Source organism: Paraburkholderia sp. D1E, from assembly GCF_052682275.1.
Map to the genome: position 1 here is coordinate 2,469,056 of NZ_JBQYMB010000001.1, position 57,671 is coordinate 2,526,726.

Annotated in this window: 50 protein-coding genes and 2 pseudogenes; 26 read left to right on the forward strand and 26 right to left on the reverse strand. The window is 60.4% G+C overall.

The genetic code is table 11. The features are described 5' to 3' along the window. The first annotated feature begins 235 nt into the window (after positions 1 to 235). Entirely contained in the window at positions 236 to 1,045 is an 810-nt protein-coding gene (locus ACUN0E_RS11200; protein ID WP_445566604.1) for a MoaF C-terminal domain-containing protein, read from the forward strand. Next, positions 1,042 to 1,845: an SDR family oxidoreductase gene (locus ACUN0E_RS11205; protein WP_445566605.1), complete on the forward strand. Its 804-nt coding sequence runs from the start codon at positions 1,042 to 1,044 to the stop codon at positions 1,843 to 1,845. The genes ACUN0E_RS11200 and ACUN0E_RS11205 overlap by 4 nt, the downstream gene beginning before the upstream one ends. Positions 1,846 to 1,861: 16 nt before the next feature. On the opposite strand, the gene ACUN0E_RS11210 is transcribed toward ACUN0E_RS11205, so the two are convergent. Next, positions 1,862 to 2,647 carry an SDR family NAD(P)-dependent oxidoreductase gene (locus tag ACUN0E_RS11210; protein ID WP_408235784.1) on the reverse strand — a complete coding sequence of 262 codons (786 nt, stop codon included), beginning with the start codon at positions 2,645 to 2,647 and terminating at the stop codon, positions 1,862 to 1,864. A 232-nt stretch (positions 2,648 to 2,879) separates the two neighbouring features. Between ACUN0E_RS11210 and ACUN0E_RS11215 the strand changes: the two genes are divergently transcribed. The 9 genes from ACUN0E_RS11215 to ACUN0E_RS11255 all read left to right on the forward strand — a co-directional run bounded on the left by ACUN0E_RS11215 (position 2,880) and on the right by ACUN0E_RS11255 (position 14,225). Beyond that, complete coding sequence (locus ACUN0E_RS11215; protein WP_445566606.1) at positions 2,880 to 3,620, forward strand: helix-turn-helix transcriptional regulator; 741 nt, start codon at positions 2,880 to 2,882, stop codon at positions 3,618 to 3,620. Positions 3,621 to 3,632: 12 nt separating this feature from the next. Further along, complete coding sequence (locus ACUN0E_RS11220; protein ID WP_408508189.1) at positions 3,633 to 4,073, forward strand: hypothetical protein; 441 nt, start codon at positions 3,633 to 3,635, stop codon at positions 4,071 to 4,073. Between the two features lie 195 nt (positions 4,074 to 4,268). Next, positions 4,269 to 5,768 carry an aldehyde dehydrogenase family protein gene (locus tag ACUN0E_RS11225; protein ID WP_445566607.1) on the forward strand — a complete coding sequence of 500 codons (1,500 nt, stop codon included), beginning with the start codon at positions 4,269 to 4,271 and terminating at the stop codon, positions 5,766 to 5,768. A gap of 55 nt (positions 5,769 to 5,823) precedes the next feature. Then, positions 5,824 to 7,164, forward strand: coding sequence for an aspartate aminotransferase family protein (locus ACUN0E_RS11230; RefSeq protein WP_445566608.1), 1,341 nt, complete (start codon positions 5,824 to 5,826; stop codon positions 7,162 to 7,164). Positions 7,165 to 7,427: 263 nt separating this feature from the next. Beyond that, on the forward strand, positions 7,428 to 8,369 hold the full coding sequence (locus ACUN0E_RS11235; RefSeq protein WP_445566609.1) for a helix-turn-helix domain-containing protein: 942 nt from the start codon (positions 7,428 to 7,430) through the stop codon (positions 8,367 to 8,369). Positions 8,370 to 8,663: 294 nt separating this feature from the next. Further along, a complete protein-coding gene (locus tag ACUN0E_RS11240; protein ID WP_445566610.1) occupies positions 8,664 to 10,112 on the forward strand; it encodes an APC family permease in 1,449 nt (482 codons plus the stop codon). Between the two features lie 73 nt (positions 10,113 to 10,185). Next, complete coding sequence (locus ACUN0E_RS11245) at positions 10,186 to 11,910, forward strand: arylsulfatase (RefSeq protein WP_445566611.1); 1,725 nt, start codon at positions 10,186 to 10,188, stop codon at positions 11,908 to 11,910. Between the two features lie 11 nt (positions 11,911 to 11,921). Beyond that, a complete protein-coding gene (locus ACUN0E_RS11250) occupies positions 11,922 to 12,998 on the forward strand; it encodes a formylglycine-generating enzyme family protein (protein WP_445566612.1) in 1,077 nt (358 codons plus the stop codon). Positions 12,999 to 13,055: 57 nt separating this feature from the next. After that, positions 13,056 to 14,225: a porin gene (locus ACUN0E_RS11255; RefSeq protein ID WP_445566613.1), complete on the forward strand. Its 1,170-nt coding sequence runs from the start codon at positions 13,056 to 13,058 to the stop codon at positions 14,223 to 14,225. A 111-nt stretch (positions 14,226 to 14,336) separates the two neighbouring features. Here ACUN0E_RS11255 and ACUN0E_RS11260 read toward each other — a convergent pair whose 3' ends face one another. The 4 genes and pseudogenes from ACUN0E_RS11260 to ACUN0E_RS11275 all read right to left on the reverse strand — a co-directional run bounded on the left by ACUN0E_RS11260 (position 14,337) and on the right by ACUN0E_RS11275 (position 17,597). Beyond that, a complete protein-coding gene (locus ACUN0E_RS11260) occupies positions 14,337 to 15,473 on the reverse strand; it encodes a DSD1 family PLP-dependent enzyme (RefSeq protein WP_445566614.1) in 1,137 nt (378 codons plus the stop codon). A gap of 25 nt (positions 15,474 to 15,498) precedes the next feature. After that, positions 15,499 to 16,154 (reverse strand): annotated as a pseudogene (locus ACUN0E_RS11265) (HAD family hydrolase). Between the two features lie 166 nt (positions 16,155 to 16,320). Next, positions 16,321 to 16,806: pseudogene (locus tag ACUN0E_RS11270) on the reverse strand (LysR family transcriptional regulator); the annotation flags it as partial. Between the two features lie 32 nt (positions 16,807 to 16,838). Further along, positions 16,839 to 17,597, reverse strand: a complete 759-nt coding sequence (locus ACUN0E_RS11275) for a GntR family transcriptional regulator (RefSeq protein ID WP_408338504.1) — start codon at positions 17,595 to 17,597, stop codon at positions 16,839 to 16,841. 272 nt (positions 17,598 to 17,869) lie between these two features. On the opposite strand from ACUN0E_RS11275, the gene ACUN0E_RS11280 reads away from it, so the two are divergent. From ACUN0E_RS11280 to ACUN0E_RS11305, 6 genes are all read left to right on the forward strand, one after another. Next, on the forward strand, positions 17,870 to 18,139 hold the full coding sequence (locus ACUN0E_RS11280; protein ID WP_266241527.1) for a UxaA family hydrolase: 270 nt from the start codon (positions 17,870 to 17,872) through the stop codon (positions 18,137 to 18,139). A 56-nt stretch (positions 18,140 to 18,195) separates the two neighbouring features. Continuing rightward, entirely contained in the window at positions 18,196 to 19,371 is a 1,176-nt protein-coding gene (locus ACUN0E_RS11285; protein ID WP_408235745.1) for a UxaA family hydrolase, read from the forward strand. A gap of 171 nt (positions 19,372 to 19,542) precedes the next feature. Then, on the forward strand, positions 19,543 to 20,880 hold the full coding sequence (gene dctA / locus ACUN0E_RS11290) for a C4-dicarboxylate transporter DctA (RefSeq protein WP_445570421.1): 1,338 nt from the start codon (positions 19,543 to 19,545) through the stop codon (positions 20,878 to 20,880). Beyond that, a complete protein-coding gene (locus ACUN0E_RS11295) occupies positions 20,877 to 21,902 on the forward strand; it encodes an Ldh family oxidoreductase (protein WP_408338502.1) in 1,026 nt (341 codons plus the stop codon). Before dctA ends, ACUN0E_RS11295 begins: the two co-directional genes overlap by 4 nt. A 38-nt stretch (positions 21,903 to 21,940) precedes the next feature. After that, the gene (locus ACUN0E_RS11300; RefSeq protein WP_445566615.1) at positions 21,941 to 23,020 is read left to right on the forward strand and encodes a hypothetical protein; all 1,080 of its coding nucleotides are present in this window, start codon (positions 21,941 to 21,943) and stop codon (positions 23,018 to 23,020) included. A 366-nt stretch (positions 23,021 to 23,386) separates the two neighbouring features. Then, positions 23,387 to 24,910 (forward strand): CoA-acylating methylmalonate-semialdehyde dehydrogenase, encoded by a 1,524-nt coding sequence (locus tag ACUN0E_RS11305; protein ID WP_445566616.1) that lies wholly within the window; start codon positions 23,387 to 23,389, stop codon positions 24,908 to 24,910. Positions 24,911 to 25,078: 168 nt separating this feature from the next. Here the strand turns inward: ACUN0E_RS11305 and ACUN0E_RS11310 are convergent, their stop codons facing one another. The 11 genes from ACUN0E_RS11310 to gspG all read right to left on the reverse strand — a co-directional run bounded on the left by ACUN0E_RS11310 (position 25,079) and on the right by gspG (position 34,785). Then, positions 25,079 to 25,486 (reverse strand): type II secretion system protein, encoded by a 408-nt coding sequence (locus ACUN0E_RS11310; protein WP_445566617.1) that lies wholly within the window; start codon positions 25,484 to 25,486, stop codon positions 25,079 to 25,081. Positions 25,487 to 25,542: 56 nt separating this feature from the next. After that, positions 25,543 to 25,926: a type II secretion system protein gene (locus ACUN0E_RS11315; RefSeq protein WP_408207682.1), complete on the reverse strand. Its 384-nt coding sequence runs from the start codon at positions 25,924 to 25,926 to the stop codon at positions 25,543 to 25,545. Positions 25,927 to 25,933: 7 nt separating this feature from the next. Further along, complete coding sequence (locus tag ACUN0E_RS11320) at positions 25,934 to 26,416, reverse strand: type II secretion system protein (RefSeq protein ID WP_445566618.1); 483 nt, start codon at positions 26,414 to 26,416, stop codon at positions 25,934 to 25,936. 1 nt (position 26,417) lies between these two features. Then, positions 26,418 to 28,397 (reverse strand): secretin N-terminal domain-containing protein, encoded by a 1,980-nt coding sequence (locus tag ACUN0E_RS11325; protein WP_445566619.1) that lies wholly within the window; start codon positions 28,395 to 28,397, stop codon positions 26,418 to 26,420. 392 nt (positions 28,398 to 28,789) lie between these two features. Next, positions 28,790 to 29,404 (reverse strand): hypothetical protein, encoded by a 615-nt coding sequence (locus ACUN0E_RS11330; RefSeq protein WP_445566620.1) that lies wholly within the window; start codon positions 29,402 to 29,404, stop codon positions 28,790 to 28,792. Next, complete coding sequence (locus tag ACUN0E_RS11335; protein WP_445566621.1) at positions 29,401 to 29,979, reverse strand: hypothetical protein; 579 nt, start codon at positions 29,977 to 29,979, stop codon at positions 29,401 to 29,403. Before ACUN0E_RS11335 ends, ACUN0E_RS11330 begins: the two co-directional genes overlap by 4 nt. Next, on the reverse strand, positions 29,976 to 30,530 hold the full coding sequence (locus ACUN0E_RS11340) for a PilN domain-containing protein (protein ID WP_445566622.1): 555 nt from the start codon (positions 30,528 to 30,530) through the stop codon (positions 29,976 to 29,978). Before ACUN0E_RS11340 ends, ACUN0E_RS11335 begins: the two co-directional genes overlap by 4 nt. Then, positions 30,531 to 31,361 (reverse strand): hypothetical protein, encoded by an 831-nt coding sequence (locus tag ACUN0E_RS11345; RefSeq protein WP_408203452.1) that lies wholly within the window; start codon positions 31,359 to 31,361, stop codon positions 30,531 to 30,533. It lies immediately after the preceding gene. Next, positions 31,342 to 33,066, reverse strand: a complete 1,725-nt coding sequence (locus ACUN0E_RS11350) for a GspE/PulE family protein (RefSeq protein WP_445566623.1) — start codon at positions 33,064 to 33,066, stop codon at positions 31,342 to 31,344. The genes ACUN0E_RS11345 and ACUN0E_RS11350 overlap by 20 nt, the downstream gene beginning before the upstream one ends. Next, positions 33,063 to 34,322, reverse strand: coding sequence for a type II secretion system F family protein (locus ACUN0E_RS11355; protein ID WP_445566624.1), 1,260 nt, complete (start codon positions 34,320 to 34,322; stop codon positions 33,063 to 33,065). The genes ACUN0E_RS11350 and ACUN0E_RS11355 overlap by 4 nt, the downstream gene beginning before the upstream one ends. 37 nt (positions 34,323 to 34,359) lie before the next feature. Next, entirely contained in the window at positions 34,360 to 34,785 is a 426-nt protein-coding gene (gene gspG, locus ACUN0E_RS11360; protein WP_445566625.1) for a type II secretion system major pseudopilin GspG, read from the reverse strand. Between the two features lie 766 nt (positions 34,786 to 35,551). Here gspG and ACUN0E_RS11365 point away from each other — a divergent pair. Together ACUN0E_RS11365 and ACUN0E_RS11370 are read left to right on the forward strand one after the other, a co-directional pair. Then, positions 35,552 to 41,716, forward strand: a complete 6,165-nt coding sequence (locus ACUN0E_RS11365) for an RHS repeat-associated core domain-containing protein (protein ID WP_445566626.1) — start codon at positions 35,552 to 35,554, stop codon at positions 41,714 to 41,716. A gap of 1 nt (position 41,717) precedes the next feature. Further along, positions 41,718 to 41,915, forward strand: coding sequence for a hypothetical protein (locus ACUN0E_RS11370; RefSeq protein WP_408204131.1), 198 nt, complete (start codon positions 41,718 to 41,720; stop codon positions 41,913 to 41,915). 62 nt (positions 41,916 to 41,977) lie between these two features. Here the strand turns inward: ACUN0E_RS11370 and ACUN0E_RS11375 are convergent, their stop codons facing one another. Further along, complete coding sequence (locus ACUN0E_RS11375; RefSeq protein WP_445566627.1) at positions 41,978 to 42,292, reverse strand: hypothetical protein; 315 nt, start codon at positions 42,290 to 42,292, stop codon at positions 41,978 to 41,980. Between the two features lie 226 nt (positions 42,293 to 42,518). Between ACUN0E_RS11375 and ACUN0E_RS11380 the strand changes: the two genes are divergently transcribed. The 4 genes from ACUN0E_RS11380 (at position 42,519) to ACUN0E_RS11395 (ending at position 43,940) form a co-directional block, all read left to right on the forward strand. Then, the gene (locus ACUN0E_RS11380) at positions 42,519 to 42,785 is read left to right on the forward strand and encodes a hypothetical protein (protein ID WP_408204112.1); all 267 of its coding nucleotides are present in this window, start codon (positions 42,519 to 42,521) and stop codon (positions 42,783 to 42,785) included. Between the two features lie 222 nt (positions 42,786 to 43,007). Next, entirely contained in the window at positions 43,008 to 43,121 is a 114-nt protein-coding gene (locus ACUN0E_RS11385) for a hypothetical protein (protein ID WP_445566628.1), read from the forward strand. Then, a complete protein-coding gene (locus ACUN0E_RS11390; RefSeq protein WP_445570613.1) occupies positions 43,087 to 43,584 on the forward strand; it encodes a hypothetical protein in 498 nt (165 codons plus the stop codon). The genes ACUN0E_RS11385 and ACUN0E_RS11390 overlap by 35 nt, the downstream gene beginning before the upstream one ends. Continuing rightward, positions 43,581 to 43,940 carry a hypothetical protein gene (locus ACUN0E_RS11395; protein ID WP_445566629.1) on the forward strand — a complete coding sequence of 120 codons (360 nt, stop codon included), beginning with the start codon at positions 43,581 to 43,583 and terminating at the stop codon, positions 43,938 to 43,940. Before ACUN0E_RS11390 ends, ACUN0E_RS11395 begins: the two co-directional genes overlap by 4 nt. 52 nt (positions 43,941 to 43,992) lie before the next feature. On the opposite strand, the gene ACUN0E_RS11400 is transcribed toward ACUN0E_RS11395, so the two are convergent. The 7 genes from ACUN0E_RS11400 to ACUN0E_RS11430 form a co-directional block, all read right to left on the reverse strand. Then, complete coding sequence (locus tag ACUN0E_RS11400) at positions 43,993 to 44,232, reverse strand: SymE family type I addiction module toxin (RefSeq protein WP_445566630.1); 240 nt, start codon at positions 44,230 to 44,232, stop codon at positions 43,993 to 43,995. 132 nt (positions 44,233 to 44,364) lie between these two features. Continuing rightward, complete coding sequence (locus ACUN0E_RS11405) at positions 44,365 to 45,705, reverse strand: MFS transporter (RefSeq protein WP_445566631.1); 1,341 nt, start codon at positions 45,703 to 45,705, stop codon at positions 44,365 to 44,367. Between the two features lie 52 nt (positions 45,706 to 45,757). Further along, entirely contained in the window at positions 45,758 to 46,321 is a 564-nt protein-coding gene (locus tag ACUN0E_RS11410) for an isochorismatase family protein (RefSeq protein WP_445566632.1), read from the reverse strand. A gap of 16 nt (positions 46,322 to 46,337) precedes the next feature. Then, on the reverse strand, positions 46,338 to 46,805 hold the full coding sequence (locus tag ACUN0E_RS11415; RefSeq protein ID WP_445566633.1) for a MarR family winged helix-turn-helix transcriptional regulator: 468 nt from the start codon (positions 46,803 to 46,805) through the stop codon (positions 46,338 to 46,340). A 149-nt stretch (positions 46,806 to 46,954) separates the two neighbouring features. Next, entirely contained in the window at positions 46,955 to 48,097 is a 1,143-nt protein-coding gene (locus ACUN0E_RS11420; protein ID WP_445566634.1) for a porin, read from the reverse strand. Positions 48,098 to 48,786: 689 nt separating this feature from the next. Further along, a complete protein-coding gene (locus tag ACUN0E_RS11425) occupies positions 48,787 to 49,800 on the reverse strand; it encodes an IS110 family transposase (protein ID WP_445565288.1) in 1,014 nt (337 codons plus the stop codon). Positions 49,801 to 50,076: 276 nt separating this feature from the next. Next, positions 50,077 to 51,030, reverse strand: coding sequence for an IS5 family transposase (locus ACUN0E_RS11430; RefSeq protein ID WP_445566635.1), 954 nt, complete (start codon positions 51,028 to 51,030; stop codon positions 50,077 to 50,079). 205 nt (positions 51,031 to 51,235) lie between these two features. On the opposite strand from ACUN0E_RS11430, the gene ACUN0E_RS11435 reads away from it, so the two are divergent. Beyond that, positions 51,236 to 52,249: an IS110 family transposase gene (locus ACUN0E_RS11435; protein ID WP_445565288.1), complete on the forward strand. Its 1,014-nt coding sequence runs from the start codon at positions 51,236 to 51,238 to the stop codon at positions 52,247 to 52,249. A 359-nt stretch (positions 52,250 to 52,608) separates the two neighbouring features. Here ACUN0E_RS11435 and ACUN0E_RS11440 read toward each other — a convergent pair. Next, a protein-coding gene (locus ACUN0E_RS11440; protein ID WP_445566636.1) for an IS3 family transposase occupies positions 52,609 to 54,158 on the reverse strand; the annotation gives its coding sequence in 2 pieces (ribosomal slippage) (positions 52,609 to 53,684 and positions 53,684 to 54,158; 1,551 coding nt in all). Between the two features lie 269 nt (positions 54,159 to 54,427). Beyond that, positions 54,428 to 55,342: a LysR substrate-binding domain-containing protein gene (locus ACUN0E_RS11445; protein WP_445566637.1), complete on the reverse strand. Its 915-nt coding sequence runs from the start codon at positions 55,340 to 55,342 to the stop codon at positions 54,428 to 54,430. A 121-nt stretch (positions 55,343 to 55,463) separates the two neighbouring features. Here ACUN0E_RS11445 and ACUN0E_RS11450 point away from each other — a divergent pair, with 121 nt between their 5' ends. Next, complete coding sequence (locus tag ACUN0E_RS11450; RefSeq protein ID WP_445566638.1) at positions 55,464 to 56,351, forward strand: HalD/BesD family halogenase; 888 nt, start codon at positions 55,464 to 55,466, stop codon at positions 56,349 to 56,351. A 38-nt stretch (positions 56,352 to 56,389) separates the two neighbouring features. After that, entirely contained in the window at positions 56,390 to 57,616 is a 1,227-nt protein-coding gene (locus tag ACUN0E_RS11455) for a M24 family metallopeptidase (RefSeq protein ID WP_445566639.1), read from the forward strand. Positions 57,617 to 57,671: the final 55 nt, after the last annotated feature.

Consider the following 57,671-nt stretch of genomic DNA (forward strand, 5'->3'; position numbering starts at 1 on the left):
AGCACCCAAAGGCTCCGGAATGTCTAAAGGCCGCGCAGCGCCCAAAGGGTCCACGGGCCTTGGGGCGTCTGGCCTTTCAGACGCACTGGGCCACTTGAAGTCACGGGCGTTGTCATCCTTATGGTCGATGCCGCCGGGCCCGAGGCCTCCGTACAGTAGTCACAGGCGCCACGGGCTGCCGCTCGATGCGAGCGGCGCCGCGGCAAATCATCGAACTACTGGAGCAATACAGACAATGACATCTCAACCCGTTTTCATTCAGGTCGGCGCGCTGGCCGAAGGTTTCGCGCCCGACAGTCACATCCTGCCGCCCGTCGATGACTTGACTGGCCGCACATTGCAGCTTGAATTGGCCGATGGCTCCGCTGAGACGTTGACGTTCGTCTCCGCGGATGTGCTGCATACGGCTGATGGTCAATGCGAATGCCGGGTCACCTCGGTGCGCGACGGCATTTACTTCGTCGATTACATCGGCGGTGGCGATGGCTCGCGGCCGGCAGCGACGAGCTACGTGCTCGATGTGAAAAAGGGCTTGTGCACCGCAGTGGCCGGCACCTTGCCGAATGAAAGCGAAGCCCGTACCGATGCGTTCACGCGTGTCGAGCGAGGCATGGAGTTGACCGGTGTACAGGTGCAGTTCCGCCACGGCAGGATCGCGCAGCAGGGCGCTAACACGGACGCGGCATTGCATCATCCGACTCGCGAGCTGATCGGCATGCGCAACCTGTACACGTATAGCGCCACGGAACAGTACGAACACGTCTATCTGAACGACAATTTCTATGCGTGGCAATGCCTCGCGGGCGTGGAAGCAGGGCTCGCGGATGTGGACCGTTGCCACTACATCGCCATCGCCAAAGATCTGTACCTGTTCGTCTGGCGCGAAAAAATCATTCCGACGCTCGGTGTGGTGATGATCGACCTCGAACGCAAGAAAACGGATGGCAAGATTTTCGGCTATCGGGGCAACCAATTCGACGCGCTGTCGAATTTCCCGGTCGGCGCACTCGCACAAGTGCTCAACGTGACGCTGCATCCGCAATGAGCGACGCCGCGCAGCATATGACGAGCGTGCGTGATTTCGCCGGCAAGGTGGTGCTGGTGACCGGCGGCGCGCAAGGCATCGGGCGCGGCATTGCCGAGGCGTTTGCCGCGCGCGGCGCCTCCGTGGCGATCGCGGATCTACACCGCGACGCGGCCTCGGAAACGGCGCAGCGTCTCGCGCAGCACGGCGCCGCCGCCCGCGCCTACGAGGCGGATATGGCCGAGTACGCGCAGATCGAGCGCCTCGTTGGTGAGGTGGAATCAGACTTCGGCAAGCTCGACGTGGTCGTGCATAACGCAGCGTATTTCCCACTCACGGCCTTCGATGCGATCACGCCCGCGATTTTGCAGCGCACCCTCGCCGTGAATCTTGCCGCGCTCTTCTGGCTCGCGCAGGCGGCGACGCCCGCGTTCATCCGGCAAGGCGGCGGCCGGATGCTGGCGACCTCGTCGGTGACCGGGCCGCGTGTGGCGTATCCGGGGCTCGCGCACTATGCGGCGTCGAAGGCGGGCGTGAACGGCTTCATTCGCGCTGCGGCGCTGGAGCTGGCGAAGCACCGGATCACGGTCAACGGCGTCGAGCCCGGCATGATCCGCACGCCTGCGATGGGCAATCTCGGCGACGACGCGCACAACCGTCGTATCGAGCAGGCAATTCCGCTCGGGCGCCTGGGCGAACCGTCGGATATCGCGGCGGCCATGCTGTTTCTAGCGTCCGACGCGGCCTCGTACATCACTGGTCAAACCATCGTGGTCGATGGCGGCGCGACCTTGCCAGAGTCGACCGCCGCGATGAGCTGAGGCCTTGCGGCCTCGCTTACATATGGTCGAAGGCGAGCGTCGGCACGTCGACGATCGAGGCGCCGCCGTCGGCCACGAGGGTGGCGCCCGTCACGATCGACGCAGCGGGCGACGCCAGAAACTCGCATAGGCCGGCGATTTCTTCTGCGTGCGCGGGACGGCGCAACGGCACGTCGGCGCAGACGCGTTGATAAGCCGCATCGAGCGTTTCGTCGTAACGCTGCATCAACGGCTGCATTTCCGCATCGGCCATCGGCGTGCGGACCCAGCCGGGGCATACCGCGTTGACGCGCACGCCATGCGGGCCGTAGTCGCGTGCGAGCGAGCGTGTGAGGCCGATCAGCGCGTGCTTCGACGTGGTGTAGCCGCAAACGGCGGGCCCCGCTGCGAGCGAAGCGATCGAGGCGACCAGCACGATCGCGCCACGTCGTTCGATCAGATCGGGCAGGCAGGCGCGGGCGGCGACGAAGGCCGTGTCGAGATTCGCGCGCATCGCGGCGGACCAGGCGGCGTCGTCGGTCTCGATGGCGGTGCCCATGCCGAAACCGCCGGCGCAGGCGATCAGCGCATCGACAGTGCCGCCGTCGGCCTTGATCGCGGCGATGAAACGCTGCCAGTCGGCGGTGCTGGCAGCGTCGCCATCGAGCGCCAGGCCGCCGGTTTCGCGCGCCACCCGTTCGAGTGGTTCGCGGCGTCGGCCGATCAATGCCACGCGCGCGCCGCGCGAAGCAAACAGGCGGGCGCAGGCTTCACCGATGCCGGTGCCTGCGCCTGTGATGACAACCGTGCGTTGTTGGGACATGGCGTTCCTTATGAACGTAATTGAACGTGACTGGATGTGATTTAGCGTGATGAAAGGAGTGAAGCGTGAGTCCAGAGTCTAGACACGCGGGGCGTGCCGCGAAATCAGGCAAAAGGATGACAACGATACCGTCGTTCGACTGCGCGGATCGGGTCGATTTGCCAATTTGTGCTCACGCTGCGGAATCGCACGTTCGTACGATGGTCTTGAGCTGGTGAACCGGGAGAGCGCCATGTTGAACACGATTCGCGACGAAGCTGCGTCCCAAAGCGCTTTCATGCCCGCACTGGGCGCCGCAGTGGATGCGCTCGCGCAACTGGTGCGACCCTCGGCGACGGTCTTCTACTGGGTCGGCGCGGACAACGAACCGTCCGGCTTCGAGCTGTTCGGCATGACCGAGACGATGCATCGCACGTATTTGCAGCGTTACTGCACACTCGATCCGATGCATCCGTCGCGCTTTTCGACGCAGACGGGCAGCGTGCTCACGCTCGCGGGCGAACTGCCGGAGACGGTGCGCGGCGGCTCGGTGTACTGGCGGCGATTCCTGAATCCGCATCAGGTGGTCGATGTGATGGAGGTTCTGCTCCGGGATGGTACGCGAGGCACCCGTCCGGTGGCCGCGTTTTCACTGCTGCGCATGGCGCCCGCGGAAGCCTTTTCCGACGACGATCAAAAGCATGCGAGGGCGGTGCAACCCCTGCTGGAAGCCGCACTGGTGCCGGCGCTGCGCGATCAGCGGCCAATGCGCACGCATCTGCGCCACGACGGAGACGTCGATACCGATATCCGTCCGAACCTGACACATCGCGAACAACAGATCGCGCGCCTCGTGCGCAATGGCTTGTCGAACAAGGAGATCGGACGTGACCTCGCGCTCGCGCAGCCCACGGTCAAAACCCACCTGTTGCGCATGTTCCGCAAGCTCGGCGTGTCGAGCCGCACGGAAATGATCGGCGCGCTGTTTCTATAAAGGATCGACGCCATGATCGACACCTGGCCGATGAATGACACGCGCGTCGAAGCGGTCGAGGCCGATGAGCCGATGCTCCTCTACGCTGTCGCGGCCGTGGCGGTAGAACGCGCCGACAGCATGCATGGCGCTCGCTGGTTCCAACGCCGTCAGGCCGCGCTGGCCGCCGTGATCTCTCGCGAAGAAGACGTGTCGGACATTCTGCTGCGTTTGCCTGATAGCTGGAACATCGTCGATGGCGCACGGTGCGTCGGCCTGCATGACGACGTCGACATTGTGAGCGGCGATCCGCGCTTTAATCGCGGCTTCGTGGAAGCGAACTGCGCAATTGTCGGGCATAGCGACGGCGCACGTTTTGCGCTGCTTATGCAGATCAATGCGGCCGAAGCAGTGTTGCTGCCCGAACGGTTGTTCGTGCAGCGCGACGCATTCGAGCGTTGCCTTTACGCATAACTGCAAGCAACCGGCCGCGAGCGCGTAATCCCGGCTACGTAACCGCAAACGAGCGCTAGATGTTTTCCCTTAAGCGCGGCGTGCCTGCCGATTTGCGCTAACGGTGGACGAACCGGCGTGACACCATTCTTCAACACGATGGCCTCCGCGGCCATGAATCGGATAGCAGCGAGACATCAACGAGAGGCCCAGGATATGAGTAACGATGCAACGGTTGTCGTCAGTGATGCGGTTCGCGCGTTCGTACAACGCGATTTCGGCCTGTTTATCGGCGGCGCGCAGCAACGCGCGCATTCGGAGCGTCGTCTGGATGTGTTCAATCCGGCGAGCGGCGAACGCCTCGCGACCGTAGTGGACGCGGATGCAACCGACGTCGATCTCGCGGTGAGTAACGCGCGCGCTGCGTTCGATGCGCGGGTATGGAGCGGCCTGCGTCCCGCCGATCGCGAGCGCATTCTGCTGCGCTTCGCCGACCTGCTCGAAGCCAATGCCGAAGACCTCGCACAACTCGAAACCTTGAATCAGGGCAAGTCGATCAACATCGCCCGCGCGGTGGAAGTAGGTGCGACGATCGAATATGCGCGCTATATGGCGGGCTGGGCGACCAAGATTACCGGCGAAACGCTGGACGTGTCGATTCCGTTTCCGCCCGGTACGCGCTATACGGCGTTCACGCGCAAGGAGCCGATCGGCGTCGTTGCCGGCATCGTGCCGTGGAATTTCCCGCTGATGATCGCCGTGTGGAAGCTGGTGCCGGCGCTTGCCGCGGGATGTACTGTCGTGATCAAGCCGTCGCCGGAAACGCCTTTGACTGCATTGCGTCTCGCCGAGTTGGCGCTTGAAGCCGGTGTTCCTGCGGGCGTATTCAACGTTGTCACCGGAGGTCGTGAATGCGGCGCCGCGCTGGCGGCGCATCCAGGCATCAGCAAGATTTCGTTCACGGGCTCGACGCCGACGGGCAAGCTGGTCGGCACGGCCGCCGTGCAGAACATGACGCGCTTTTCACTGGAACTCGGCGGCAAGAATCCGGCGGTGATGCTTGCCGATATCGACGTCGAGCAGGCGATTCAAGGCGCGTTGGCCGGCGGCTTCTTCAACCAGGGGCAGGTGTGCGCGGCGGCCTCGCGCATTTACGTGCATCGCAGCAAGTACCGGCAAGTGGCGGAAGGTCTTGCCGATATTGCCAACGCCATGACGCTGGGACCGGGCCTCGACCCGGCTGCGCAGATCAATCCGTTGGTGTCCGCGCAGCACCGCGACCGCGTCATGCAGCACATCGCGCGCGCTCAGGCTGCCGGCCTGAAGTTTCTGGCGGGTGGCAAGCCGGTGGATCTGCCGGGCTACTACGTTCGCCCCACCGTCATCGCCGACGTGCCCCACGACGCGGCAATCGTGCGCGACGAAGTGTTCGGTCCGGTGCTCGCCATCGTCCCGTTCGACGATCCGCTCGAAGCGCTGCGTCTCGCCAACGACTCACCGTACGGCCTCGCCGCGAGCCTGTGGAGCAATGACCTCAAGACCGTGATGAACCTCGTGCCGCAAATCGAGGCGGGCACCGTGTGGGTCAATTGCCACGTACCGCTCGATCCGGGCATGCCGTTCGGCGGCTTCAAACAGTCGGGCATTGGCCGTGAATTCGGCAAGTACGCCATCGAAGGTTTTACGGAAACCAAGTCCGTGTGCATCGCGCATTGAGCCGAACGCAGCCACACGAACCTACCAGCAAACTGGACTTAATGGAGTAAGCACTATGGGAACGAACGATTCCGCTTTCTGGCATCCGATGCAGCACCCCGCTGAAATGCAGCATCGCGAGCCGATCCGTATCGTGCGAGGCGACGGCTGTTATGTGTTCGACGATCGCGGCAATAAGCTCGTCGACGGCGTGGCGGGTCTCTGGAACGTCAACGTCGGGCACAACCGTCGTGAAGTGAAGGACGCGATTGTGCGTCAGCTGGACGAACTCGAATACTTCCAGCTGTTCGACGGTATTTCGCATCCGCGCGCCGAGGAATTGTCGAGGGTACTGATCGATATGCTCGAACCGGAGGGCATGCGCCGCGTGATCTACAGTTCGGGCGGTTCGGATGCGGTCGAATCCGCGTTGAAGCTCGCGCGTCAGTACTGGAAGCTGAAAGGTGAGGCGGACCGCACCAAGTTTATTTCGCTGAAGCAGGGCTATCATGGCACGCACTTCGGTGGCGCGTCAGTGAACGGCAATACTGCGTTCCGCCGCAATTACGAGCCGAACTTGCCGGGTTGTTTTCATGTGGAAACGCCGTGGCTCTATCGCAATCCGTTCACTCAGGATCCCGCTGAGCTCGGCCGGATTTGCGCCGAAATGCTGGAACGCGAGATCATTTTCCAGAGCCCCGATACGATTGCCGCGTTCATCGCGGAACCGGTGCAAGGCGCGGGCGGTGTGATCGTGCCGCCGGAAAACTACTGGCCGCTGATTCGTGAAGTGTGCGACAAGTACGGCATTCTGCTGATCGCCGACGAAATCGTCACGGGTTTTGGCCGGACCGGCAACATGTTCGGCAGTCGCGGCTGGGGTGTCAAACCCGACATCATGTGCTTCGCAAAGGGCATTTCTTCAGGCTACATTCCGCTCGGTGCGACCGCATTCAACGAGCGTATTGAGCAGGCCTTCATGAACAACGCGAATTTCACCGGCGCGTTGATGCACGGGTATACCTATGCGGGGCATCCGGTTGCGTGCGCAGCGGCGCTGGCCAACCTGAAGATCGTCAAGGACGAGAATCTGCCGGCCAACGCCGCGCGGCAGGGCGCGTATCTGCTCGAAGCGCTGCGGCCGTTCACCGAACGCTATGCGGCGGTGGGCGACGTACGCGGTAAGGGCCTGATGGTCGCGCTCGATCTGGTGAAGTCGAAGCAGACTCGCGAACCGATCGATCCGACCTCGGGCTATGCCAACGCGGTGGCCGAAGTGGCGCGCGCGCACGGCGCCCTGGTACGGCCGGTCGGCACGAAAATCATCCTGTCGCCGCCGCTGGTGGTCGAATCGTCGCAGCTCGACGCGCTGGTCGGTGCGTTGGCCGCTGGCTTCGATGAAGTGAAATTTGCATAATTGACTTGGTCAAGTGTTGAGGCGCGCTGCAGAATGCACCAGTGCATTCCGGGTTGGAGCAGCGCGCGATGAAATTGAATCCGCGGACGCGTCGCCGTTTTTTAAAATCGAGCCACATCCGCCGGCCTGGAATAACATTGCTTCTTCATTTGCAGAGGGCGCCGCGCACCGCGGCCTTCGTCTGCATCCAGGTTGGCGTCCGCTACGACAGGCCGGGCCGTCATCGCATGAATGTAGCCTGTTCAGAGTAGGCGGGAGGGGACATGGACTTCCGGATCAGTACGCTTGCCGACGTGCACGATCATTCGCTGGCGGTGAGTGGCTGGGAGCAGGTTTATCGTCAGATGACGCCGGGCCGCTTTCAGAGCACGCTCGTGCAGGCGAGTTCGACCGACTTTCATTTCTTTCGCGAAACCACCAATCGCCGTGTGGCGCAGCATGGCGTGTCGCCGGCCAGTCTGGCTTCGATCGCGGTGCCGCTCTATGCGCCGCTCGTCGGCACGTTTCAGGGGCGGCGCGTGGATGGTTACGCGCTGCTGCTGCTCGGTGCGGGCGAGGAGTTTCGCTTCTACACGCCGGAGTCGATGCACTATGCCGGCATCAGCGTCTCCGCCGAGATGATGGACGAACTGCTGAACGTGACAGTGGGCGAGCACGCCGGCCGTCAGATAAAAGGCGGTGTGCTGGCGCTCTCCGCCGAGCACGGGGTGATGCTGCGTGAGCGGCTCGCGCCGTTTCTCGACTCCGCCGAACGCAATACCGCTGCGTTCGCGCACCCTGCCGCGACCAAAGTATTCCGCGACGAAATGATCAGCGTTCTGCTCGGTCTGATCGAAAGCGCGTCGCAGACGCCGCTGCGAGACCTTACGCACACCACGTATAGCGACATCGTGCGGCGCTGTGAACGTATTCTGCAAGACAACGCCGAACAACCGATCACCGTGCTCGATCTATGCCGCGCGCTGCGGTGCAGTCGCCGAACCTTGCAAACCAGCTTTCAACGCGTGGCCAACGTGACGCCCGTCGAATACCTGCGCTCGATCCGGCTCAATGCCGTGCACCGGCTGCTACGTATGACGAGCGCGGAGGAACTCCTGATTGGCGATGCCGCTTGCCGCTGGGGTTTCACGCACCTTGGCTATTTCGCCCGCGAATATCGCGATCTGTTCGGCGAATTGCCGTCGCAGACGCCGCGCCTGAGCTAACGCCCAGCGCGCGTTGTCAGGGCCACGCAGATGCGTGGCCCTCCTTGTCTGATTCTCACTCATGAACGAATCCCGTTTGCGGGCGTGCCTGCGCGCGTCCCGCCCGATCTTTCACGTCCAGATTCAATGCCCTGGTTGGCTGCGTAGGCGAAGCCTAGGCGTAAACCCAAGTTCGCGATGCGTTGCCGATTTGTGCTCCCGCTCGGCATTTTTGGCTTTCTACAGTGCATCAACACTTGCACTGCGCCCGACTTCGTCGTGATGCAGACGAATGAAAATCCAGGAGCCGAAAACATGAGCGTCGTCGCTGAACCGTCACCGTCCACCGAGTTACGCAAGGGGGCGTTAGGACTCGGCTTCATTATCTTCTTCGTGATCTCGGCGGCCGGGCCGCTGGTCGCGATCGCCGGCGGCTTTCCAATCGGCATCATGCTCGGTAACGGCGCAGGTACACCGGCCTTGCTGGTCGCCACGGTAGTGATTCTGCTGATGTTTTCCGCCGGATATACGGCAATGTCGCGGCACGTGACCAACGCCGGCGGTTTCTATGCGTTCACGGCTCGCGGTCTCGGCGGCACCGCGGGCGGCGCGGCGGCATTGATCGCACTGCTCGGCTACAACACGATGCAGATCGGTCTGTACGGCATGTTTGGCGCGGTGACCTCGGGCTTCCTGAACGCGCACTTCAACCTCAATGCGCCGTGGTGGATCTGCTCGCTTGTGGCGATGGCCAGCATCGGCGTATTCGGCTACCGGCAGATCGATCTGTCGGCGAAGGTGCTTTCGCTGCTGGTGTTCGGCGAATATATCGTCGTGTTGATCCTCGATCTGGCCATTCTGAAAAGCGGTGGCGACAGCGGTATCAACGCAGCTTCGTTCACGCCGCATACCTTCATGAGCGGCACGCCTGCAATCGGTTTCCTGTTCTGCTTCGCAAGCTTCATTGGTTTCGAAGCGACCACGATCTATAGCGAAGAGGCGAAAGACCCGCAACGCACGGTGCCGTTGGCGACCTATATTTCGGTGCTGCTGATCGGCGTGTTCTATGCGTTTTCCGCGTGGTGCATGGTAATCGGCGCGGGCAGCGACAAGATCGTCAAGACGCTCACCGCATTGAGCGATCCGACCACGTTCCTCTATACGCTCTCCGATCACTATGCCAACAAGACACTCACCGCCGCGATGAGCGTGCTGTTCATCACAAGCGTGTATGCGGGCTTGCTGGCTTTTCACAACTCAGCGTCGCGCTATTTCTTCGCGACGGGTCGTGAAGGTTTGCTCCCGCAGGCGCTCGGCCGCACGCATCGCGTTCATTGCAGTCCGCATATCGGCTCGCTGTTGCAAACGGCGGTGGCCGCAATCGTTGTGCTGGTGTTCATCGCGGCGCACGCCGATCCGGTTCTGACGCTGTTCTCGTGGCTCACGAACGTGGCGACGCTTTGCATCATCGCGCTGATGGCGCTTTCTTCGGTGGCGGTGTTCGTGTTCTTCAAGCGGATCGGCCGTGACGACGCGGGCGTGATGCGTGTGGGCGTGCTGCCGGTGCTGTCCGGTCTCGCTCTCACGGTTGTGCTGGTGCTTGCGATCGTGAATTTCCCGATGCTGACCGGTGCGGGTGTGGGTGTGTCGTATGCATTGACCGCGTTGCTGCCGATTTTCGCGGTGGCTGGCGTGTTCGCGGCGAAAAACCTCAAGCAACGCGACCGTGAAGCGTTCGAGCGGCTGGGGCGGTCAAGGTTGTAAAGCATTTCGTCAAAGCTTCATGGCAACAAGACATGAATCGAGGTTAGGAAGACATCGTGGAAATGGAGATCAAATGAGCTTTCGTACCATCCTGGCAGCAACCTTCGTAGGCGGTGCGTGTACCGTCATGATGCCGCTCGCGCAGGCGGCTGCCGCGGCTGCTGCAGCTTCCGCACCGGCTGCGCCGGTGGCCGCACCCGGCGCGCGTCCCAATGTACTGCTGATCGTCGCCGACGATGTCGGTCGCTCGGACATCGGCGCATTCGGCAGCGAAATTGCGACGCCGAATCTCGATGCACTGGTCGCACGCGGCCGTCTGCTCGACACCATGTATGTCGCGCCGACCTGTTCGCCGACCCGTTCGATGCTGCTTTCCGGCATGGACAATCATCTTGCCGGCCTCGGCAATATGGCGGAGATGATCACGCCGCATCTGACACCCGAAGAGGTCAACCATCCCGGCTACGAAGGCGGCTTGAACCAGCGGGTGGCGGCCTTGCCGGAAATCATGAAAGACGGCGGCTACTGGACCGTGATGGCCGGTAAATGGCATCTGGGCGGCAGCGACGGTATGCGCCCCGATCAGCGTGGCTTCGAACGGTCTTATGCGCTGATGAACGGTGGCGCGTCGCATTTCAGGCAGAAGGTCATGACGATTACGTCGGATGCGCCGGAGCCGACCTATCGCGAGAACGGCAAGAAGATCGATTTGCCGGCCGACTTCTATTCATCGCGGACATACACCGACAAGCTGATTGCCTATCTGCAGGATTCGCAGCGCGGCGGCAAACCGTTCTTCGCGTATGCGGCTTATACGGCGGCGCATTTGCCGCTGCAGGCACCTGACGATGAATTGCAAAAGGTGCGCGGCCAGTACGACGTCGGCTATGACGTGATCGCCCAGCGCCGTATCGACAAGATGAAGCGCCTCGGTCTCGTGCCGAACGACGCGAAGCCCGCGCCGTTGCCACAGGGCACGAAACCGTGGAACGCCTTGAGCGTCGACGAGAAGGCGCGTTCGGCCCGCACGATGGAGGCCTACGCGGCGCTGGTGGGCGATCTCGACCGTAACGTCGGCCGCCTGATCGATTACCTGAAGGCGAGCGGCCAGTACGACAACACGCTGATCGTGTTCCTGTCGGACAACGGCCCGGAAGGCAACAAATGGGAAGAGGATAGCGGCAACGCCAAGTGGATCGCGCAGACCTTCGACAACTCGCTCGATAACATCGGCCGTGCCAATTCGTTCGTGTTCGAGGGGCCGGCGTGGGGACAGGTGAGTGCTCAACCCTTCCGCCTCTTCAAGGCGTACACCAATGAAGGCGGGATCCGCTCGCCGGCATTCGTGTCGTTCCCCGGACATGTTCAGGCGGGCAAGAGCGAGCAGGTGCTCACCGTCAAGGATCTGACGCCAACCATTCTGGACTTCGCCAATATCAAACAACCCGGCATCGAATTCCACGGCCACACCGTGCTGCCTATGCAGGGCATGTCGATGAAACCGTACCTGACCGGCGAGCGCAAGCGCGTGCATGTGGACGACTACGTGTACGGCATGGAGCTGATGGGGCGTAATGCGCTGCGCAAGGGCCACTGGAAGCTTGTGTATTCCTACGACAACGGCAAGGGTCACTGGCAACTGTATGACCTCGCGCACGACATCGCCGAGCTGCACGATCTTTCCGCGAAGCGTCCCGATGTACTCGAAGAGATGCTGACCGAGTGGGCGCAATACGTGCAGCAGAACAACGTTGTCGAGACGTGGCGCGATACCTCGTATCCGCGTATGGACTACTGAGGAGTGCCGGCATGAGCATGCATATCCGAAATTTGATCGCGCGGTATGGGGCAACGGTTGCGTGCGTCGTGCTGGCTCAGGTGGCGCTGGCGGGGACGGTGGCGAACGGTGCCGCACCGCGAGCTGTGGCACTCGGTAACTTGCAGGCGTGCAAGGCGTTCAACGGTTTGCCGCCGGCATCGTCAGAGAGCGATCAGGTCCGCGTGCCTGCCGGCAGCTTTGTGATGGGCTCCGATGGCGGTTATCCGGAAGAAGCACCTGCGCGGAGCGTCAAAGTGGGCAGCTTCATGATCGATCGCTACGACGTGACGAACGCGGAGTACGCCCGCTTCGTTGCGGCGACGGGGTACAAGACTCTGGCTGAACGTGGACTCGATGCGAAGCGTTATCCGTCGTTGCCGGCAGAGATGACGCGGCCCGGCTCGACGGTGTTTCTGCCGCCGAAGGACCTGCTGGTCGGCGCGATGCAGTGGTGGCATTTCGTGCCGGGTGCCGACTGGCGACATCCCACCGGGCCTGACAGTTCGATCGATGGGCTCGGCAATCATCCGGTCGTGCATATCGCGTATGAGGATGCACTGGCCTACGCGAAGTGGCGCGGGCGCGATCTGCCGACCGAAGCAGAATACGAGTACGCGGCGCACGGCGGCACCTCGACCACCTACCCGTGGGGCGACACCTTCGCTATCCGTTCGAAGATGATGGCCAACACCTGGCAGGGCGCCTTTCCGTTTCAGAACACCGCGAAAGACGGCTTCGTGTCCACTTCTCCGGTCGGTTGCTTTCCGGCCAACGGCTATGGGCTATACGACATGGTCGGCAATGTCTGGCAGTGGGTGAAGGATCCGTGGCAGCAGAGCCATGCGCAGCAGGCGAGCGAGCCGCCGCCGAACCCGAACGTGGATCTCGAGGACGCGCTGGTGGCCAAGGCGCGCAGCACAGAACTCGGCACCATCAAAGGCGGCTCGTTTCTCTGTTCGCCGATCTATTGCAAGCGCTACCGGCCGAGCGCACGCCACGCGCAGGACGTGACGATGGGCACCAACCACATTGGTTTTCGCACGGTGCTGAGATTGCCCGGGTCGTAGGCACGCCGGTTTTGGCGCCACCAGTAAAAAACTAGTCACCTGGATTTGGAGAGTACTTTGAAATCACGAGAAAAAACCGTGAGGATGACGCTCGTCGCTGCGTCCTGCGCCTGGTTGTTCGGTGTGCCGTTCGCCGCTCATGCGCAAAGTCGCGTCACCCTGAGCGGCATTATCGATACGGGCATCCTCTACGCGAACAATAGCGGCGGCCATTCCGACTGGTCGACGACCAGTGGGCAGTTGACCGCGTCGCGCTGGATTGTGACTGGCAGCGAAGACCTGGGTGGCGGATCGCATGCGATCTTCCGTTTGATGAGCCCGTTCAACATGCAGAACGGGCACGGCACCGGTCGCGCGTTCAACGTAGCCTACGTGGGCCTCGCCGACGACCGCTTCGGCACGCTGACGATGGGCCGGCAATGGGACACGACGATCGACACCGTCTCGGGTTTCGCGACCAACGAAACATGGGCGGGTTACATCGGCGCCCACGTCGGCGATGCGGATAACACCAATGCGAGCTTCAAGGTCAGCAATACCATCAAATACGCGAGCCCGCAGTTCGCCGGATTGAGTTTCGGCGCAACCTACGGTTTCAGCAATCAGGCCGCGGCCACGGACGGTTCGTCGGGCTTTGCGAACAATCGCATGATGAGCGCGGGCGCCGCTTACGCACGCGGACCGTTCGCGGCGGGTATCGGCTTTCTGCAGGCTGATCGGCCTGACGCGCAGCCCGCCGGCGCATTGGGCGCGCCGGGTGCAGGCGTGTACGACGACTATGAGAATACGTTTTCGAGCAGCATTGCCAGCACGGCGGGGGTGAAGCGGCAGCGTATCTGGCTCGCGGGGGCTTCCTACCAGTTCTTCGGCGCACTGACATTGGGCGGGATGTACTCGAAAACGCAGTACCGCTATCTGGACGCGACCGCGTTGACGCTCGATAACTACGAGGCGAACCTGACGTGGCAGATTACGCCGTCGTGGGAAACGGGCGTGGCCTACATCCGCACCAATGGACGCTATTCAGGCAGTGGCACGGGTGATGCGGAACCGGGCTGGGATCAGATCAACCTCGGTACCGAGTACGCAATATCGAAGCGCACGACGCTCTATCTGATCGGTGTGGCGCAACAGGGGCGGCATGCGGTGGCGCAGATTTATGGTGTGTCGCCATCGAGTACGCGCCGGCAACTGGTGGTGACGTCAGGCATTCAGCATCAGTTCTGATTCGATGAGGCGCGGCACGACACGGCACGGTGATGCTGTTCGGCGCCGTGCCGGCTTTTCATGAGTGTCGTCGGCGCCGCGGCAGCCGGTCTGCAACCCGCGATCAGTTCTTCACCAGCCCTGAAAACGTCGCCACTCGACGCTGTCGCCGTTCGCCGAGACGGCGTGATATTCGGGGAACTGCGCGCCAGTCGCGCAGGCGTGATTGGGCAGGATGCGCAGCTTCATGCCAATCGGAAAGCGCTGCGTGATATCACCGGCGTGCGCGCCTTCTTCCGATGACGACAGAATTCCGTGCTCCTGATTGGCGCCGCTCACCACATAACCACCAAGCGGTGTTCCGTTCAGCAGACAGGGCTGACCGTAGCCGAAATCGTGCGCCTGCTTCGAGGTGCCGCGATCGCGGCTCATCGCCATCCAGCCTGCGTCGAGAATCGCCCAGCCTTTATCCGCCTGATGGCCGATCACGGTGGCGAGCACGCTGAGCGCGATATCTTCAAGCGTGCACACGCCGACGTTGTGCATGACCAGATCGAAGAAAACATAGACACCCGCGCGTACTTCGGTCACGCCGTCCAGTTGCCCGGCGGCGAGGGCCGTGGGCGTTGAACCGACGCTGACGGCCGGGCAAGGAATGCCCGCATCGCGCAGGCGTTGTGCCGCGCGCACGCAGCCCGCGCGTTCCTGCTCCGCAAGCGCGGCAAGCGCTTGCGGCGTATGAAGCTCGTAGCTGGAACCCGCATGGGTCATCACACCGCCCACCTTGACGCCGTTCTCATGCAGGATCCGGCCGACTTCGAGCAGCGTGTCCTGTTCCGGCGTAATACCGGAGCGGTGGCCGTCCGTGTCCACCTCGATCCACACTTCGAAGGATTCGCCGTGCTGGTCCGAAAATGCAGCGATGGCTGCGGCGGCGGTCGGATTGTCGACCACCAGCTTCAGATCGCAACCCTGGCGGCGCAACGCCCGCGCTCGTGGCAGCTTTGAAGGGGCGATGCTGACCGCGTAGAGGATATCGCTGACGCCCGCCGCGAAGAAAGCCTCCGCCTCTTTCAGGGTCGAGACCGTGATGCCGCGTGCACCGGCGGCGATCTGCGCGCGGACCACGTCGATGCATTTGGTGGTCTTGACGTGCGGACGGAATGCAACGCCCAGCCCGTTCATATGGCCCTGCATTCTCGCGATGTTCTTCTGCATCCGGGGGATGTCGATCAGCGCGGCAGGGGTGTCGATGTGGTCGAGTTTCATGTGTTCACCGGGGAATGGAGTGGCCTCAGGTCTGGCCGAAGCGGCTGAGCCATGGGACTAGCGAGTCGAGCGTCGGCGCCTCGATCTCGGGCGGCTGTGCTCCGCCACCAGCGGCAGATCTACGCGGTTGTGCCAGTAAGTCCGCAAGCCGACCGCGGCCGTGCCGAACATGTCGTAGCTGGAACCGGCCACGAACGCGGCCTCATGGGCGCCCACGCCAAGTTTGCTGAGCGCGAGCCGGTAAGGCAACGGGTCCGGCTTGTACATGCCGGCTTCTTCAGCGGTGATGATAGCGTCCCAGTGGATTGGGAGAATATTGGCGGCCTGTGTACCGAGGTGAATGGAGCAATTCGTGACGATCGCCAGCTTGCAATGCGGGCGGAGCGCCTGCAATGTGTCGAGGGCGCCGCTCCAGGGCGCAAGCTTCAACCAGTCGGCTTCGAGCGCGATTGCCGCGGATTCCGGCAGTCCAACTTCGGCGGCTGCCTCGCGCACCAATTGTTCATACGCGATGTATTGGCCGCAGCCGTAGGTCAGGCGCAAATAGGCGGCACGCCATGCGCGGCCCGCGGGTTCTGAACCTGCGGCGTGATTCCATGACGTCCACGAGTCGAGCAGGGCGGTCAGGAGGTCGAAGAGGACCGCCTTGGGGTAAGCGGCCGGAGACGATAGAGAGGTCATGATTTAACCGGCGAGGAACGGTGAGAAGCGGTAAGCCGATTATAAAGTCCAGGTGTTCGCCCGACGTTCAGACAGGCTAACTCTCAAATTCAGTTTGATTGAATCTACCCCGTGTTTGACTCATGCGATCCGTACGCTAAACGTCTATCTTCTCCACGGCGGTAACGGCATTCGGTGCAATCGCGTAGCCGACCAGATTCGATACCGGTAACTCGCCGATATGCACAACGATGTCGAAACGGTCCATCGTCTCGGTCAAAGGCTGGTCGGATAGCGTCAGCGCCACATCGATATCCGGGTTCTGCTGCTGGAACCCGGCGATGGCGGGCGCCAGGTGGCGCCGCCCGAATCCCAGTGGCGCATTGATTTTCAGCGTGCCGACCAGACCGCCCCGGCGGGTCTGCAGGTCTTCGAACAGCGAGTCGAACTGCTGGACCAGTTCGGCGCCGCGTTCGCACAGCAGTGCGCCTTCTTCCGTGAACTGCAAACGGCGTGCCGTGCGGTTCACCAGTTGCGCGCCCACCTTCTTTTCCAGTTGCTGAAGGCGCTGGGTCACCGCCGAGGGTGACAGTCCCAGTTTTCGTGCCGCGGCGATCAGGCTGCCACTTTCGCGGATGGTCAGCAGAAACCGGATATCGGCCGAGTCGTTCATCGTGGCAGGGCCTCGGTTGTTTTTCTCAATGTTTATCCGCCGCCCGAGGGTCGCGCGTAACTCGATACGTAGTCGTATTCCTGTGTGTTCACATGGGTGAGCCGATACTCGACCGGCTGTTCATTGTACGAATACGCAATCCGCTCGACTTCCAGGACGGATGCGCCAGAGGCGAGTTCGAGCAGTCCACTCTCAAGTTCGCTCGCCTGTCCAACGCGCACCCGCTCATCCGTACTCACCACGTTGATGCCGAACGTATCCTGATAGAAGTTGTAAAGCGTGTTCGGACGATTGCGCAGCGCGGCTTCAGTGAGGTCTGGGAAGCGCGCCTGCGGCACCACGATGTTCTCGACGATCACGACCACACCGTGCAGTGCAAGCTGATTCGTGAACTGAAAGACCGGCACTCCCTCGCTGATTTGCAGGCGCGCCGCGACTTTCTGCGCTGCCTTGGCTTTACGGAAGTTGACGAGGCTCACGGTGGGGTAGGTCTTGTCCCCATCGTTGCGCACGATGCGAAAGAAGCGGAAGAAATGCCGATCGCGCTGGTGCATCGCGACGAAGGTGCCAAGGCCCTGGTGCCGAATGAGGATGTTTTCAGCGCACAGTTCGTCGATAGCCTTGCGCAGCGTGCCGATCGAGACGCCAAAGCGCTCTGCGAGACGCCGTTCCGCCGGAATCGCTTCGCCACCCTTCCATTCATGCGCCGCGAGGGCGGCCAGCAGCGCGCTTTTCACTTCCTTGTACCGCGTGCCGCCGACGGCGGCCGGCGTTTCCGTCATGGTGCTCATGGTTCTCCCTGAATTCTTCTGAAGCGCGTTGACACGATTTTACGGCAATAAGCCATTCATGTAACACATATAGATGATCTAGTTGACATGGATGAATTTGACGCCTAGGATGACTTCAACACAACGCAGCGGCGACATGAGATTCGCCGCCCGGCACGCACTGGCCACTTATTGAACTCAACCAGGAGACGCAGATGAGTCACGCAGCAGCAGAAACGAATGGCGCCGCGAGCACGGCGGCTGAAACGGGCGGACGCAAGACGATCCACATCGTGTTGCACGAGGCCAGAGACACGGTGGGTGTGGCGGTTGTCGAAGGAATTCAGGCGGGAACGCAACTGAACGCGTGGATCATGGATGAGGACGAAATCGTGACCGTGGCCGCGAAGCAGGACATCCCGATCGGCCACAAGGTGGCGCTCAAGGACATGGCCGTCGGCGACACGGTGTTCAAGTACGGCGTCGATATCGGCAAGGTGGTCGCGCCGATCACCGCGGGCGAGCACGCCCATGTGCACAACATCAAGACAAAGCGCTGGTAAGCCGCGTGCCCCAGGCAGCAAACAACATTTCGCTTTCCCATATCGAGAGAGACACCATGAGCGTCATTGAACTGGATACGACTTTCCGCGGCTATCGCCGCAGCAACGGCCGTGTGGGTGTACGCAATCACGTGATCATCCTGCCGGTCGACGATCTGTCGAACGCGGCGGCGCAAGCGGTCGAGAACAACATCAAGGGCACGATGGCGCTGCCGCATCCGTACGGCCGTTTGCAGTTCGGTGCGGACCTCGACCTGCACTTTCGCACGCTGATCGGCGCGGGCAGCAACCCGAACGTCGCGGCGGTCGTTGTGATCGGCATCGAGGAAGGCTGGACCAAGCGCGTGGTCGACGGCATCGCTGCGTCGGGCAAGCCGGTCATGGGGTTCGGCATCGAACTGCATGGCGACCACGACACCATCATGCGGGCGTCGAAAGCAGCCAGGGAGATGGTGCAATATGCGACCGCGCTGGAGCGCGAAGAGTGCCCGATCAGCGACCTGTGGGTGTCGACGAAATGCGGCGAGTCGGACACCACCTCCGGCTGCGGCGCGAACCCCACCGTCGGTAACGCGTTCGACAAGTTGTACGGGCTCGGCACCACGCTCGTGTTCGGCGAGACCTCGGAGCTGACGGGCGGCGAGCAGATTGTCGCCGCGCGCTGTGCGAACGACGGCGTGCGCGAGCGCTTCCAGTTCATGTTCGATCGCTACCAGGACATGATCAATCGCTGGAAAACCGACGACCTGTCGGAGTCGCAGCCCACCAAGGGCAACATTGCGGGCGGCCTCACGACCATCGAGGAAAAGGCGCTCGGCAACATCCAGAAGATCGGCAAGAAGTGCATGGTCGACGGCGTGCTCGACAAGGCCGAAATGCCGACACATCCGGGTCTCTGGTTCATGGATTCGTCGTCCGCAGCAGCCGAGATGGTCACGCTGTGCGCGGCCTCGGGTTTCGCGGTTCACTTTTTCCCGACAGGCCAAGGCAACGTGATCGGCAACGCGATCGTGCCGGTCATCAAGATCTGCGCGAACCCACGCACCGTGCGCACGATGAGTGAGCATATCGATGTGGACGTATCCGGCATCCTGCAACGCGAGCAAAACCTCGACCAGTCCGGCGACCGCCTGCTCGAATGCATGCTCGCCACGGCGAACGGCCGCTGGACTTCGGCGGAAACGCTCGGCCATCGTGAATTTGTGCTGACGCGGCTGTTCGAAAGCGCCTGATCCGCCGCAAGCACAAACGCAGCACAGCATCACTGCATTACCGATAGAAGCAGCAGGGCAAAACGAAGTCCCCGTCCGGTGCGCGCCGGCACGACACCGTTCGACGAAGCGGGCGTGCCGTACGGCGCGCCCGTCTATCTTCTGGCAGCAGCGAGTGGAGGAGACACCATCTTGCGCGTGCTCAAGCATCTCTATGTGCAGGTCCTGATCGGACTTGCGGCCGGCATTCTCGTCGGTCATTTCGCGCCGTCGCTCGGCGTTCAGTTCAAGCCGCTCGGCGACACTTTCATCCGCCTGATCAAGATGTTGATCACGCTCCTGATCTTCTGCACGGTGTCGATTGGCATCGCGCGCATGGAGAACCTCAAGCAGGTCGGGCGCGTGGGCTTCAAGACGATCCTTTATTTCGAAGTCGTGACGACGATCGCGCTCGTCATCGGGCTCGCGGTCGCGAACCTGGTGCATCCGGGCGCGGGACTGAACATCGATCCTGCGACACTTGACGCGAGCGGCGTGTCGCGCTTCGTGAGCGAGGCGCATACGCAGTCGCAAGCGAGTTTCCTCGATCAGATCGTGCCGAATTCGGTCGTCGGCGCGTTCGCGCGCGGCGATCTGTTGCAGGTACTGCTGTTTTCGGTGTTGTTCGGGATCGCGTTGTCGATCATGTCCGGGCGCAGCCGGATTCTTCAGCGTGGCATCGAGCAGTTCGGCGACGTGCTGATGCGGATCGTCGAGATGATCATGCGGCTCGCGCCGCTCGGCGCCTTCGGCGCGATCGCATTTACGGTTGGCAAGTACGGCATCGCGAGTCTGCAGCAACTCGGCCTGCTGATCCTGTGCTTCTACCTTACGAGCATCCTGTTCGTCGTGATCGTGCTGGGTACGGCATGCCGCTGGGCGGGCGTGGGTCTCTGGCCACTCCTTAAATACCTGCGCGAAGAACTGCTGATCGTACTCGGCACCTCGACCACCGAATCCGTGCTGCCGCGCCTGATGGAGAAACTCGAACGGCTCGGCTGTCCGAAGTCGGTCGTCGGTCTCGTGCTGCCAACCGGCTATTCATTCAACCTGGATGGTGCCGCGATTTACCTCACGATGACCTCGCTCTTCATCGCGCAGGCGACCAACACGCACCTCACCTTGATGCAGCAGATCGGGCTGCTGGCGATCCTGATGCTGACCTCGAAGGGCGGGGCGGGGGTAGCCGGTGCGGCGCTGGTTGCGTTGACGGCGACGCTGTCCACCCACAACATCATTCCGGTGGCGGGCATCACACTCATCATCGGCATCGACCGCGTGCTGAACGAAGTGCGTGCGATCGTGAACATGATAGGCAATGCAGTGGCGACGTTAGTGGTCGCGCGCTGGGAAGGCGTGTTCGATGTGGAGACGGCGCGTGCCGTGCTTGCTTCGCCGCGCAACGCAGCGCTACAGGACAGCACGGATGAGGTGGACGGCGCGACGATGCCGCTGTCCTCGCGTCAGGCGATGCGTGAGAGTCACAAATGAGCGATTCGAACCTGCGATACGTTGCGGCCGATGAACTGGGCCAACTTGCTCGCGCGGCCTTGCTGGGAGCAGGCGCGACGCCTGCGACGGCCGATGCTACGACGCGCGCGCTCGTCTACGCTGACATGCGCGGGCTCGCGTCGCACGGCGTAGCGCGCCTGCCGATGTACGTCGCGCAACTGCGCAACGGCCGCGTCGATCCGGTGGCCGTGCCGGGCATCGTACGCGACAAGGGCGCGGCCTTTCTGATCGACGCGGCCGACGGCCTCGCCTTCGCGGCCTGCGAACTGGCGATTGCGACCGGCATCGAGCGGGCACGGCAGTTTGGTACGGCAGCGGCAAGCATTGTGCGCAGTCATCATTTTGGCGCGGGGGCGTATCACCTCGAAGCGATCGGCGCGGCCGGGCTCGTTGGGCTCGCATTCAGCAATGCGCCTGCGTCGATGCCGGCCTGGGGCGGCAAGAAACCGCTCTTCGGCACGAACCCGATCGCGGCCGTCTTTCCTCGTTCGAAGGGCCGGCCGCTCACCATCGACCTGTCGCTATCGCAGGTGGCGCGCGGCAAGATCATGGTTGCGGCGAGAGACGGCAAGCCGATTCCGCAGGGTTGGGCAACCACCGCGGACGGCCAGCCGACCACCAATGCGCAGGCCGCGCTCGACGGCATGATGCTGCCGTTCGGCGGCGCCAAGGGGGCCATGCTCGCGCTGATGGTTGAATTGTTGGCGGCCGCGTTATCTGGAGCGCAGTTCGGGGCGGAGGCCGGATCGTTTCTCACCGCCGAGGGCGCGCGTTCGCGCGTCGGGCATCTTTTCTGGATCATCGACCCGGCTGCGCTCGCGGGCACCGCGATATACGAGGCGCGGATCGAGACGCTGATTGACCTGATGCTCATGGACGACGGTGTGCGTCTGCCAGGTTATCGGCGAGATGAAGTGGCCGAGGCTGCGGCGCGCGACGGCATCGGCATACCGGCAACGCTGCTTGCGCAACTGGAGGTGCTTGCCCGAGCCGCAAGTTAAACTGACGCTTCCGTAACGAAGCCGACAGCCTGACTAGCATGCCGAACGATCCCGCTTCCCAGCCAGCCGAAGACCCGCAACACAGCGCCCTGAAACGGGGGGTATTTCTGCACACGGGGTGGCGCAGCGCGGGGACGTGGGTCTGGTCGCGTCTGCGCGCACTCGATTCCGTGACCGGATTCTATGAACCGTTCAGCAACGTGCTCGCCAATCTGAGCCTTGCCGACGTTTCCGCGTCCCGTCCTACCCTGACCTCTGGACATCCCCCGCTTGCCAAGCCGTATTTCGAAGAGTACCGGCCGTTTCTGCAAGAGGGCACGCGCGGCGTAGCCGGATACAGGAAGCGCTTCGGTACCGATCGATTTTCGCCTGTGCCGGATGTGGAATTTCCCGCGCTGCAGGCTTATTTGACCCATCTGTGCGAGCGGACCGCCGCGCAAGGCAGCGCACCTGTCTTCAAGTTTTGCCGTTCGTCGGGCCGTCTGCCGTGGCTCAGGCGCGCATTCCCGCAAGCCATGCATGCCGCGGTGCTGCGAAATCCCGCATCGCAATTTGCCTCGGGGTGGCTGCTCAACCAGCAATGGAGCAATCCGTTCTTTGTGGCCGCACCGTTTCGCGTGCTGGGTCTGAATCAGTCGGAGCCTCTGGTTCGGCAGGCTATCGAAATCTGCGGCGTAAGCTTGCCGCCTGCCGTGCCGACTTCGGATGACGCTTACGCCATGGCATGCGAGCAATATGCGCGCACAGCGGAAGGCAACAACGCGTATCGGGCGTTCGTCGCGTTGTGGATTCTTGGCGCGTTGCGGATGGTGGACGGCGTCGATCTGATGATCGACATCGACCGGTTGGGACAGTCGCGCGACTATGCGGCCGGATTGCGCGCCGAGTTCGAGGCGCAGAGTGGTTTGTCGCCTGACTTCGGCAACGCACGCGACCTGGTCGAGGAAACGCGTCGCAGCGCGGCGCGCATGGCTGGGATCGACGGCCGGTCAATGCGAGCGGTTCATTCCGCGGCGTTGAAATTCCTTAAGACGCAGGGCGGCGCGGACGCCGGTTTGACTGAACTCATCCGCGAGAAGATGGTGCTGGCCAACGAATTGACCGAGCAGTGGCGCTGACGCGTGAGCGGATCATCGACCGTGGTTGCGATCGGTTTTTCTAGCAATCTCGGCCTCACCGGCCAGTACAGTTGCCGCGCGAAAAACAATACAGTGAGGCGCGGTTTTATTGTGCTGTATCGGGAATATGACCGGTACCGTCGATACAGTTGGCGGGTCTTGATGGAGCCTGCCGGCAAGTGGGGTGCGCCTTGCGGAGTGCTGTCCAGCGGAGCGCCGCCCGGCGGAATGCCGCCCAGCGGAGCGCCGTCCGGCAGATCCCCGCCCGGCATTTCACCGCTCGCGTGCTGCGCGACGTAGCTTGAACTTTTTGCTTACGGCCCGGTGGTCAACCCTTGCGGCCTATCCCGAACTCGAGGTAACGAAATGAATGCAGTGAACGAACAAGCGAAGCTGTCGGTGCAGCAGTTGGGCCATTACATCAATGGTGCGCCGGCTGCGTCGACCAGCGGCCGCGTCAAGGACGTGTTCAATCCCGCTACCGGCCAGGTGACCGGCTCGGTCGCTTTGGCATCGGTCGGGGAAGTGGACGCTGCGGTTAAAGCTGCGAAGGCTGCCTTTCCCGCCTGGAGCGAAACCGCGCCGATCAAGCGCGCACGCATTCTGTTCAAGTTCAAGGAACTGCTGAACCGGCACCACGACGAACTCGCCATGCTGATCACGCGCGAACACGGCAAGGTGTTCACGGACGCGCAAGGCGAAGTGGTGCGCGGTATCGAGGTCGTCGAGTTCGCTTGCGGCATTCCGAATCTGCTGAAGACCGATTTCACCGATCAGATCGGCGGCGGCATCGACAACTGGAATCTGCGTCAGGCGCTGGGGGTGGTGGCGGGGATCACGCCGTTCAATTTCCCGGTGATGGTGCCGATGTGGATGTTCCCGGTCGCGCTCGCCTGCGGCAACACGTTCGTGCTGAAGCCGTCGGAGCGTGACCCGTCGGCGTCGTTGCGCATTGCTGAACTGCTGAAAGAAGCCGGTTTGCCCGATGGCGTGTTCAACGTCGTGAACGGCGACAAGGTGGCCGTGGATGCGCTGATCGAACACCCCGACGTCGCGGCGCTGTCGTTTGTCGGTTCCACGCCGATCGCTGAATACATCTACACGGAAGCCTCGAAGCGCGGTAAGCGCGTGCAGGCGCTGGGCGGCGCGAAGAATCATCTGGTGGTGATGCCGGACGCCGATCTGGACCAGGCTGTCGACGCCTTGATCGGCGCCGCCTACGGTTCGGCGGGCGAGCGCTGCATGGCGATCTCGGTCGCGGTGGCGGTCGGCAATGTCGCCGATGAACTGATCGAGCGTCTGGTGCCGCGTGTGAAGTCGCTGGTGATCAAGAACGGCGAGAACCTGGACGCCGAAATGGGTCCGTTGGTTACCGCGGAACATAAGGCCAAGGTGGCCGGCTATATCGACTCGGGCGTGGCGGAAGGCGCGAAACTGATCGTCGATGGCCGTGCACATCCGGTCGTGAACGAAGACGGTTTCTTCATCGGCGGTACGCTGTTCGACCAGGTCGGCACGGAGATGAAGATCTACAAGGAAGAAATCTTCGGGCCGGTGCTGGCGGTGGTTCGTGTGCCCGATTTCGCGAGTGCGGTCGAGTTGATCAATGCGCACGAGTTCGGCAACGGCGTGTCGCTGTTCACGTCGGATGGCGGCGTGGCGCGTGCGTTCGGCCGGCAGATTCAGGTGGGCATGGTCGGCATCAATGTGCCGATTCCGGTGCCGATGGCATGGCACTCGTTTGGCGGCTGGAAGCGTTCGCTGTTCGGCGATCACCATGCATATGGCGAAGAGGGCGTGCGTTTCTATACGCGCTACAAGAGCATCATGCAGCGCTGGCCCGATAGCATCGCGAAGGGTGCTGAGTTCACGATGCCGGTCGCGAAGTAAGCCCGCAACTTTACGTATCGCCCGGTGCGTAACGGCATGCTGAGTGGTGTGGCAGGGGTGTAACCTCAGGGATTGCACCCTTGTGCCGATTGTTGAATGGTCATCACGACAGCGATATGTCATTCTGTATCGGTCCAGTTGCCGCATCGCACGGCACCATGCGCTTGCTCATGGTGCATAGGTGAACTCCCACTGTCGGTAGCTCTGCGCCACGGCAAATGCTATCTGATTCGTCGTGAATCCGGCCACCTTGACTGGCTTTCGTAGGGACATGCTGCGTACCCCCATCACGCCGCCGTCGGGCGCAGGAATCGGCGAGAACGCCTGTCCCGTTATCGGATCGGGATAGAGCCTGCGCAAATAGCGGCGTATCACAGGATAGCGTGGGTCGCGCAGCAGATCGTCGAGTTTCTCCGGGTAGCGTTTGGCTCCGATTGGCGTGCTCTGCCAGTACTGCCGGATCGCGTTCTGATACAGATTGCCGGTATACAGCAATTCTGCTTCCCGAGCGCGCTGGTTTGACTTCGCCACATCTTCCAGCAGCTTGCCAAGACCGAGCGTGATGAACAGTACCATCAGCAGTGCCCAGAAATAGGCTACGCCTCGCTGACGCCCTAAGCTGGAGAAACTTCTCACCACGAGTCGTATTCCGTGCCGTCGAGCGCTTTGCCTCGCGCGCCACTTTTCACATCAACAACAGTTTTGTCGTCTTCATCGGCACCCGGCACCGGCACCCAACTGTCGGACCGGTTGGTCACCGGGTCCACCGGCAGCGCCCGCAGATAGTGCCGCTCGGTTAGCGCGGAGAGGTTTTCCGGGTACTTGCCAGTGTCGCTGTAATACTCGTCCAGCGCCCGGCGCAAGACCGATAGATTTGCTTTCAACGCCGCTTCCTTTGCGCGGTCGGTCTGGTGAACATAGCGCGGCGCGACGATCGAGAGTAGCGTCGCCACGATGGCGAGCACCACCAGCAATTCAATCAGCGTGAAGCCACGATTCTGCTTTTGCGGGACCATCTACTCTTCACCATTCTCGATACGGGATGCCATTGGTTCCCTTCCGGTCACTCAACGAAGATACGTCGTACACGTCGCCGCTGTCTTGCGGATCGTCAGCTTCGCTGGAGTAGCTGCGCTTACCCCAGCTGTCTTGAGCGGGCCCAGACAGCGCCGGATTCATCGGATCGCGCGGCACGCGGCGCAGGAAGTAAATCTTCCTACCTTTCGGGTCGTGCTTATCTGCCACGCCGGTTACTAGTTCGTCCAGTGACCGTGGATAACCGGTCGAATCGATCGAACGCGCAATCCGGCCTTCGTCGCCCGCCAGTTTGTAGGCATCGATCGCGGTCCGGATTTCTCGTAACGACTGTTTTAGTTCGCGTTCCTTCTCACGCTGTTCATGCAATTTGACGAACGGTGTCGCAACCGAAGCAATGACCGCCACCAACGCGACAGTGACGATCATTTCGATCAGGGTAAAGCCGGAATCCAGAGGCTTCTGTTTCATCTCACGGGGAAACGACGATCTGTTTGGGGAGGGCCACCGTACTGGCCATCTGCGCGTGGCTTTCTTTCTCCACCCTCAGGTTCTGCAATGACAGATTGACTGGCCCATTCGACGGGTGATCCGCCTGAAACGTGATCATTGCGAGCGAGCCATCGGCTGTCGCCTTACCGATCGAAATATGAAGACTGTTGCCTTCCTGCTTCGCATCGAGCGCCACGCCCGCACGCGGCTCAACCTTGAGCAGCTGGATATCGGGCTGGTCCAGCACGAGATCGAGTTCCGCTTTTTCAAAGCCGGGGCCATTGGCGAGCAGATTGACGGTAAAGCCGGTTTTTGATGTGACCTGTGAGGGCACGGCCAGATCGAAACGGACAGCGTCCGCCCGATTCTGTGGGTTTGGCGAGGCGCCCAGAGCCGACGCGGCGGTGGGTGACGCGATCGCAGCGGCGCTCGGTCCAGATGCCGGCGGCGCGGTGACTGCGGCATCCGCCGCCGAAGCCGCCGGAGGAGTTAGGCTATCCGAATCGCTGTACTGTGCCGCAGGCGTTAGCCGTAGTGGCCGGGTCGACACCTGCTCGGCAGTTCCGCTGGGGAATGCTTGCGCGTAGGAGTTCGGCATCGCCAGTGAACGCGCCACATGAGGCGTAATCAGCAAAACGATTTCGGAGCGGGTATTGCTATCGCTATCGTTAGAAAATAATCGCCCGAGCACCGGAATTTTCCCCAAGCCGGGAATATGGGTACCGGATTCCTGGCTGTCGGTTTTGATCAACCCTGCCAGCGCCTGGGTTTCACCTTCGTGCAGGCGCAATACCGTGTTCGCGTTGCGCGTACCGATCTGGTATGCAAGCAGGCCGGTGGCGGAAGAGCGGACTTCCTTGACAATATTGCTTACCTCTAGCGCGACTCGCATCGTCACATCATTGTCGACGTGAATTTCAGGCTCCACTTCTAACTTCAGGCCGACATCAAGATAGCTGACCGATTCGGTGATCGCATTGGAAGTCTGGTTCACGGTAGATGTGATCACGGGCACCTTGTCACCGATCAGCACACTGGCCTTTTCCCGATTGAGCACGCGGATGCGCGGGTTGGCGAGCATGTGCGTATTGCTGCTGGTCTGACGCAGGTTCAGGACCGCGAGAGGGTCGGGAAAGGTCAACGGGAAGCTATTTTTGTTCAGGCCTTTCAGCTGATCGATGGTCAGACTGGCAGGTACGCCCGCCGGTCCAACGAGGCTCGCGCTGACAGTGTTCGGAAACTGAATGCCCAGGTTGAGCAGATCGTTGGAATTGACCTCGAGCACTTCCACATCGAGAATCACCTCTGGACTGGCAATGTCATAGAGATCGAGCAGCCGAACAATGGTGTCCTGGACCGATTCGGTATCACGTACCACCAACATTTTCAGTCGGTCATCCACGTATATCGACTTCGGCGCTACCACTGTGCGCAGCATCTCCTGGACTTTCTTTGGATCGGCGCTGTTCAGGTAATAGGACCGGACGACCAGGTCGTCATACCGCTTTCTTTTCTCATCGGTGGCCGGGTAGATAAGAATTGTGCTGTCGTTCAGAACCTTCCTGTCGAGTTGCGAGGTCTGCAGAATCAGGTTCAACGCATCGATGACCGTTGTGTTCCTTGCGTAGATGGTGGCGCGTAGCTCAGGACTCACGTCCTTATCCAGCACGAAGCCGATGCCGGATGTCTGCGTCAGGATCGAAAGAATGGAGCGGATGTCGACATCCTTCAGTTCGAGCGTAACCGGGGTCTGCAACGACTGGTTCAGGGCCGGCAGCACCATTGCGGTACGTGTGTATTGCGCGTCGATCTGCTGCAGCATCTGGCGTGCTGGCGCATGGCTGGAGTTCTCCGACAGGATCGCATTCAGCAATTGCCTGGCCGTGGCCGCATCACCCTTGCCGAGCGCGGACCTGGCCTCTTCCAGTTCTGTCTTTTCGCGTTGCTCACGTGCGATCAACGCAACGCCACGCAATGCTTCCGTATTCTGCGGGTCGTAGCGCGATATGTCCTGATACGCTGCGAGCGCTTCGTCGGCGTAGCCGTTATAGCGAGCTGCTGCCGCCTTTTGCATCAGTGATTGCACTTGACGATCGCGCTGGGTAATGAACTTCATCCGGTACTGTTCAGGATTTTCCAGCGACGCCTTCTGCATTCGCCCTAAGCCTTCGCCGACCTTGCCTTCCTTGAGCAGCGTGTTCCCATCGCGCCAGTCGTTGTAGCCGGCACAACCGCCGACGCCGGACACGACTGCACCAATGCACAGCGCAAGTGCCAGCCGTTGCGCATGACTGAGTGCGTGCGCGCACACACTCCGATTGCAAAACCACTCGTTGCTCATCCGTCTACCTGTTAGTCGGTCTTTTGCTCTTGTACGGGTTGGCTCGCGAGAAAACGTTGGCCGACCTGAACCGTTGCCACACTACCTGGATGGGGATCAGGGCTGCCTCCCATCGCAACCTGCCGTGTTTCCCCTGTTTGCAAGTGATGCAGCGTGACTTCCGTTGTCGAAATTGCTTGAATGCGCCAACTGCCGTTGAGCACGTCGCCTGCGCTCAAGACGACCGGATCGCCGTTCGATGCGAAAAATACCTGTACTTTGCCGTCCTTGATCATGCGGCCCAGATACACCACATCCGGCTGCATCAGCGCGGCTGGGATGGGAGGCAACGGAGGCGTCGGATTCACGTCTGGTTTAAACCCGGACGGCGGAAGAGGGGGCAATCCCGATGCCTGCGGAACAATAGTTTTGGGTGCCACGGGCTCGGGCAGCAGCGGTCGGTTCCACGGCCGCTCCTCTTGATGCGCGATCTTCGCCGCAGTGATCTGCTGCCCCGTCGCAGCCGATGTCCGCGCGACGACAGGTAGAGGCAGCTCGACAGGTTCAGGACGGAGTAGCAGGACGCCGGACCCCACTACCGTCGCTACCAGTAGCAATTGCAGGGGGGGTGAAACAGTCAGTCTCATGCGGAGGCCTTCGTGCGCAACTGGTAATACAGATTGACGTCCAGCTTCTGCTCGACCTTGGTGGCGCCGTCTGTGCTCTTTGCAAACGCGAGGCGCGCGACCGACAGGTTCGGAATGGCGTTCAGCGTTGTTTGCAAGAACCTGCGCTGCTGCGCTTCGTCTCCTCTTATGTCCATACGCAGAATCAGCTTCTTGATTGGCAGCGCAGGTATCTGTTCGTAACGGTAATCAATGCGCGTGATGACGACGCTGCTTTTGTCCGCCAGCAAGCTCAACTCGCGAAGCTGTTCTGAATACTTTTCAAATTCGGGCAGGGACGCCGTAAATTCATGCGTCAGATCGCGCGGTGCTGACGGCTGCGTGGCTGAGCGCGGCCTTGTCGGTTTCAGAGCCATGTGCTGGGCTAGCCGCAATGTCATCTGCCGCGTTTCTGCGCGCAGTGGCCAATCTATCGTGCCGATCAGCGTTGCCCATAAGACCAACAAGCCCATTGCAGTGGTGTGTTGCCACTCCATCCGGTTCAAGACGCATGCGAGGCACCAGGAGATTTTTTGCCGAAGCTTTTTCCCGTTCACGGTCGCCCCCATTCGGCTACCAGTGAAAACGAAATGCTACGAGGGAGGGCGGTGGGCAGTCCCGGAAGCGCGGAGCCGTTGGCGTGCGGCATGCCGGTGTCGTCGTTTCTCGTCTGGCTGATTAGTTGCACCGAGGACCAGGCTTGGTCGCCCTGCAGCGCCGAGATCAGATCGAACACGTCTTGGGCCTGGTTCGCCACACCACTGATGTGCACGCGCCGGATCGCGCCGGCGTCAGGTTCCAGCGTGAGCAGGTCAAGGCCGGGTTTGGTCACCTGTTGCAGGCTGTCTAGCACTTCGGTCCACGGATAGCGCATCTCCGCAAACACCTGGTTGAGTGTGGCAGGTGGCGGAGAGGAAACCCGATGCTCGCGGGCCGCTGCACGGTGAAACGCTTCTTGCGCTTGCTCGACCACGTGTTCACGCCGATTTAGCAGGTCGTGCCGCCACCACAATGCATGGATGCAGCCAGCCAGCGCGAGGACGCAGACGATCGAACACGGTTGAGTCCACCCACGCCGCTGGGCAAAATTCCAGTACAGACGTGCCATTCAGAAGACCCCGCAGAGTGCGTATGCGAAGCGTGCGTCATCGTCAGGCGCCAAGCCTTGCAGCGTCAGGTCACCGTTTGCCGGCATTGTCAGGTTCTGTGCCGGGAAAGCGAGTGTCACCCCGCCCGGAATGGCCGGTGTCCGCTCGCCGGAGAAGGGCTGCACGAATAGTGAAGTGACGTGCCCGTGGTCATACGTCACGCGCAACAGACGCTGTCCTTCAACGAGCGCCAGCACGCCGGAATCGTTTTTTATTCGGACAAAAAAGCGATCCCAGACCACGCTCAAGGCCGGTGTAATGCGCCGGGTGCGGCACTGGTGGCGGGATGCGAATGCGGTAATTTCTCCGATGACTTCGCTAGGGATCAGCGCCGCCAATAGCGGCTGGCCGAACGAGCGTGGTGCAAAGCGCATCTGGTACGCGGAAAGCGGAATATCACTCGCTGTGGACTGCTGGGCGAATAATGCAGCGGCCAGCGTATGACAGAACGAATGGCTCGAGAGGCGTTCGTCCCATGGCAACAGCAGATAGCGCACGTGGTCGATACCGATGACCCATTCGATCGAACTCCGGAACGGATGCGTGTGCAGCCATGTGGTCAACGCAGCGAGCGCCGCTGAAACGCTATGAGTGGCATCGCAGTCCGATATGGTGGAGGGCAGAATGGCTTTACTTCGCACCACAGGCCGGAAGCGGCCGGTCACCACGCAAACCGCCAGCCCGCTTCGGTCGAGGTAAATGCGCAGCCGTTCAGGACGGCCGAGTCTGATGGACAGGCTGCAGACCCTCTTGACGAACTGAATCAGCCGGCTAGCCGGTAAACGTGACACGGTTGATTTCCTCCAAGGTTGTCTGACCGAGGCGCACCGCATCGACCGCTTGCTCTCGCATGAAACGCATGCCGCGTTGGCGTGCCATTTCCTTTAACTGACTTGCCGGCATCTGTTGCAAAATGGCCTCGCGCAGGTCGTCGTCCAGCGTCAGCACTTCGGCCAATGCGCGCCGGCCGCGATAACCACTGCCGCGGCAATGCGCACAACCCGTCCCTTTCATCAGACTGCCGTCCGCTAGCTGCTCGCGCGTGACACGCGAATCCTGCAGGAGTGCGTCGTCCGGGATAAACGGTGCGGCGCATTGAGTACAAACGAGCCGGACGAGCCGCTGCGCTACCACGCCGTTCAGGGCTGTCACGAAGCTATAGGGGTCAATCTGCATATGCCGGAAACGGCTCAGCACATCGAACACGTTGTTTGCATGGACCGTCGTGTAGACCAGATGACCCGTCAGGGCAGCCTGAATCGCGATTTCTGCGGTTTCTCGATCTCGTATCTCGCCGACCAGTATCCGGTCGGGATCATGCCGCAAAATCGAGCGTAGTCCGCGGGCAAACGTCAGCCCTTTTTTTTCGTTTACCGGAATCTGCAGAATGTCTTCGAGTTGATACTCGACGGGGTCCTCGATGGTGATGATCTTGTCATCGCCACGCTTGATCTCGGAAAGCGTCGCATACAGCGTGGTCGTTTTGCCAGAGCCGGTCGGCCCAGTCACAAGTAGCATGCCGTATGGCTGATTCGCCAGTCTGCGCATCACCTGGCGCGTCGTCGCATCGATACCCAGCATGTCCAGATTCAATTGCGCCATGTCGGCTGTCAGCGATTGCCGGTCCAGGATACGCAACACCGCATCTTCACCGAACAGGCCGGGCATGATCGAGACGCGAAAATCGACCTCGCGTGCCTGCATGGATACCGAGAACCGTCCGTCTTGTGGAATCCGCTTTTCGCCGATATCCAGTTCGGCCATCACCTTCAAACGTGAAATGACCTGCTCGGCTAGGCCGGGGTCCGGCAATGCGCGTGCAGTAGAAATCACGCCGTCGATCCGATACTTGATCGTCAGTCCGCGCAGGGCGTTCTCAAAATGGATGTCGGAGACGCGGTTGCGATGAGCGTCGTAAAGTGTTGAATTCACGAGGCGCACGACCTGGCTTTCGTCGCTGGCGATCGACGCGAGCGAAATCTCTTCAGCATCCAGCACGCCGGTATCCGACCGGTCGAGCTGGATCAGTTGAGTTAGTGCCTCCTGATCGCTGCCAAAACGTGTAAGCAAGACCTTTAGTTCGAGCGGATGCGCGCATGCCACGTCGAAATAGCCCACCAGCCGATAACTCGCGAGTGAAATCAGCGTGTCGTTCCAGGGATCGTCGCAGACGAAGATCCGGTTGGGCTCGCTGCTGCCGCCGTCCGCGTCGCCATCTGCGGCATTGTTCAGAACGACGCAGTTTTGCTTGAGGCATTCCGCGTAATCGAACACCGAAAAATCGGGCAGCATGGTTTCCATTTGTGCGAGCCGCCGCACCGGCATACCGCTTTCGCGCGAGGCAAACAGCAACGTCTCATCCGGGGACAATCCGGAAAGCCGTTCCAGCGCGCTCAAAACGCCTTCGCCGCCAGTGAGCGCGAGTTCGCGCGCTCGCTGGAGTTGCAAGGCTTTCTGAGTGGGTTCGGCGAGCGCTTCGGCTGTTGAGTTGCTCATTGCAGACTCCCAGCCAGGTCGAAAATAGGCAGGTACAGCAGCACGACGATCAGCCCGATTCCCAATCCCATTACCAGCATCAGTACCGGCTCAACCAGACGTGCAAACCGTTCAATCCACTGCATGATTTCCCGTTCATGAAACAGTGCCGCTTGCTCCAGCATTCCGGCTATCTGGCCGTTGCGTTCGCCAGCACGCAACAGGCGCAGCGCAACCGAGGTCATCAGATTTTCGTGCTGCAAGCTCTGGCTCATCTTCTTGCCCTGAGCAATGCCCAGCATCGACCTTGTGAGGCCGGCCTGAAGCGTAAGCGGCAAAAGCTCTCGCGTCATTTCGAGTGATGGCAGTAGCGCAACGCCACCTTGCAGCAGCATTCCAAGCGAGCGGTAGAAGCGAGCCAACTGCATCAACTTCAACATTCCGCCAATCCATTCGATTCGACCGAGCATTGCGAGGCATTGCTGCTGCACCGTCGGACGCATCGGCAGCGCGACCGCGGCGGCGAGCGTCGCGATCAGGCAGGCCAGCGATGCCGTTGTGTGATTGCTTACGAAGAGCCCAAAGCTGATCAGCCATTGCGACAGCAACGGCAACTCGGTATGCGTCATCCCCTCGTACACATGCCCGAAGCGCGGTGCGAGGAACCAGACCAGAAAGAAAGCGACAACCGTTCCCGTCATCAGAAGCATCGCCGGATATAGCGAGGCCGCGATCATTTTCTGCCGAACGAGGGTCACCTGAGCGTCATACTGCAGATATCGCTCTAACGCCTGCGTCATCCCGCCCGTCTGCTCACTCGCTGCAACCATGGCGACAAACAGCCCCGAAAAGCAGTCCGGATGCCTAGCCAATGCGGCTGAAAACGATTTGCCTTCTTGCATCAGGCGAATCAGTTCGGGCAGGACGTAGTGACTTTTCTCCTCCACTGACGTGCCGGCGCCGTTCTGCCGCCAGCGCTCGTCCAGGGTTTCCAGCGCCTCGGTCAGGGCGAGCCCGGCGCGCAGCAGTGCCAGCAGTTCGTACACGAACAGGGATAAATCGAAACGTTTGCGCCGGAGTAAGCCGGCGAGAGAAATGCGCTCGCGGGGCGACCCTGCCGTGCCGGCGCCGGCAGCACAGACTTCGACCATCTGTACCCCAGCTTGCCGCGCGCACCGCACGCCTTCCTGCTGCGCATCCTTTCGATTCGCGGCGAGCAGGTCAAACTGCTGCAGTTCCCCACGCGCATTCAGCCCGAGCAAGACAAATTTCGTCACGATCCTGGATCACTTACCTGTTACAGCCGCCCGTGGCCTAGTTGTGGATTTCCGCGCTTGCGTTGGCGCCCGCACCTTGCTTCTCCGCACCATCCGACACGATGTCGTAATCCGGATTACGCGTGCCGGGAAAGACGTAGCGGTACGGCATGCCCCACGGATCCAGCGGCACGGTCTTGGTCAGATAGGGGCCACTCCAGCCGGGAGTACCGTCGGCGGGCGGCGACGTAAGCAGGGCCAATCCTTCCTGTGCCGAAGGGTAACGGCCGATATCCAGCCGTAGCTGTTCAACCGCTTTGCTCAAAACGTTGATCTGCGCCTTTGCCGTGGTCACCTTGGATTTATCCACATTGGCAAACAGCCGCGGACCGACAATGCCAGCGAGCAGGCCGATGATCACCAGTACAACTAGCAATTCGAGCAGCGTGAAGCCGCGCTGGTCGCGTGCCTTTACATTTTTCATCGTTTTGCTAAGTATCGTTTGGCCTATTTTGCAGACCTGGTTTGACTAGCTTGACCCAAGCAGGCAGATCCGGAGCATTGCACGTCGTCGGACCAGATAGCAATACGTTGTCACCTAATTTGACACTTTCATTTGACGCGCTTGATTTAGTTTGGATTTCTAATCGGTAGAAAAATTTGATGTTGATCGTGTGTTAAGTGCTATGTAATATCTATTACAGGTTAGTAATGCATAGTGAAAGACGGGAGGCAGCAAAGTGACTAGCAGAGAGTCGTTGGAAAGCAGGCTAGAAAAACCACACGGTGCAGCTCGCAAGTGGATGGGGAACAAGGGAACTCGGCAAGCAATCGGTCTTGCAGCCAGCATCGTTTTGCTAACGTCTTCCGCAGCGGTGTTTTCCGCTAGTGACGCTAACTACACCTATGACGCGCTGGGACGGCTGGCAAAGGTCGCCTACAGCGACGGTGGCCAAACTACCACCATCACCTATAGCTATGACGCTGCCGGTAACCGTACCAGCGTTGTCAGCATCTCGCCTTCATAAGCTCCATTCCGACCGTCCGCGCCGGACAGTCATCGGGATAGATCGGTAGCGCCGGTTGTAACTCCATCCGCACTCTTTAAGGAGTGTGCAGATGGAGACCATGGCGGCTGATTGACTCGCACGCCCCTGAAAAAGTATTCATCCCTTGCGCCAAGGGAGGGGGCTCTCTGCGCGCAAATTTGGTAGCAGCAACTAAAACACCAACACTCGAGGAAATGTTAGATGCCCGAGGCCGCATACGTAGAAATCCGCGCGACCAGCCGCCGCACCCCCCACAAATGCAAATCGGTTCGCCCTGTTGTGCTGACCGCACTGGCGGGCATGCTGGCAATGTTTCTTGGCACCGCCGAAGCCGGCAACGTCCAGTTCTCCAGCGCCACGCCGGTCGTCGTCGACAAAGATGCCGGCGCGAATGCGCAGCAAACCCAGCAGCAGCCGCTCATTCGCCGCGGCCGTGAGCCGTCCACGCCCGCCGCGCCGAAGTTGTTGCGGGCCGCTCCAACCCAGTCCGGCCAGGAATTCGCTCCGCAGCCGAACAGCTTGCGAGCAGTCATGCTCCCGGTCACTGAAGCTGAGGCTACGGCGCACGACAAGGAGGTAGCCCGTGAATTGCCGGCCGGCATCAACGCCAATGGCACGATCGAGACGCTGCCGAAGCTCGATCTGCAGCGCACGCATGCCACCGCGGAGGGCGTTCATCTGCAGAGCTTTGAGCAAGCGAAGAAGGGGCTGCTTCGCGGTGCCGGTGTCACTGGTGCTAATGGAATCGTCACCAACGATGCGCCTCCCGGCCCGGCGTCGATTGACGAGCTCGCTCGCGCGCTGCGCTACAACCCGGACCTGATTTATCAGTTCGTCCGCAACAATATTGAAATCGACCCGGTGCGCGGCATCCATAAAGGCGCGCTCGGTGCGGTGCTCGATAACCAGGGCAGCGCGTTCGACCAGGCGCAGTTGATGGTGTCGCTGCTGCGCACGTCGGGTTACGACGCGCGTTTCGTTCGTGGCGTGATCAAGCTCAGTGCGCAGCAGTTCTCTGAGTGGTATGGCGTGCCGGTCGGCAACGTGTGTGCCGTTCTGAACCTGATGGGCCAGACTCAGGTCCCGGTCTATAGCATCAACGCGATACAGGCTGGCAGTTGCCCCGGGTTGAATGCTGCGCTGACCGACATCTCGATCGAGCATCTGTGGGTCAAGGCCAATATCGGAGGGACGTGGTACACGTTCGACCCCAGCTACAAGCCGCACACCCTCAAGTCCGGTATCGACCTGAACGTAGCCGCCGGCTATAACGCGTCGTCGTTTTTGAGGAACGCTACCACGGGTGCGACCGTCACGCCCGATCTGGTGCGCAGCTTGAACCGCACGGGCATCCGCTCGGATCTGCAGACCTCCGCGTCCAACCTCGCAAGCTGGATTCGCAAGAACAAGCCAACGGCAACCCTCAGCGACATCGTCGGCGGCAAAGCGATCACGCCTTTCTACGGCGGTGCTCTACGGCAGACCCAGAATCCGCTGCTTGATACGCGCTGGACTCCAGAAGAGTGGACCGACATTCCGGCTGGCTACAAGCCGACCGTGCGTGTGGTTTATCAGGGAATTGACCAGACTTTCACGTCCGACGCGATTTACGGCAAACGCCTGACGATCACGTACAACTCGTCGAGTCAGCCTGTGCTCAAACTTGAAGGGCAGACGATCGGTGCGCCGGGAAGCGCTGTCGCGCCAGGGGCCGATAGTGTCATCAGTTTTATCGTGTGGCATAACGCGTATCCCAACGCCGACTCCGACCATGCGTTCGACCAGCACATCAAGGGGGGCGGCACGTACCTGGTCGTCAACGGTTGGGGCCCGACCGGTCGCGGCTTGTCGCAAAGCTATCTTAAGTATCTGGAAAACATTCGCGCGGCCGGCAACGCCGACACCAGCGAGCCAGTGCTCGGCGCAAGCCTCGGCGTGATGGGCGCGCAATGGGTGTCACAGACTACGGCCAGCGCCTCGATTACCGACCGCCTGGCGAATGCGTACTCGGTCCAGCAGCACCAGATCGGCATCGCCGGCTTCTATGACGGTCCGTACGTCGACCTGCCGAGTAACATGAGTTCGACCGCCCAGATGACTGGCGATACGAACCTGGAAAAGGCGGTGTTCGACAGCAACGGGATGCATCTTTCGATCCTTGAGTCGACCGCGGTCAATCAGACCTCTGGCGTGTCGGCGGTGTCGACCGTGAAGCTGATCGACATGGCGCTGAGTCAGGGGCAAACGATCTACAACACGGGCGGTGGTCACTACGCGAATGTGATTCAGCCCGCGCTGGCTAACTGCCAGGCTCATCTTGGCAACTTCCAGAATTATCTGAACCAGGGCTACCGGTTGCTGATTCCGGGCAACTGCCAATTGACCGAGAACAGTTGGAAGGGCGTTGGTTACTTTGTCCTCGGCACCGGAAAAGTGCGTCTGCTTGGCGCGACCATTAGCGGCGGATATTCGGGCGGCTTCTTCACGACGCCGCAGTCCGCGGTTAACTACACCGTCGCCGCAATCAATAATTCGCAGTCACCGCAGAAACAGATCAACTACTTTGGCGCGGCACAGATTGGTGGCGACCCGATCGATATGGTCCACGGCAACTTCCTGTATGAACATCAGGACCTCAAAACTGGCTACGGCGATACACCCGACAGCCTGAACTTCCAGCGCCTCTACAGCAGTGGGATGAAGACTCAGAGCGGCGCGCTCGGCAAAGGCTGGACACACAACTACGACATCCGTCTTCGCAGTGCCTCCGATGGCTTCCTCGGGTTGGGCGACCGGCTTGCGCTCGATGCTGTGGGTGCGATCGTGGAGCATAAGGCGTCTCTTGACCTGCTGAACGATCCGGTTGCCCCAGCTGAGAAATTCCTGAGTGCGGTGGTGGCTCAGCGCTGGTTTGGCGACCAGTTGGTCGACAACACCCGGATTGCAACGTTCGGTCTGAACAGCGATGTGTTCGTGCGGTTGCCCGATGGCGATTACAGCTCGCCGCCGGGCAAGGCTGTGCATCTGAACGTTTTTCCTGCCCAATCAGACTACGTCATCCTCGGCGGCGCACGCTATACCTTCACTTCAGGAAAGGTAAGCTATTACCTTCATCCGGATGGCAAAACGGTTAGCTTCACCTGGAGCGGCGATCTGCTGACGCGCATCGCCAATACCGTTGGTCGTAGCCTGACGTTGACCTACGCGAACAATCGTTTGCAGAGCGTCAGCAGCCCCCAGCAGACCGTACGCTACGCGTACGACGGCAACGACAACCTGGTTAGTGAAACTGATCAGGAAGGCTTTGCGACGCGCTTCGAGTACGACCAGCCCGGGCGTATGAACAGGTTCTATCAGCCTTCATTCCCGAACACGCCAGTGGTCAGCAATACTTATGACTCGTTGGGTCGCGTGCAGACGCAGACAAGTGGCGCTGGCAACCTGTTCAATTATTACTTCGCCGGTTATCGCAGTGAGGAAGTGGGCCCGGGTGGATCGAGCCGGGCGAACTATATCGACGGCGAAGGGAACCTGCTGCAAGTCAGTGATCCAATGGGCAACTGGACGATCAAGGAGTATGACGGCCAGAACCGCCTGGTTCGCGAGACTCGTCCTGAGGGCAACCGCACCGAATATACTTACGACGACGCGAGCTGCGCGCTCGCGTACATCCCGCTGCCGGGCTGTACGCATAACATAGCAACCGTATCACGGTATCCCCGGCCCGGTACCAGTGATCCGGTGTTGACGCAACGCTTCACCTATAGCCCGAGGTACGGCAACGTCCTCACTGCCACGAACGCCAAAGGTCAGGTGACCACGACTACGTACAACGAATGGCTGCCGACCAGCGTCACGCGGCCTGCGGTGAACGGCGTGTCGCCTAGCACCGCCATCGCTTACGAGTCGGCCCAAAACACGAGCGGCAGCAAGTTTAATCGGCCAGTGCGCGTGACCGAGAAAATCGACGCAACGCGAAGTACGGCGATGACGATCAGCTATGCTGCCGACCATACGCCGTTGACCACGACTAAGGACGCGGACGGCCAGGCCATCAAGACGGTCAACATCTTCGACAGCGAAGGCCGACTGCTCACGAGCAAACGCGATGGCGTTGCGACCGTCACGTACACCTATGACAAGCGCGGCAACGTGACCCGCACGAACGCGAACCTGCTGGCGAGCGACGAGGTGATCACCTACGACGCGGACAGCCGCGAGATCATCCGCGGCGTGGCGATTGCCGGTGGCGCGATGGTGACGTGCAGGCGCTACAACGCGATGGGCGACGTGGTACGGGTCTGGGGCCCGGCTAAAACGGCGAATGTAAGCACCTGTCCAGTCGAAACCGCGCCGACGCCGGTCACCGACACGGCGTATGACGACCATCATCGCCCGTCACGGGTGACGCGATACCTGGTGGCGGCCGACGGCGGCAACCGCGTCACCGAGACGGTGTACAACGCGAACGACAGCGTGAAGAGCATCCGCAAGGCGGTGGGCACGGGTCTGGAGCAGAGCTACGTGAGCTACACCTACAACCCGAACGGGACGGTGGCGCTGACGAGTGACGCGAAAGGCAACACCACGGTGAACCTGTATGACGGCCACGACCGGCTGTACCGTACGCACTTTCCGCTAGACGGGCAGCCGGGCATGGGCGACGCGAATAACTACGAGCAGTACGCGTGGGACGCGAATGGCAACCTGATTTCGCTCAGGAAGCGTAGTGGCGACACGATCGGGCAGAGCTTCGACGCGCTGGATCGGTTGGAGGCCCGCACGTTCCCAGCCGGGATGGGCAATGTGCAGTACAGCTACGACCTGCGGGGCTTGAAGACGGCATCACAATTCAGCGACGGCAGCCATACGATCACGAACAGCTATGACGGGATGGACCAGTTGACGCAGACGAGCGCTGCGGGCAGGACGCTGCGTTACACCCGTGATGCGGCCGGCAATGTGACCGACATCGCATGGCCGGACGGATTCCACGTATTGATCAGGTATGACAGCTACAGGCGGCCGGTGCAGGTTATCGAGAACGGCGAGTCGCTGCTGGCCCAATACCGCTATGACGCGCTGAACCGCCGGACCGCGGTGGACGGGGGCAACGGCACTTACACCGAGCTGGCATACGACGATCAAGGGGGGCTGTCGAACCTGAACCACCGCTTCACGGGCAACTCGGAGGACTGGGCGGCGAGCTTCACGCGCAACCAGCTGGGTGATATCAAACAGGCGCGTGTGACGAACGGCCGGTACGCGTGGAAGCCTGCTGCAGCGAGTACCGCGTACACGGCAAACGCGCTGAACCAGTACGCGGGTGTGGCGGGCAAGGGTTTTACGTACGACCGCAACGGCAACCTGACGAGTGACGGGGTGTGGATTTACGGCTACGACGCGGACAACCGGATGACATCGGGGACGCGCGCGGGTACGAGCGCGACGCTCAGCTACGACCCGGAAGGGCGGCTGGTGCGGACGAAGGTGATCGGATTGGCCCCGACGGACACGACTCTGCTGTACGACGGACAGAACCTGGTGGCTGAGTACGACAGCGCGGGCAAGCTGACGCGGCGCTATGTGTTCGGTCCTGGGGTGGATGCGCCGTTGGTGCAGTACGAAGGCGCGAGCACGGAAGCAAGGAGCTTTCTGTACGCGAACCAGCAGGGCAGCATTGTGGCGCAGGCGACATTCACGGGTGCGACAACGGGTAGCCAAGCGTACGGGCCGTTCGGGGAGACAGAAGGAGTGCCGGCGTCGCGCTTCGGATACACGGGGCAACAGTATCTGGCGCCGTTGGGGCTGTATTATTACAAGGCGCGGATGTACTCGCCGGCGCTGGGGCGGTTCCTGCAGACGGATCCGGTGGGGTATCAGGATGACCTGAACTGGTATGCGTATGTGGGGAATAACCCGGTCAACTTCGGTGATCCTTCTGGATTGGCTGCGTGCTCTGCAAAGTCGGCACTAACAGATTTGGCACTGGGTGGCCCGCCGAAAATTGACAGCAGCGGTTGCATTGCGACGGGCGGGCCAAGTGTTTGCCTAGGGCCGGCAACTATTAAAGAAGTTGGCAGTGCTTTGGCCGGTGCTGTTAACTCAGCCGTTCGGGCAGTATCTGGTCCGGTATACGCGACCACAAAAGAGGCAACGGCGGCCGCAGAAGCGCTTGGATTTAAGCGGATTTCAGAAGTTGTAAATGGACAGGCAGTATATTCCAATGGCAAGAGCTACATCACAAGGGATATAGATGGCCATAATGGCGGCGCTTGGAAAATGGCCGATTCCGTTAAAAATCTGATGTCCAAGGATACGCGCCAGGGAACGTTTAGTGCTGATTTGACACGTATAGGAAAATAAGATGCCGACCGACGAACCTAAATATCCGGAGTGGGTATATCGCGGAAAATCAATTCGCGATCTGATTAAAGAGCTTCAATCGTTTGATGACCAGGATATAGAGGTGCAAATCTCAATTGACTACGGCGACACTCGAAAACCCATCAGTTTGGTAACAAAAACTGACGGGCGATGCCTCTTGATGTTCTGCGGCGAATAGAAGCCGATTGTGAAGTTGACGTGAATGCCCAGGGGCCGCGCGAGCGGTCCTTAGTCATTCGGTCATCCGTGATCGGGCATGATGGTAAGTCGTGCGTAGCGGTAGTCGATACTGAAGCTGACGCGCTCACCGGGTTTGAAGCCGGCTGTGGCGAGCCAGTGGTCGGCGATCTGCATCCACGGGAAATAGGGCTGTCCGTCTGGTTGCGTGGGCCCAGGATCAGGGGTGTTTCGCAGGATGCCGCTGCAATGCTCGTACTCGCGCTGACGAGGTTTACGGGTCTTGCGGGGTTGTGCTTTAAGATCGTGCCTAGTCATCGTCAACTCTCCCATTGAGCTGGTGGTGATCAGCGGGCGGTGAGTGTTGGTAGCACTCATCGCCCGCGCTTCGTTTACCAGTGTGGTCTCTTCTGTTCGCTGCGTGGCCTATGCGTAGGCTTCTCGTTCTCGGTCACGCGAGCTATTGCACCGGCTACCTGATTCTTGAGGATCGGGCGCCGTCAAACCCGGCGGGCGAGTGTCACGTTATCCATCCGGCCAGGTGTCGTTACGCAGTAACACCTGGCATGCTGGTGTTACTGCGTAACGATGAGAAGGAGGCTTCATGGCAATGAGTAGTGCGGAACGGCAGGCGGCGTATCGGGAGCGGCATCTGAAGGACGAGAACGGCAAGGGCGAGCGGCTGGGCCTGGTGATTGATCTGCATGCGAAGCGTGCGCTGGAACGGGTGGCTGCGTGTTACGGCGTAACGCAAAGGGCGATGCTGGAGCGGCTGCTGGTGCAGGCCGAAGAGGTGGCGCTCAAACGGGCAGGGAAGTTACCCAAAGGGCAGGCCGATTACTACGCTGGACGGCTCAGGCTGGATATGTGACGCGTTACGCGGTAACGCTGGTGACGTCCGTGTTACTGCGTAACGAGCCGCAGGAACAACTTGTTTCGAGATGCGAAGTAATGGAAAATCGCGTCTGGAAAAATTCCCTGTGACGATGCATGTGATGGGCGGGAAGCCTTGCTGCATAAGGGAAAGCGTCCCGTGTGAGGGAAGTTCGCGTCAAGGCGAACAGAACTGGGGCTGTACTATTACAAGGCGCGGATGTACTCGCCGGCGCTGGGAAGGTTCTTGCAGACAGACCCCATCGGTACGACGGACAGATCTGAACCTGTATGCGTATGTGAAGAACAATCCGGTGAATTTCACGGATTCTAGCGGATTAGCGGGACTGTCAGGAACAGCATTCGCCTATACTCCAGCAGGCTTTGGTAGTGGTGCGCAGGTTGCAATGGGGCCGCTATTGCCGTTCCTTGCCCTTGGATTACTCGCTAACGAAATTGCCAATAGCGATGTACCAATGATCGGAGGGTCACTTGCCAAGGGGGTAGCGGCGGGGGCAAAAGAGGTAGGGCTAACTGCGACACAACTTAAGAACGTTGAGCGGTTTACGCAGAAGCTACCTGCAAATGCAAAAGACAGCGTCGGACTAAGGTCTCTTCCAAATGAGCGTGTTGCGGCGCAGGCTACGTCGCCCGGTCGCGTTCCGGGGTTGTCTGATGTTTATGAGAAACAGATAGATTCCACTGGGAAAACGATCCAGTACACAAAGACGACATATGATCCAGCTGGCAATATCATCCACGTGAAGGACAAGATCGACGGAGGGGTATTCCCATGACTTCAAGCGGAATGGATCGGCTCGCGGTAGTGCGTGATTTGTTGGAGTTGTCCCGGCCACTTGAAAAAATCATGGCACAGCTCGCCGTGTTTGACTGGGATTACGAAGGGGCTGGTGTCAAGCTGACGAAGAAGCATTTGTCGATGGCATTGCAACGATATCTTCGAGGCGAATTCTCTGGCTTTGAAATCGAGTCTTGGGCAAATCAAATCGAAGGGCGAGAAGATATTCAGTTCGAGGCTGACTCTGTGCGCGAAATTGGAGATGTTCTCTATGAGCTTGCAAATCCGACGTTGACTCAACCATTGGATTATGCGAGAGCGAAGACGCTTCTTGATGAATTGTTGGTGCCGTAGATGGTGTGCCGTTGACGAACAACGAAGGGCCGCTGACGCGGCCCTTCGTCTTTTAAGCTGGGGTAATGATAAGTCGCTGGTGCTCGACGGTGATACGCACGCGCTGTCCGGGTTCGAAACCGGCGGTCTCGATCCAGCGTCCGGAGAGCTTCATCCGTGGAAGGAGGGGCGGTTCCTTGCGGCTATGAAAGGGCAGGCGTGCCAGTTTCTGATATCGCAAGGCCTCCTGGATGGTGACAAACCGTGCGGTGACGCGGACGTTTTTCATAACCGGCGTTAGCCAGTGTGTCATGAAGGCTCGAATCATGAGCCATGCTGTCAGTAAGATGGAGGAAGGTCCTCCGCTAACGTCTTACAAGGGGAGGGCAGCAAACCACCTCATTGTCGTCCCGTATGCCGTTTGCCGCGCTTCGCGCCGCGGCCCTTAAACACCAGCGGACGAATCCTCTTCCGCTTCGCTCAGCACGGCATTCTGCACAGCGGTTGCGGGGCTGACGTAGAGCGGCGCCTGACGCGGGCTGTCGATGCTGTAGCGCAACCAGCCCGACTCGACATACACGCGCAACTGACGATACTTGACCAGATACATCAAGCCGACGACCGCCGCGGCGAAGCCCGATGCAGCGCCGACGCCGAGTGCCCAACGCGGGCCGAAACGATCCGCGACCCAACCCACCACCGGCGCGCCGAGCGGCGTGCCGCCGAGCGCGATGGCCAGCAGGATCGCGATGACCCGGCCACGCATGGCCGGCTCGGTGGAGATTTGCACGAGGCTGTTTGTCGACGTGTTGAACGTCTGCGTCGCCACGCCAACCACGACGAGTGCCAGGCCGAACAATACATAGTTCGGCATTAGCGCGGCAATCGTGCAACCCACGCCGAAAACCGCCGCCGCGCCGAGCAGAAGAGCCATGCGAGGTTTCGCCCTGCGTGCGGCGAGCAGCGCACCGGTGACAGAGCCGATTGCCATGGTCGAGCTCAGCACGCCGTATTGACTCGCGCCCGCATGAAAGGCGGTAACCGACATGGTCGAAATGAAGATCGGGAAGTTCAGCCCGAAGGTGCCGATCAGAAACATCATCAACAGTGCGGCCTTCAGATCGGGACGCGTCCAAACATACTTGAAGCCTTCCACGAAGCTGCCGCGCGTGCGTGTCGCACGCGGCTTCAGATTCAGTTCGCTGATGCGCAGCATGCGCAGCGAACCGAGCACGGCGACGAAGGAGAGGCCGTTGATCAGAAACACCCAGCCCGTGCCCACTGAGGCGATCAACAGCCCCGCGACAGCAGGCCCGATCATGCGTGCCGAGTTGAACGAGGTGGAATTCAGCGCGACCGCGTTCGACAGATCGGCTTCTTTCACCAGATCGGAGACAAAGGTCTGACGCGCCGGTGAATCGAACGCGGTGACACAGCCGAGCAAGCCCGCAAACACATAGACCTGCCATAACTGCACGAGGCCGGTCACGGTGAGAATCCCGAGGCATAACGCCAACGTGCCCATCGCCCCCTGGGTGGCGAACAGCAGCTTGCGGCGGTCGAAATGGTCGGCCGCATAACCGGTTAGGGGCAGCAGGAGCATTTGCGGCCCGAACTGCAGCGACATCACAATGCCTACTGATGTTGCATTGTGATGCGTGAGTTCCGTAAGTACGAGCCAGTCCTGCGCCGTGCGCTGCATCCATGTCCCGACGTTGGAGACGATCGCGCCGCTGGCCCAGACCCGGTAGTTGAACGTGCGCAACGAACGGAATGTGCCACTCACCGGGACATCCCCGTGTGGTCGATCCGCGCCGCGCAGCGGTTCAAGCGAGTGCTCATGCGCGCGATTTTTCGAGCAGGTCGAGGACGTCTTGCGTCGTGCCGGTCTCGCCGAGGCGCGGGAAGATTCGCGCGATGCTGTTGGTGTGAGCGTCCAGGTTCATGTCCGTCATCGCGTCGATCGCGAACGTAACGTTGAAGCCGAGTTCCTGTGCGAAACGCGCGGTGGACTCGACGCCGATGCTGGTGGCCACGCCGACCAGTACCACCTGCGTGACGTCTTGTTTGCGCAGATACGCTTCGAGGTCGGTGTTCGTGAACGCGCCCCAGGTGCGCTTGGTCACCAGATGATCCGACGGCTGCTGGTTCAGTTCGGGAACGAGGTCTGCAAAGCCGGCGGGGAAGTCACCGGCAGGACGCGACTGCTCCGCGCGGCCTGGCGCGCCGCCCGCCACGTTGACGAGCACCACCGGCAGACCGTGGCGACGAAATGCATCGGCCAGACCAACGGAGCGCTTGACGACCTCCGCGGTGGGGTGGGCGGTGGGCAGTGCGACGATGCCTTGCTGCAAATCGATGACGACCAATGCAGTCTTTGCGTCGAGCGTAGTGAGGGCCATGGTGTTTTCCTGGAGGTTACGAGTCGATAAGGCGCTTGAGCAAGTCGACGCCGATCGCGAGCTGTTTCTGTTCGGCGGCGGAGAAGCGGGTCTGCATCGTACGGAACAGCCAGTCTTCGCGTGCCGCGCGGCTTGCCTTGATCTGCTTGCGGAAGGTGGGCGTGAGGGAGAGAACAGTTTTCCGCCCGTCGTTCGGATCCGGTGCGCCACTCACGAGCCCGGCAGCTTTCAGAATCGAAAGCGTCTCGCCCATGGATTGCGGACGCATACCGTGGATGCGCGCGAGCGTTGTGACCGTTGCCGGACCTTCGCGCTCCAGCAGGATCAGAACCTGCACCTGCGACGGCGTGAAATCGCCCACGTGCGCTTCTTCGCGCAACCGGCGGCGCAGCTTGCCGACAAGTACGCGCAAGTCTCCCGCCGTTGCGTGCAGGGCGTCGGAATCGGAGGAGGAGCGTGTGGGCTGAGTGTCGTTGCTGGACATACCGGCAGATGTGAAGGTTACCTTCGTAGGTTACCTTCACATCTGCCGGGAGTCAAGTTGACTGGATTGACAGCGGAATGCAAGATGAGCCGCGCATTCCGTGTCTGGCTTGAATGATTGAGTTGAGTTGGCGCGTGGCGACGCGCCTTCTAGAATTTATGGCGAAGCGCCACGCGAGCCACGACCTGATTCTGCGTCGACGAAGGAGACTGCGTGCCTGGGACGAATGCGTCATCGAGAATCGAGTTGGTCGAACTGCCGGCGACCTTCTGATACTCGCCCTGGATGTAGACGTCCGTGCGTTTTGACAGGTTGTAGTCCGCCATCAGGCCGACGGAGTGGATCTTGGGTTTTACGCTGCCTGTCGAGGCGTCGTAAGTCTCCATCGTGTAGACATACTGTGCGCCAACGAAGAGCGCAGGTGTGATCTGGTATTTGCCGTTCACTTCGAAGTTCTGGTATTTCAGCGTATTCAGCAGGACGCCGTTTGCAGCGAGCGGGATACCGATATAGCCGTTACCGATGGGATCCTTGTAGTTCGAGTTGGTATACGCGAAGCCGACAGTCGCCGAGCCGAACGTGTAGTTGATCCCGCCGCCGAACACGCGCATACGTCCAGCGATGAAGCTTGCATCGTTCGCGGTGATTGCACCGTTCGAACCGACGCCGGGATTATTTGCTTGCAAATAGGCCGCTGCGACCAGCAGACCGCCGTTTGCGTACTGAGCACCGAAGCTGTACTGACGGTTGTTGGCGAAATTCGTATCGTTGCTGAAGCTGTACGTGCCACCGAACTGGAACCCCGAGATATCCGGGCTAGCGTATTTGATGGTGCTATCGACGCGGAACGAATTATCGGTGTTGTCGTTGTCGTACGGATGCGCAAACAGATAGCCGGCCCAATTGCCGTTGGCGGTGGTCTGCGCGAGATAGTCGACCACCGAATCGTATTGACGGCCTAGCGTAACGGTGCCGAAGCGGTCGCTGCTCAGACCCACATAGGCTTGCCTGCCGAACATGCGGCCGCCCTGATTGAGCCGGCCGGAATTCAGATCGAAGCCGTTTTCGAGTTGAAAGATTGCTTTGAGGCCACCGCCGAGATCTTCCGAGCCTTTCATGCCCCAGCGGCTGCCTTGTGCGTAGCCGCTTGCGAGCTCCACGACGCTACCGTGTCCGACGTTATTGGTGTAGTCGACACCTTCATCGATGACCCCGTATAGCGTCACGCTGCTCTGTGCGAAAGCGGGGGACGTGGCGCCGAGCAGGGCGAGGGCGATGACTTTCTTTTTCATAAGATATCCAGAATGGTTTGGGCAAGTGGCCGACGCATGATTTTCCGGCCAATACTTTTTGCAAAGCGAGGAATTCTGATGGGATCAATCGGAAACGCCGATGGAGCAAGCGCTGGAGAGTCGCCAGCCGAATCACGGAACGTTTGCTATCCGAATGACTTGACGAGGCGGGGAGAGAGCGCGCGAAGCGAGGAGAGACAAGACGAGATGAGATGAGACGAGATGAAGAGCGGAGCAGTGAAATGAGTCGAGAGGGGAAGAACTGAGACAGATGGTTTTAAGAATTACGGGTCGGCGCGCGCAGCGCCGCCGGAGGCATGACTGCCTTGTCACCAGGGCGGAATGTGCGAGAGCACGGATTCCAGATGCACCACTACCGCGACTGTGCGAGGGACCCGCTTACGAGCTAGGGAAGGTCTTATGTGGACGCCTCCCGGATTGCAAACAGTTTTGCGATGTTGACTGGCAGGTTTAGGCAGCACGCTTATGTCCGGCCCGTTTGCGCAGGTCGTTATTTGCCTGCAGGCCCTAATGGAATTCGCTGGCGAGGTCCTCATCTGCATATCGAACACAATGGTTCATCTTCCCTATCGGGTTTTCCTCGCCCCGGTCCAACCTGTTAGCCATCATGCAGCACGTGCTTGCGCTCCTTGGGGAAGTTGTGAATGTTGTAAATCGATAAACCGAAGCTAGGCGGTAGCGGGCGGCGATGCTTGATATTTCTCCGGTCGCGCCAGCACCGCCCAGATGGTTCTTGCTAACTTGTTGGCGACAGCGGCAACCGCTACGTTAAATGGCCTACGCTTGAGCAAACCATCAACCCAAGCCGATCGTTTGCCTTGGATGATCACCGAGCGGGCACCGTGCATCAATAGCGTGCGTAAATAAGTGTCGCCGCGCTTGCTCAGACCCATCTGCCGGACCCGTCCGCCGGTGCCGGATTGTCGCGGCACGAGCCCCAGCCATGCGGCGAACTCGCGGCCGGATTTGAACGTGCGTACGTCGCCTATAGCTGCGACGGTCGCTGTTGCAGTCAAAAGCCCAACACCAGGGATATCGGCAACCTTCTGACAGTCCGGGTTGTGGCGAAACAGGCTGCCAAGGCGCCGCTCCAGAACGGCCATTTCTCGATCGGTGTCCTGAGCGCGAGCCCATTGTTCCCTCAGGCTGTCGATTAGCATGGCGGGCAAACGTTCAGCGGCGCGTGCAAGCGCGGCGGGGAATGCTTTGCTGAAGGCCCGATAGCTTTCGGGCAACACTTCTCCGAATTCGTACAGCAAGCCACGCAATGCGTTCGTTTGCATGATGCGAAACTTCATCAGTTGAGCTCGCAAACGATGTATCGCCAGAACTGTTTGCTGAGCTTCGCTTTTGACCGCTACGAATCGTGCCTCTGGCTGTTGAGCAGCGGTGCAGATTGCCCGCGCGTCGGCCGCATCAGTTTTGTTCCGCAGTACAAAGGGTCGTACAGAGCGTGCAGATATGAGCTTCGCTTCATGCCCAAGGGCTTGCAATCGTCTCGCCCAGTCGTGGGCACTTCCGCAGGCTTCCATCACGACAATCGAGGGTGCACGTTTCGCAAAGAACTCGAGCACTTGCGCGCGCTTGAGTTTGAATCGTTCAACTTGGCCGCTCTGCGGATCGAGCGCGTGAAGTTGAAATACTTGCTTGGCGATGTCCATCCCGATGATCGTGAGTTTCATTTCAGATTCTCCTTGAAGAACGGTTGACGAGCATCCTCACTTTCGCACATTCGGGCGACCGCGAGTTCTACTTTCCGCACTCGCTTCGCCATCTCCACGACGGCCCGTTTCCGGGGGGAGGCGTCCATACCATCTGCACAACCCGTTTTCTGTGCGTCGGCTGTTTGCAGCGCGTGGCGCATTTACACTGCAAACATGCAGGGATCTTGATCGCAGATTCTGATCGGCCAGGGCGACTCGCATTTGCAACGCACATGGCATCTACGCCTTCGTGTTTTACGCTTTGAGCAATTGCTTACGCGCCATCCACAGGTTGCCCAGCGCGAACAGTGTTGTGATCTGGGCCGTGTTTTTCGCCAGGCCCCGGTATCGGGTCTTTGTATAGCCAAACTGCTGCTTCAGCACGCGGAATGGATGCTCAACCTTGGCCCGGATTCCAGCTTTAAGACGCTCAATCTGATCGAATATTGCGTCCAGACGGTCATTCAGATCCAGCTGCTTTCGTCTGGATGGCCTCATCGCAACATGCCAGCGCGCTGAATCCTCATCGCAGCGCTTATGAATACCCTGATAGCCGGCATCAGCGTACACATCCGTTTCTTCGCCATGCAACAGCGACTGAGCCTCATTGATGTCGGCCATGTTGGCCGCTGTGCCGACAACCGTGTGAACCAGGCCCGACTGCGCGTCCACGCCGATATGCGCTTTCATCCCGAAGTACCAGCTACGGCCTTTCTGTGTCTGGTGCATTTCCGGGTCTCGCTCACCCGACGTATTCTTCGTCGAAGTGGGTGCTGAAATCAGGGTCGCGTCAACGACTGATCCTGCCTTGAGCATCAATCCCCTGTCGATCAGAATCTCATTGACCAGCGCAAACATCTGCACAGCCAGACCGTGTGCTTCGAGCAGGTGGCGAAACCGCAGAATCGTACTTTCGTCCGGCAACCGCGTCATGCCGCCATCCAGTCCCGCAAACTCGCGGTACAGCGGCATGTCATAGAGCGCCTCTTCCATCGCCGGGTCCGACAGTCCGAACCACTGCTGCATGAAATGGATCTGCAGCATCGTGGCAATCGGAAAGGGCGGGCGTCCCGTCTTACCCTTCGGGTAGTGCGGCTCGATCAACGCAATCAGCTTCGACCACGGCACCACGCACCTCATCTCTTCGAGAAATTCCCGCTTACGCGTGCGTTTCGTTGACAGATCCAGACCAAGACCCAGTTGCGCCATCAAGACTCTCCCTGATTAACTATCCTTCTTCCAGGATAGTCCACACACACGTCAACGCCAGGACTTTTGCAGATGGTATGGACGCCTCCCCCCGGAAACGGGCCGTCGTGGAGATGGCGAAGCGAGTGCGGAAAGTAGAACTCGCGGTCGCCCGAATGTGCGAAAGTGAGGATGCTCGTCAACCGTTCTTCAAGGAGAATCTGAAATGAAACTCACGATCATCGGGATGGACATCGCCAAGCAAGTATTTCAACTTCACGCGCTCGATCCGCAGAGCGGCCAAGTTGAACGATTCAAACTCAAGCGCGCGCAAGTGCTCGAGTTCTTTGCGAAACGTGCACCCTCGATTGTCGTGATGGAAGCCTGCGGAAGTGCCCACGACTGGGCGAGACGATTGCAAGCCCTTGGGCATGAAGCGAAGCTCATATCTGCACGCTCTGTACGACCCTTTGTACTGCGGAACAAAACTGATGCGGCCGACGCGCGGGCAATCTGCACCGCTGCTCAACAGCCAGAGGCACGATTCGTAGCGGTCAAAAGCGAAGCTCAGCAAACAGTTCTGGCGATACATCGTTTGCGAGCTCAACTGATGAAGTTTCGCATCATGCAAACGAACGCATTGCGTGGCTTGCTGTACGAATTCGGAGAAGTGTTGCCCGAAAGCTATCGGGCCTTCAGCAAAGCATTCCCCGCCGCGCTTGCACGCGCCGCTGAACGTTTGCCCGCCATGCTAATCGACAGCCTGAGGGAACAATGGGCTCGCGCTCAGGACACCGATCGAGAAATGGCCGTTCTGGAGCGGCGCCTTGGCAGCCTGTTTCGCCACAACCCGGACTGTCAGAAGGTTGCCGATATCCCTGGTGTTGGGCTTTTGACTGCAACAGCGACCGTCGCAGCTATAGGCGACGTACGCACGTTCAAATCCGGCCGCGAGTTCGCCGCATGGCTGGGGCTCGTGCCGCGACAATCCGGCACCGGCGGACGGGTCCGGCAGATGGGTCTGAGCAAGCGCGGCGACACTTATTTACGCACGCTATTGATGCACGGTGCCCGCTCGGTGATCATCCAAGGCAAACGATCGGCTTGGGTTGATGGTTTGCTCAAGCGTAGGCCATTTAACGTAGCGGTTGCCGCTGTCGCCAACAAGTTAGCAAGAACCATCTGGGCGGTGCTGGCGCGACCGGAGAAATATCAAGCATCGCCGCCCGCTACCGCCTAGCTTCGGTTTATCGATTTACAACATTCACAACTTCCCCAAGGAGCGCAAGCACGTGCTGCATGATGGCTAACAGGTTGGACCGGGGCGAGGAAAACCCGATAGGGAAGATGAACCATTGTGTTCGATATGCAGATGAGGACCTCGCCAGCGAATTCCATTAGGGCCTGCAGGCAAATAACGACCTGCGCAAACGGGCCGGACATAAGCGTGCTGCCTAAACCTGCCAGTCAACATCGCAAAACTGTTTGCAATCCGGGAGGCGTCCACATAAGACCTTCCCTAGCGGTGTGAGCTGCTTTCTTTTGCTTACTTTTCTTTGCAGCAGGCGGTGTGTGTCAAGGTAGTTGTCGCATGAACCGTTACGCTGCGTGCTTATACATTTTGGCCGACGCGTGAGTTCGCTCCGGGTTCAGATAGACCGAGTCTGCCAGGTGCCAGTTGCGGATGGCACCTGACCAGCGTGCGGGGTTCTGCCTGCGCGCGTCTTCGTACAGCGCACACCGGCGGGCCAGCAGATCGTTGGCTTCGCCGCGATGCCGTTGCCCCGGACTGACATACTTCAGGCCGCTGTGACAGTGCTCTTCGTTGTACCACTGCACGAAGCGCTGCACCCATTCCCGGGCCGCCTCCAGCGTGTCGAACGGCTGCTCGGGCCATAACGGACAGTACTTCGCCGTGCGGAACAGCGACTCGGCAAAGGCATTGTCGTTGCTCACGCGCGGCCGGCTGAACGAAGGCTGCACACCCAGATCGATCATGGCCGCGCGCATCGTGGCGCCTTTCATTGCACTGCCGTTATCCGAGTGCAGCACCAGCGGACGCCCGGCGATACCTTCACGCAAACATCCCTTGTTCAGCAACTCGCTCGCGTGCTCAGCCGACTCCTGCTCCCACACCTCGTTCATCACCAGTTTGCGGCTGTAGATGTCTTTCATCATGTACCAGTAGAAGTACCGGCCCCTGACCGTGCCCGGCATCCACGTGATATCCCAGCACCACACCTGGTTCGGACCATCGGCACAGTGCGTCGTGAGCGTGCGTCGTTGCGGGGCTCGCGCGCGGCCCCGGCGCTGGCCCTGTCCTGCTGCTTTCAGTATCCGGTAGAACGTCGATTCGCAAGCCAGATAAATCCCTTCATCCGCCAGCTTCGGCACGATCTGGTGCGGCGTCAGGCTCGCGTAGCCCGGACGGTTGGCCGCATCGAGCACGGCCTGACGTTCTGCCTCACTCAGCCTGTTGGGCGGCGCTGCACGCTTCACCTGAGCGCGCCCGTCCTGCGGCGACAGGCGCCAGCGCTGGACACTGCGCACGCTGAGCCCCAACTGCTCGCACGCACGCGAGCGGCGCGCTCCCTGCTGTACAGCTTCATCGATCAACTGCATGGCTTCATCGCGATCCGGGCGGCTGATCAGTCTTCCTCTTCCTTGCCCCAGATCGCTTCGGCTTTTTTTCGCAGATTCAGCAAGGCCGCCGCCTCCGCGCGGGCCGCGTCAGCGCGTTTGAGCTGGCGCTCGAGTTCACGGATGCGCTTTTGCGCAGCCTTCGCCTCGTTGCGCTGGGCCGCCGTGGGCTTCGTTTCAGGCACCGCGTTGGCCTGCTCGCACGCCTCGCGCCACTGCCGGATCTGCTCCGGATAAATGCCTTTACTGCGGCAGTATTGTGAGGTCTCGATCTCGTTGAGCGACGCCGTCTCCAGCACCGCCCTGAACTTCCCGGCGCTTGACCACTGATCGCCCGTTTTGCCATTGCCCGGCATGAATTTCCCTGTATCTCTTGCATGCTGCCGCCAGGTCCGCAGCGTCACCGTGGTGATGCCCGTCGCCCCCGCCAGCTCGATGACCGCACGATTGAACGGCGGCATCATCTGCTGGATTACCCATTCCCGGGTTTCCGCTGAATAGCGTTTCATCTTCCATTCGCTGTCCGCCCCCCATCTTTACACCAATCGGTTCGGGTGAGGCGACAACTAGCCTGACATGGAGGGCAGGCAAGGAAAAGTAGGTGCCTGCCCCGCACAGGGGCGACGCTAATAGACCGATAACAAATCAAGGAAAGGCCCAAAGGCCAGATCAAGGAAAGGCCCAAAAGCCAGATCAAGGAAAGGCCCAAAAGCCAGATCAAGAAAAGACCCAAAAGCCAGATCAAGAAAAGACCACCCCCACGAGACAAGCAGCACCGCTAAGCGCTAACAGCAACCGCCAAATTGCGCCTCTCAACAACCATCTCCTCAATCAAAGCCGCAAGCACATCCACAGCAGGATCCCGATTAACAGAAGCCCGATGCAACTCAAGATCGGCCGCGGGCAAGGCGGGCAACCCATCCTGAACCCCAAGCACCCGCCAGTTATCCGGCAACGTACACCGATCGATAATCGTAACAGCCGCCCCATGATTAACCGCAACCTTGATCCCGGTAGGACTCTGACTCGTATACACAACCTGATAGTGCCGCTCAACCGCGGCAAGCGCTTCAAGCCCCCGCTGCCGATAGCAACAAGTCTCAGGAAACAAGGCAAGAGGCACCGGCGCCCCAGCCTCCAGAACAAAACCCCGATGCGCGGCCCACACTACTTCCTCACGCCCGAGATGCCGCCCACTGGTCTGCGACCCATGCCGCACCACTAAAGCCAGATCCAACTCCCCAGCCTGCAACCGCTCCAGCAACTCCAACGACATCCGGCAATGAATATGCGGCCGCGCACCCGGCCTCAGCGCATAAAACTTCTTGAGCAATTCAGGCAGCCATAACTCTGCATAGTCCTCGGGCAGGCCAAACCGGATCACCCCATCGCTATTACTCCGGTTCAGCGCGGCGATCGCCTCGTTTTGCACCTGAATAATGCGCCGGGCGTGAATCAGAAAATTCTCGCCATCGCGCGACAAAGCGAGCCGCCGGCTGCTACGCAAAAACATATGTGTTTCCAACCGCTCCTCCAGCGTGCGGATCCGCAGACTGATGGTCGACTGGGTGCGGTGCAGCAGTTTGGCCGCCGCGGTGAATCCGCCGCTGTCAACCACGGTAACGAATGCCCGCACCAGTTCGGGGTCCAGAGAACTCAGTTTCGACCAATCGGGTCCGCTGATGGAAGCCATCGGAATTACTCGCTTTCCAAAGAAATTTGGCGATCAAAACATGGGGGCGTCAGTGAGGTGATTGTTGTCGAAAACAATTCGCGTCACAAATCAGTCTGAACCCCTAATCTGGAGTCTCTCCGTGTCAGTCAGTTTTCCTCTTGCCGATGCCGAATGCAACGATTTGAGCGACATCGTCGATACCGGGCGCTATCCCTTGCACGATCCGGACCATCCCCGCATGCGCGAACTGATCGCGAACTGCCGCGCCCACCTGGCGGGCAACGGCAGTGCGGTGCTGCACGGCTTCCTGCGGGCCGAGGCGCTGGCCCAGGCGCGGGCCGAAGGCGTGGCCCTGGCGGGCAAGACCTACTTTTCGATTCGTAAGGTCAACGCTTACTTCACGGCGGACGATCCGACGCTGCCTGCCGACGATCCGCGCCGCGTCTTCATGGACCGCACCAGCGGCTTTGTCACCCGCGATGTCATCCCCGCCGACGCGATCGTGCACCGCATCTATGTGGCCCAGGCGATGAAACGCTTCGTTGCCGCCTGCCTCGGTGAAGCGCGCGTTTGGGAATACGCGGACCCCTATGCCGGACTGGTTCAGAACGTCATGCCGCCCGGCACCGAACAGCCGTGGCATTACGACACCAACGAATTCATCGTCTCGATGATGACGCAACAGCCGGAAGCGGGCGGCGATTTCGAGTATTGCCCGAATATCCGTTCGCCCCAGGGCGAGAACTATGGCGACGTGGGCAGCGTGGTGCGTGGCGAGACGCGCGCGCCGGTCAACGTGATCACGTTGCAGCCCGGCGATCTGCAACTGTTCAAGGGACGTTTTTCACTGCACCGCGTCACGCAGGTGCAAGGCGGAATCGACCGGCACACAGCGATCTTCGCGTACTCGCAGAAGCCTGGTGTGATCGGCAGGCTCGAACGCACGCGCCAACTGTATGGACGCGTGTCCGAAATGCATCTGGAAGCCGAGCAACGCCTCGTGCGTGCCGACAACCTCGTCGATTGAAGTTTTTTCCAAAACCATCCCACGTCCCCTTCAAAAACATGACGATTATTCGCCCGACTCACCGCCCGGAAGATTGCGAACCAACCGTGGAGGAAATCGCGCAGATCCAACGTGACCGGCTTGCCGCCGTGCGCCGCGAACTGAAAAAGCGCGATCTGACCGCCGCGATCCTGTTCGACCCCACGCATATGCGTTATGCGACCGGCTCGCGCAACATGCAGGTCTATTCGATGCGCAATCCGGCGCGCTATCTATTCGTGCCGGCCGAAGGCAAGGTTGTGCTGTTCGAATACGCAGGCTGCGATTTTCTCGCCGACGGACTCGATACGGTCGATGAAGTGCGGCCCGCCACCGCGATTTCCTATTACTTCTGCGACGACATGCTGGGCCGCGTCACCGAGCGCTGGGCCGATGAAATGGATGAACTGGTCAAGCAGAGTGGCGGCGGCAAACGCATCGCCATCGAAAGTGCAACATCGGCGGCGGCCTTTGCATTGCAGGCGCGCGGCTACCAGATCAGCGACGCACAGGAACCGCTCGAACGGGCGCGATCGATCAAGGTCCCCAACGAGATCAAGATGATCCGTTCATCGCTGCGTGCTGCCGAAGAGGGCGTGCGTAAGCTGGAAGCGGCGCTCGTGCCCGGCATCAGCGAAAACGAACTCTGGTCGCATCTGCACAAGCACATTATCGAAACGGACGGCGACTACGTGGAGACACGTCTGATCAGCTCGGGGCCGCGCACCAATCCGTGGTTCCAGGAGAGCAGTCCGCGCAAGATCCAGGTCGGCGAGTTAGTCGGCCTCGATACGGACGTAGTGGGACGCTTCGGCTATTACGCCGACTTCTCGCGCACCTTCCTGTGCGGCGACGGTCCGGCCACGGCAGCACAGAAAAACCTCTACACGCTCGCCTATGAACAGGTCCATTCGAACATGGAGAACGTGCGTGCCGGCGCGACGTTCCAGGAGTTCATCGCGAAAGCGTGGAAGATTCCCGGCCCTTACCGGGCGCGCCGCTATTTCGCACTCGCGCATGGCGTCGGCATGACCGGCGAATATCCGTACATCGTCCATCGTGAGGACAACGACGCCAAGGGTTATGACGGTGTGATCGAGCCTGGCATGACACTGTGCATCGAAAGCTACATCGGTCATGAAGACGGGGGTGAAGGCGTCAAGCTGGAGGAGCAGGTGTATGTGCGCGACGACGGCCGTGTGGAACTGCTGTCCGACTATCCGTTCGAGAAACGCCTGCTCGCCTGAGCGCATGGCGCGTCTTCACCGGTATGTGAGGCAGAGGTTTGCCCTCTCGCGCATG

Excerpts from the sequence above, each read along its gene's own strand:
- ACUN0E_RS11200 (WP_445566604.1), top strand. The coding sequence starts at position 236 with ATGACATCTCAACCCGTTTTCATTCAGGTCGGCGCGCTGGCCGAAGGT.
- ACUN0E_RS11205 (WP_445566605.1), top strand. The coding sequence starts at position 1,042 with ATGAGCGACGCCGCGCAGCATATGACGAGCGTGCGTGATTTCGCCGGC.
- ACUN0E_RS11210 (WP_408235784.1), bottom strand. The coding sequence starts at position 2,647 with ATGTCCCAACAACGCACGGTTGTCATCACAGGCGCAGGCACCGGCATC.
- ACUN0E_RS11215 (WP_445566606.1), top strand. The coding sequence starts at position 2,880 with ATGTTGAACACGATTCGCGACGAAGCTGCGTCCCAAAGCGCTTTCATG.
- ACUN0E_RS11220 (WP_408508189.1), top strand. The coding sequence starts at position 3,633 with ATGATCGACACCTGGCCGATGAATGACACGCGCGTCGAAGCGGTCGAG.
- ACUN0E_RS11225 (WP_445566607.1), top strand. The coding sequence starts at position 4,269 with ATGAGTAACGATGCAACGGTTGTCGTCAGTGATGCGGTTCGCGCGTTC.
- ACUN0E_RS11230 (WP_445566608.1), top strand. The coding sequence starts at position 5,824 with ATGGGAACGAACGATTCCGCTTTCTGGCATCCGATGCAGCACCCCGCT.
- ACUN0E_RS11235 (WP_445566609.1), top strand. The coding sequence starts at position 7,428 with ATGGACTTCCGGATCAGTACGCTTGCCGACGTGCACGATCATTCGCTG.
- ACUN0E_RS11240 (WP_445566610.1), top strand. The coding sequence starts at position 8,664 with ATGAGCGTCGTCGCTGAACCGTCACCGTCCACCGAGTTACGCAAGGGG.
- ACUN0E_RS11245 (WP_445566611.1), top strand. The coding sequence starts at position 10,186 with ATGAGCTTTCGTACCATCCTGGCAGCAACCTTCGTAGGCGGTGCGTGT.
- ACUN0E_RS11250 (WP_445566612.1), top strand. The coding sequence starts at position 11,922 with ATGAGCATGCATATCCGAAATTTGATCGCGCGGTATGGGGCAACGGTT.
- ACUN0E_RS11260 (WP_445566614.1), bottom strand. The coding sequence starts at position 15,473 with ATGAAACTCGACCACATCGACACCCCTGCCGCGCTGATCGACATCCCC.
- ACUN0E_RS11275 (WP_408338504.1), bottom strand. The coding sequence starts at position 17,597 with ATGAGCACCATGACGGAAACGCCGGCCGCCGTCGGCGGCACGCGGTAC.
- ACUN0E_RS11285 (WP_408235745.1), top strand. The coding sequence starts at position 18,196 with ATGAGCGTCATTGAACTGGATACGACTTTCCGCGGCTATCGCCGCAGC.
- ACUN0E_RS11295 (WP_408338502.1), top strand. The coding sequence starts at position 20,877 with ATGAGCGATTCGAACCTGCGATACGTTGCGGCCGATGAACTGGGCCAA.
- ACUN0E_RS11300 (WP_445566615.1), top strand. The coding sequence starts at position 21,941 with ATGCCGAACGATCCCGCTTCCCAGCCAGCCGAAGACCCGCAACACAGC.
- ACUN0E_RS11305 (WP_445566616.1), top strand. The coding sequence starts at position 23,387 with ATGAATGCAGTGAACGAACAAGCGAAGCTGTCGGTGCAGCAGTTGGGC.
- ACUN0E_RS11310 (WP_445566617.1), bottom strand. The coding sequence starts at position 25,486 with ATGGTACTGTTCATCACGCTCGGTCTTGGCAAGCTGCTGGAAGATGTG.
- ACUN0E_RS11315 (WP_408207682.1), bottom strand. The coding sequence starts at position 25,926 with ATGGTCCCGCAAAAGCAGAATCGTGGCTTCACGCTGATTGAATTGCTG.
- ACUN0E_RS11320 (WP_445566618.1), bottom strand. The coding sequence starts at position 26,416 with ATGAAACAGAAGCCTCTGGATTCCGGCTTTACCCTGATCGAAATGATC.
- ACUN0E_RS11330 (WP_445566620.1), bottom strand. The coding sequence starts at position 29,404 with ATGAGACTGACTGTTTCACCCCCCCTGCAATTGCTACTGGTAGCGACG.
- ACUN0E_RS11340 (WP_445566622.1), bottom strand. The coding sequence starts at position 30,530 with ATGGCACGTCTGTACTGGAATTTTGCCCAGCGGCGTGGGTGGACTCAA.
- ACUN0E_RS11350 (WP_445566623.1), bottom strand. The coding sequence starts at position 33,066 with ATGAGCAACTCAACAGCCGAAGCGCTCGCCGAACCCACTCAGAAAGCC.
- gspG (WP_445566625.1), bottom strand. The coding sequence starts at position 34,785 with ATGAAAAATGTAAAGGCACGCGACCAGCGCGGCTTCACGCTGCTCGAA.
- ACUN0E_RS11365 (WP_445566626.1), top strand. The coding sequence starts at position 35,552 with ATGCCCGAGGCCGCATACGTAGAAATCCGCGCGACCAGCCGCCGCACC.
- ACUN0E_RS11370 (WP_408204131.1), top strand. The coding sequence starts at position 41,718 with ATGCCGACCGACGAACCTAAATATCCGGAGTGGGTATATCGCGGAAAA.
- ACUN0E_RS11375 (WP_445566627.1), bottom strand. The coding sequence starts at position 42,292 with ATGAGTGCTACCAACACTCACCGCCCGCTGATCACCACCAGCTCAATG.
- ACUN0E_RS11380 (WP_408204112.1), top strand. The coding sequence starts at position 42,519 with ATGGCAATGAGTAGTGCGGAACGGCAGGCGGCGTATCGGGAGCGGCAT.
- ACUN0E_RS11385 (WP_445566628.1), top strand. The coding sequence starts at position 43,008 with ATGTACTCGCCGGCGCTGGGAAGGTTCTTGCAGACAGACCCCATCGGT.
- ACUN0E_RS11395 (WP_445566629.1), top strand. The coding sequence starts at position 43,581 with ATGACTTCAAGCGGAATGGATCGGCTCGCGGTAGTGCGTGATTTGTTG.
- ACUN0E_RS11400 (WP_445566630.1), bottom strand. The coding sequence starts at position 44,232 with ATGACACACTGGCTAACGCCGGTTATGAAAAACGTCCGCGTCACCGCA.
- ACUN0E_RS11410 (WP_445566632.1), bottom strand. The coding sequence starts at position 46,321 with ATGGCCCTCACTACGCTCGACGCAAAGACTGCATTGGTCGTCATCGAT.
- ACUN0E_RS11415 (WP_445566633.1), bottom strand. The coding sequence starts at position 46,805 with ATGTCCAGCAACGACACTCAGCCCACACGCTCCTCCTCCGATTCCGAC.
- ACUN0E_RS11420 (WP_445566634.1), bottom strand. The coding sequence starts at position 48,097 with ATGAAAAAGAAAGTCATCGCCCTCGCCCTGCTCGGCGCCACGTCCCCC.
- ACUN0E_RS11425 (WP_445565288.1), bottom strand. The coding sequence starts at position 49,800 with ATGAAACTCACGATCATCGGGATGGACATCGCCAAGCAAGTATTTCAA.
- ACUN0E_RS11430 (WP_445566635.1), bottom strand. The coding sequence starts at position 51,030 with ATGGCGCAACTGGGTCTTGGTCTGGATCTGTCAACGAAACGCACGCGT.
- ACUN0E_RS11435 (WP_445565288.1), top strand. The coding sequence starts at position 51,236 with ATGAAACTCACGATCATCGGGATGGACATCGCCAAGCAAGTATTTCAA.
- ACUN0E_RS11445 (WP_445566637.1), bottom strand. The coding sequence starts at position 55,342 with ATGGCTTCCATCAGCGGACCCGATTGGTCGAAACTGAGTTCTCTGGAC.
- ACUN0E_RS11455 (WP_445566639.1), top strand. The coding sequence starts at position 56,390 with ATGACGATTATTCGCCCGACTCACCGCCCGGAAGATTGCGAACCAACC.